The organism is Bacillota bacterium (assembly GCA_040755295.1).
Classification (GTDB): domain Bacteria; phylum Bacillota; class Desulfotomaculia; order Desulfotomaculales; family Ammonificaceae; genus SURF-55.
In genome coordinates this window covers 173014-213789 of sequence record JBFMBK010000004.1, presented here as the reverse complement: position 1 = coordinate 213789, position 40776 = coordinate 173014, and the positions used below count along the sequence as shown (strand labels likewise).

39 protein-coding genes and 1 CRISPR repeat array (1 of these 40 only partly in view) are annotated in these 40776 nt (G+C 53.3%); of the genes, 2 read left to right on the top strand and 37 right to left on the bottom strand.

Annotation, left to right across the window (positions count from 1 at the left end):
• Window positions 1-25: 25 nt before the first annotated feature.
• Window positions 26-2659: a CRISPR direct-repeat array (repeat unit 32 nt; unit sequence GTTTCAATCCACGCCCCCGCGTGGGGGGCGAC).
• 167 nt (window positions 2660-2826) lie between these two features.
• The 8 genes from cas2 to AB1500_05175 all read right to left on the bottom strand — a co-directional run bounded on the left by cas2 (window position 2827) and on the right by AB1500_05175 (window position 11650).
• Complete coding sequence (cas2, locus tag AB1500_05210) at window positions 2827-3117, bottom strand: CRISPR-associated endonuclease Cas2 (GenBank protein MEW6182564.1); 291 nt, start codon at window positions 3115-3117, stop codon at window positions 2827-2829.
• A gap of 12 nt (window positions 3118-3129) precedes the next feature.
• Window positions 3130-4161, bottom strand: coding sequence for a type I-C CRISPR-associated endonuclease Cas1c (gene cas1c, locus AB1500_05205; protein ID MEW6182563.1), 1032 nt, complete (start codon window positions 4159-4161; stop codon window positions 3130-3132).
• Between the two features lie 14 nt (window positions 4162-4175).
• On the bottom strand, window positions 4176-4835 hold the full coding sequence (gene cas4, locus AB1500_05200) for a CRISPR-associated protein Cas4 (GenBank protein ID MEW6182562.1): 660 nt from the start codon (window positions 4833-4835) through the stop codon (window positions 4176-4178).
• A gap of 2 nt (window positions 4836-4837) precedes the next feature.
• Window positions 4838-5704, bottom strand: coding sequence for a type I-C CRISPR-associated protein Cas7/Csd2 (gene cas7c / locus AB1500_05195; GenBank protein ID MEW6182561.1), 867 nt, complete (start codon window positions 5702-5704; stop codon window positions 4838-4840).
• A complete protein-coding gene (gene cas8c, locus AB1500_05190) occupies window positions 5704-7509 on the bottom strand; it encodes a type I-C CRISPR-associated protein Cas8c/Csd1 (protein ID MEW6182560.1) in 1806 nt (601 codons plus the stop codon). Before cas8c ends, cas7c begins: the two co-directional genes overlap by 1 nt.
• Window positions 7506-8171 (bottom strand): type I-C CRISPR-associated protein Cas5c, encoded by a 666-nt coding sequence (gene cas5c, locus AB1500_05185; protein ID MEW6182559.1) that lies wholly within the window; start codon window positions 8169-8171, stop codon window positions 7506-7508. Before cas5c ends, cas8c begins: the two co-directional genes overlap by 4 nt.
• Window positions 8172-8188: 17 nt before the next feature.
• Window positions 8189-10384 (bottom strand): CRISPR-associated helicase Cas3', encoded by a 2196-nt coding sequence (cas3, locus tag AB1500_05180; GenBank protein ID MEW6182558.1) that lies wholly within the window; start codon window positions 10382-10384, stop codon window positions 8189-8191.
• A gap of 255 nt (window positions 10385-10639) precedes the next feature.
• On the bottom strand, window positions 10640-11650 hold the full coding sequence (locus AB1500_05175; protein MEW6182557.1) for a WYL domain-containing protein: 1011 nt from the start codon (window positions 11648-11650) through the stop codon (window positions 10640-10642).
• Between the two features lie 1312 nt (window positions 11651-12962).
• Here AB1500_05175 and AB1500_05170 point away from each other — a divergent pair.
• The gene (locus AB1500_05170; protein MEW6182556.1) at window positions 12963-13616 is read left to right on the top strand and encodes a nucleotidyl transferase AbiEii/AbiGii toxin family protein; all 654 of its coding nucleotides are present in this window, start codon (window positions 12963-12965) and stop codon (window positions 13614-13616) included.
• Window positions 13617-13619: 3 nt separating this feature from the next.
• On the opposite strand, the gene cas6 is transcribed toward AB1500_05170, so the two are convergent.
• The 23 genes from cas6 to AB1500_05055 all read right to left on the bottom strand — a co-directional run bounded on the left by cas6 (window position 13620) and on the right by AB1500_05055 (window position 35191).
• Entirely contained in the window at window positions 13620-14606 is a 987-nt protein-coding gene (cas6, locus tag AB1500_05165; protein ID MEW6182555.1) for a CRISPR system precrRNA processing endoribonuclease RAMP protein Cas6, read from the bottom strand.
• A 189-nt stretch (window positions 14607-14795) separates the two neighbouring features.
• The gene (locus tag AB1500_05160; GenBank protein MEW6182554.1) at window positions 14796-15056 is read right to left on the bottom strand and encodes a YlmC/YmxH family sporulation protein; all 261 of its coding nucleotides are present in this window, start codon (window positions 15054-15056) and stop codon (window positions 14796-14798) included.
• Between the two features lie 307 nt (window positions 15057-15363).
• Window positions 15364-15699, bottom strand: coding sequence for a hypothetical protein (locus tag AB1500_05155; GenBank protein MEW6182553.1), 336 nt, complete (start codon window positions 15697-15699; stop codon window positions 15364-15366).
• 282 nt (window positions 15700-15981) lie between these two features.
• Complete coding sequence (dut, locus tag AB1500_05150; protein MEW6182552.1) at window positions 15982-16437, bottom strand: dUTP diphosphatase; 456 nt, start codon at window positions 16435-16437, stop codon at window positions 15982-15984.
• Window positions 16437-17699 (bottom strand): pitrilysin family protein, encoded by a 1263-nt coding sequence (locus AB1500_05145; protein MEW6182551.1) that lies wholly within the window; start codon window positions 17697-17699, stop codon window positions 16437-16439. The genes dut and AB1500_05145 overlap by 1 nt, the downstream gene beginning before the upstream one ends.
• Before the next feature lie 63 nt (window positions 17700-17762).
• A complete protein-coding gene (locus AB1500_05140) occupies window positions 17763-18506 on the bottom strand; it encodes an N-acetylmuramoyl-L-alanine amidase (GenBank protein MEW6182550.1) in 744 nt (247 codons plus the stop codon).
• A gap of 54 nt (window positions 18507-18560) precedes the next feature.
• A complete protein-coding gene (locus AB1500_05135) occupies window positions 18561-19280 on the bottom strand; it encodes a polysaccharide deacetylase family protein (GenBank protein MEW6182549.1) in 720 nt (239 codons plus the stop codon).
• Window positions 19281-19509: 229 nt separating this feature from the next.
• Window positions 19510-21717 carry a polyribonucleotide nucleotidyltransferase gene (locus AB1500_05130; protein MEW6182548.1) on the bottom strand — a complete coding sequence of 736 codons (2208 nt, stop codon included), beginning with the start codon at window positions 21715-21717 and terminating at the stop codon, window positions 19510-19512.
• A gap of 41 nt (window positions 21718-21758) precedes the next feature.
• Complete coding sequence (rpsO, locus tag AB1500_05125) at window positions 21759-22055, bottom strand: 30S ribosomal protein S15 (GenBank protein ID MEW6182547.1); 297 nt, start codon at window positions 22053-22055, stop codon at window positions 21759-21761.
• Between the two features lie 41 nt (window positions 22056-22096).
• The gene (locus tag AB1500_05120; GenBank protein MEW6182546.1) at window positions 22097-22318 is read right to left on the bottom strand and encodes a hypothetical protein; all 222 of its coding nucleotides are present in this window, start codon (window positions 22316-22318) and stop codon (window positions 22097-22099) included.
• Window positions 22319-22374: 56 nt separating this feature from the next.
• Window positions 22375-22596: a hypothetical protein gene (locus AB1500_05115; GenBank protein ID MEW6182545.1), complete on the bottom strand. Its 222-nt coding sequence runs from the start codon at window positions 22594-22596 to the stop codon at window positions 22375-22377.
• Window positions 22597-22755: 159 nt separating this feature from the next.
• Window positions 22756-23688 (bottom strand): bifunctional riboflavin kinase/FAD synthetase, encoded by a 933-nt coding sequence (locus AB1500_05110; GenBank protein MEW6182544.1) that lies wholly within the window; start codon window positions 23686-23688, stop codon window positions 22756-22758.
• 211 nt (window positions 23689-23899) lie between these two features.
• Window positions 23900-24829: a tRNA pseudouridine(55) synthase TruB gene (gene truB / locus AB1500_05105; GenBank protein ID MEW6182543.1), complete on the bottom strand. Its 930-nt coding sequence runs from the start codon at window positions 24827-24829 to the stop codon at window positions 23900-23902.
• Between the two features lie 3 nt (window positions 24830-24832).
• A complete protein-coding gene (locus tag AB1500_05100; GenBank protein ID MEW6182542.1) occupies window positions 24833-25837 on the bottom strand; it encodes a bifunctional oligoribonuclease/PAP phosphatase NrnA in 1005 nt (334 codons plus the stop codon).
• On the bottom strand, window positions 25824-26186 hold the full coding sequence (gene rbfA / locus AB1500_05095) for a 30S ribosome-binding factor RbfA (protein ID MEW6182541.1): 363 nt from the start codon (window positions 26184-26186) through the stop codon (window positions 25824-25826). The genes AB1500_05100 and rbfA overlap by 14 nt, the downstream gene beginning before the upstream one ends.
• Before the next feature lie 39 nt (window positions 26187-26225).
• Window positions 26226-29207, bottom strand: a complete 2982-nt coding sequence (gene infB / locus AB1500_05090; GenBank protein ID MEW6182540.1) for a translation initiation factor IF-2 — start codon at window positions 29205-29207, stop codon at window positions 26226-26228.
• A gap of 285 nt (window positions 29208-29492) precedes the next feature.
• Complete coding sequence (locus AB1500_05085; protein ID MEW6182539.1) at window positions 29493-29804, bottom strand: ribosomal L7Ae/L30e/S12e/Gadd45 family protein; 312 nt, start codon at window positions 29802-29804, stop codon at window positions 29493-29495.
• Complete coding sequence (locus AB1500_05080; protein ID MEW6182538.1) at window positions 29777-30070, bottom strand: YlxR family protein; 294 nt, start codon at window positions 30068-30070, stop codon at window positions 29777-29779. The genes AB1500_05085 and AB1500_05080 overlap by 28 nt, the downstream gene beginning before the upstream one ends.
• Window positions 30071-30254: 184 nt before the next feature.
• Complete coding sequence (gene nusA, locus AB1500_05075; protein MEW6182537.1) at window positions 30255-31385, bottom strand: transcription termination factor NusA; 1131 nt, start codon at window positions 31383-31385, stop codon at window positions 30255-30257.
• 21 nt (window positions 31386-31406) lie between these two features.
• Entirely contained in the window at window positions 31407-31874 is a 468-nt protein-coding gene (gene rimP / locus AB1500_05070; protein ID MEW6182536.1) for a ribosome maturation factor RimP, read from the bottom strand.
• Between the two features lie 393 nt (window positions 31875-32267).
• Entirely contained in the window at window positions 32268-32597 is a 330-nt protein-coding gene (gene trxA, locus AB1500_05065) for a thioredoxin (protein MEW6182535.1), read from the bottom strand.
• A gap of 393 nt (window positions 32598-32990) precedes the next feature.
• Window positions 32991-34661: a penicillin-binding transpeptidase domain-containing protein gene (locus AB1500_05060; protein ID MEW6182534.1), complete on the bottom strand. Its 1671-nt coding sequence runs from the start codon at window positions 34659-34661 to the stop codon at window positions 32991-32993.
• Between the two features lie 161 nt (window positions 34662-34822).
• Window positions 34823-35191, bottom strand: a complete 369-nt coding sequence (locus tag AB1500_05055; protein ID MEW6182533.1) for a hypothetical protein — start codon at window positions 35189-35191, stop codon at window positions 34823-34825.
• Between the two features lie 192 nt (window positions 35192-35383).
• On the opposite strand from AB1500_05055, the gene AB1500_05050 reads away from it, so the two are divergent.
• Complete coding sequence (locus AB1500_05050; protein ID MEW6182532.1) at window positions 35384-36304, top strand: MBL fold metallo-hydrolase; 921 nt, start codon at window positions 35384-35386, stop codon at window positions 36302-36304.
• Between the two features lie 28 nt (window positions 36305-36332).
• On the opposite strand, the gene mltG is transcribed toward AB1500_05050, so the two are convergent.
• The 6 genes from mltG to alaS form a co-directional block, all read right to left on the bottom strand.
• Window positions 36333-37688 (bottom strand): endolytic transglycosylase MltG, encoded by a 1356-nt coding sequence (gene mltG, locus AB1500_05045; protein ID MEW6182531.1) that lies wholly within the window; start codon window positions 37686-37688, stop codon window positions 36333-36335.
• A 47-nt stretch (window positions 37689-37735) separates the two neighbouring features.
• On the bottom strand, window positions 37736-39214 hold the full coding sequence (locus tag AB1500_05040) for a VanW family protein (GenBank protein ID MEW6182530.1): 1479 nt from the start codon (window positions 39212-39214) through the stop codon (window positions 37736-37738).
• 15 nt (window positions 39215-39229) lie between these two features.
• Window positions 39230-39499: a DUF1292 domain-containing protein gene (locus AB1500_05035; protein MEW6182529.1), complete on the bottom strand. Its 270-nt coding sequence runs from the start codon at window positions 39497-39499 to the stop codon at window positions 39230-39232.
• A gap of 67 nt (window positions 39500-39566) precedes the next feature.
• On the bottom strand, window positions 39567-39995 hold the full coding sequence (ruvX, locus tag AB1500_05030) for a Holliday junction resolvase RuvX (GenBank protein MEW6182528.1): 429 nt from the start codon (window positions 39993-39995) through the stop codon (window positions 39567-39569).
• A 220-nt stretch (window positions 39996-40215) separates the two neighbouring features.
• Complete coding sequence (locus tag AB1500_05025) at window positions 40216-40488, bottom strand: IreB family regulatory phosphoprotein (protein MEW6182527.1); 273 nt, start codon at window positions 40486-40488, stop codon at window positions 40216-40218.
• A gap of 109 nt (window positions 40489-40597) precedes the next feature.
• Window positions 40598-40776: the final stretch of an alanine--tRNA ligase gene (gene alaS / locus AB1500_05020; GenBank protein ID MEW6182526.1), read on the bottom strand. 2443 nt of this gene lie beyond the right edge of the window; only the last 179 of its 2622 coding nucleotides appear in the window; the start codon falls outside the window, past its right edge — the gene reads right to left on this strand; the stop codon is at window positions 40598-40600.

Below are 40776 nucleotides of genomic sequence, written 5' to 3'. Positions count from 1 at the left end.
AATACTTTAGGATGAGAGTTGAGGAGTTTCAATCCACGCCCCCGCGTGGGGGGCGACATTTTCACAGGTTCTTGAGAACAGAGGTGTTAAGTTTCAATCCACGCCCCCGCGTGGGGGGCGACGCGGAGTTCTTTTGGAGTAGGCCGGATGAGTTTATGTTTCAATCCACGCCCCCGCGTGGGGGGCGACCGCCGTGGGGGAATTGGAGAAAGGAGACGGCCAGTGGTTTCAATCCACGCCCCCGCGTGGGGGGCGACAGTTTCCGGTGGCCGTGATGTTGGCGACTTCATTGTTTCAATCCACGCCCCCGCGTGGGGGGCGACACCTTGGCCGTGGCGAAGTGAAGCGCCGCGACGAGTTTCAATCCACGCCCCCGCGTGGGGGGCGACTCTTGCATCCCAGCTTATTACGCAAGAGTGTTAAAGTTTCAATCCACGCCCCCGCGTGGGGGGCGACTAAACAACCCAACGTAAATAACTGTGGGTTGAGTGTTTCAATCCACGCCCCCGCGTGGGGGGCGACATTTTGATTTTGAATCTGAATATGGATATTCCGAAGTTTCAATCCACGCCCCCGCGTGGGGGGCGACGCATAACCGCTGTCGGACTGAAGCTTGCCTTCAAGTTTCAATCCACGCCCCCGCGTGGGGGGCGACATTAGCCGGGCGCACCGTAAGCGGGGCGGGGCAGTGTTTCAATCCACGCCCCCGCGTGGGGGGCGACGCAGTTAACGAAGGGCGTAAACCCTCAAAGGAATTGCTTGAAGTTTCAATCCACGCCCCCGCGTGGGGGGCGACGCGGAGTTCTTTTGGAGTAGGCCGGATGAGTTTATGTTTCAATCCACGCCCCCGCGTGGGGGGCGACAAGGCAAGAGCAACTTGCTAAATTCGTGGAAAAGTTTCAATCCACGCCCCCGCGTGGGGGGCGACCTTCTACCAACTTTATTATGGGACAGCAATCAACAGTTTCAATCCACGCCCCCGCGTGGGGGGCGACCTGGACACGTGTGTAACACTTGTACGTCTCTAGGAGTTTCAATCCACGCCCCCGCGTGGGGGGCGACAGGTAGATGTAATCAAGACAATAACTCCAACCGGGTTTCAATCCACGCCCCCGCGTGGGGGGCGACCTAGGAGGTAAGGTCAACAATGACATTAGCTTTAAGTTTCAATCCACGCCCCCGCGTGGGGGGCGACAAAGAAGGTTGACGCTGAGGTAATAAACTATGAGGGTTTCAATCCACGCCCCCGCGTGGGGGGCGACCAAGGAGAGGGATAAGGCAGCACGAATCAAAGAAGTTTCAATCCACGCCCCCGCGTGGGGGGCGACAATTTTTTTAGTACTTTAGGATGAGAGTTGAGGAGTTTCAATCCACGCCCCCGCGTGGGGGGCGACTTAAAGGCCGTTGGCGTTCGCCTTCCAGCAGAAAAGTTTCAATCCACGCCCCCGCGTGGGGGGCGACACCTCCAGTCCCGGCACATCGCGGAGGGCTTGCTGTTTCAATCCACGCCCCCGCGTGGGGGGCGACCGACGAAGCTACTGCCGAACAACCAAAGTCAAAAGTTTCAATCCACGCCCCCGCGTGGGGGGCGACGGGATATAGGGTGTGTTGGGCAACGTGCTGTAACTGTTTCAATCCACGCCCCCGCGTGGGGGGCGACAGCGGTTGACGTTTACTTTGAGGCGTGCACAAAAGTTTCAATCCACGCCCCCGCGTGGGGGGCGACTAATTTTTTTAGTACTTTAGGATGAGAGTTGAGGAGTTTCAATCCACGCCCCCGCGTGGGGGGCGACTCGACACTGACGATATGGCGGACATGTTCATAGCGTTTCAATCCACGCCCCCGCGTGGGGGGCGACTGTTTACCCGTGAGCGCATAAACTCGCCCTTTATGTTTCAATCCACGCCCCCGCGTGGGGGGCGACTTCGGGCGGTTTATCCCTGTGTGTCGCTGACCTCGTTTCAATCCACGCCCCCGCGTGGGGGGCGACCCACCAATTTACTCAAATATGTTTTGGGTAATACCAGTTTCAATCCACGCCCCCGCGTGGGGGGCGACAAAAGAGGCCGTGAAGGATTATCCCAGGTTTTTGGTTTCAATCCACGCCCCCGCGTGGGGGGCGACAAGGAGGTTTGCGCAATGACTTATCCGCTTATCATTGTTTCAATCCACGCCCCCGCGTGGGGGGCGACGAGTTGCAGGAGGCCGGGCAGGCGCGGATTCGGCTGTTTCAATCCACGCCCCCGCGTGGGGGGCGACACAGAAAATTGAAGCGCCAGGCGGCGGACAAAATGTTTCAATCCACGCCCCCGCGTGGGGGGCGACTGAACAAGAGCCTGAACAAGAGCCAAGAGACTTAGTTTCAATCCACGCCCCCGCGTGGGGGGCGACCCGAAGTCGTCACAGTTGACCATCAGCCGGTAGAAGTTTCAATCCACGCCCCCGCGTGGGGGGCGACAAATGCAACGTCAATTGATAGTTGACACGATCAAGGTTTCAATCCACGCCCCCGCGTGGGGGGCGACTTAACTGCGCCAGGAGCAACGGCAGCCGCATGCTCGTTTCAATCCACGCCCCCGCGTGGGGGGCGACACATCGCCGCCAGCGCCCCGAGCACCGGCTGTTTGTTTCAATCCACGCCCCCGCGTGGGGGGCGACTGCACCCATCATAAACCCTTGTTTATCAAGGTTGTAAAACCTCGTTTCCGCGAACCATATACCAGATCCAAGTTCATATTCCAGTGTCATGACCAATATTGGTCAAACCACTTACGAATAGAGATTTGCGACACTCCTAGCCTTTTAATGTTCGCTTGCGGTTCGCACTATACTATCATCGTTCCTTCCGGGTCAAAAACCCGATTCGAGCCGGCGTGTTCAATCCTTCGCCTCCAGTTGCGGCCAAGAAAATAGTACCGCAGACTGTCACTTTCCTTATCAATTATCGCTTCAAGTTTATTTCTCAATGCAACGAACTGCGCAGGTTCCAACAAACACTCGAATACGGAGTTCTGAACCCGCTGGCCGTAATTAACACATTGCTTAGCAACGTGGCGTAGCCTCTTCTTTCCGGCTTCAGTAGTAATGTTTACGTCATAAGTTATCAATACCATCATTTCATGTCACCCCTATTTCCAGACAAATGGAGGATATCCGTCTATGTCACCCCTTAAATGACGAGCCAGTAATAATGCTTGGGCGTATGGCAGTAGGCCGACAGGTATCTTTTCTTCCAGAAACGGATGGGTTATTTCTTCCCGCTTCCTTTTTTGCCAAGCATCAATGACCACTTTGCGAACAGTGTCTTTCATAATAACCCCACCCGATTCCTTTTGTATGAAACCGTCGCCGGTTACTTGCCGCCGGTTAATCAAACTTAAGGCCAACCTGTCCGCCATATACGGCCGGAATTCCTCCATCAGGTCCAGGGCCAACCCTGCTCTTCCCGGACGGTCACGGTGCAAAAAGCCAACATAAGGGTCTAAGCCCACCGTTTGTAGTGCTGCCCGGGTTTCGTGCAGCAGCAGGCTATAGAGAAACGACAATAAGGCGTTCACATTATCCAAGGGTGGTCGCCGGTTTCTCCCCCGCATATAAAATTCGGGTTTCTGGCATGTTATTAAGTTGTCAAAGACCGAAAAATACTTTCGTGCCGATTCCCCTTCGATTCCTCGCACCTTATCAAGTGACGGTTCATTGCTCAGCCGGATCACATTTTGCGCCATCAGTTTGCATACCAGATCAACTTCTTCGATCTGAACTTTGGCGCCGTAGTCACTCATAAAACGCCGGAGTACCGTCCTGCAGTTGGCGAGTTTCCCGATTACAAACATCGAAGCCAGTTTTGCGGAATCTTCTTCGGAATCAGCCAACCGGTACTGTTTTCTCCGCAGAAGCACGTTCCCTTTTGGAATTCCATGCAACGTGGCCTGATGCCTACCACTCCGAGTAAGAAAGGATACCGCGACTCCTTTTTCGATACACATACCTAACAAAGCCGGGCTTGCGCCCATGTATCCAAAAGTGACTATGCCTTCCAGGTAATGAATGGGAGTCCTGAAAACCTCTTTATCCTGAACTCTTACTACAAGATTCTCCCCGTCTTTTGCCAAATAGGACTCCGGGTTGGTAACGTAAAGGACATTGAGCAATCTTCTCATACTGTGCTCCCCGATTATTCGTTCCTCATCTCACCAATCACGCTACTCAAGTATTTGTCGACCTTTTTATTGGCTTTTGCAAGCTTAGGAACACATATGTCAGACAGGGAACAATTTTTACACCGCTTGTCCTTCACCGGCGGCGGGGTTTCCCCTTTCGCAAATAATTCATGCATCCTCTCCGCCAGCTTCTTAACCCTTGTCCTTAAGGAGTTATTAAATTCAACCCTCTGCCTGTGTTTCGTCTCGCCATAGTACAGATATCCGTAATCAAGAGTAATTTCAAGCATTTCTTCCAAGCAAACGGCCTGGGCGCACAATTGAACCTCGTCCTTGTCATCGAGTTTGGGCCTTCCCCGTTTATATTCGACAATGCTATATTTAACACCAGTACTCTCATCCGGCGCTTTCTGAAGTTCAATTACATCGGCTACACCGTACAGACCAAGGGTTTTAGACACAAGCGGGACTGACCGTATTGTCTTGACCACACCGCGTGTTTCCGCAAAAAACGGATTATCCGCCCTTTGATGTAGATTTCTCCCTTCAGCAGTCCGCAGGTTTTCAACCCACTGGTTTTCAACGTGAATCAGCGCCCACTGCCTTTCGCAATAGGCAAGGTGCTGTATCCCGGAGAGGGGTAGCAGGTCATCTTCGGCATAATGTTTTATCACGATTATTTCTCTATCAACTTTATTCCTACAGGCACTCCCCCCGCATTGACAGCTACTTCATAGTCACTATAGGCCCTGGGGGGACGAGTTGAATCCCTTCTAGAAACCGTAACCAAATCAAATAGCTTTTGCGCAGGTGCATGACCCAGATCAGTTTCATGTTCAAAAATGATCAGCTTTCTTGAAGTCATCTTACCCCTGGCCGCAGAGCGGTCATGGTCAAACATGTTTATCAATGCTTCCCAAAGCAACTCCAGATCTCCAGAAGTGAATCCGACCTTTTCCGCCAATTTGGCAGAAACAAATCCTTCAGCTCTATACAAGGCATACGGCACAATATACTTGCGTCCCATCTCTCTATCCTTCTTTTCGGCGTCTTTTTCGGACGTTACCGCCATTCTGGTAATAGTAACCTCCTGCTGCACTATAGGATCAATGCTACGGGAAAAGCTAAGTTGTACGGGACCGCGCACCTGCCCGCAGTTAATCTCTGTAGTCATTACTGCGCCGAAGGTACGAATATCGTAAAAATGCCTACACATAAAAGCTGTAAGCTCCTCTGATTTATCCCTGTCTTTGGGCAGTTTCTTGGGTTCCGGTTTGAGGTCAACAGAACTATACGCCTTTCTGTGCTGGGTGTTTAATACGGCCCCTTCACGCACGTAGATGTCGTAACCTTCTGATCCGTTTTTTGCTATATCAACATAATTTCTGATTTTCCTTTTCAAGCAAACATCCGTAACCAATCCAAGACCTGTTTCGGCGTCAATGCGCGGCATATTGCCGGCATCAGGGTCACCGTTCGGATTTCCGTTCTCTACGTCAAACAACAACACAAACTCGTACCTATTTTTGATAGCATCGGACATTATTCAGCACTCTCCTTTTCTTCAGATTTTGCATACAGCGCTTGGCGCTGTTGATAATAACCAAGGACAAACTGTCCCTGTTCCTCAAGGCTTAGATGAGCTGGAAAACGATCGATGTCGGAAATAACTCCCTCTATTCGCTTATCTGTATGCCATCCGTATTCCGCTTTTGCAATGTGGTGCTGCGCAAGCCTTAACAGGATGGGGAAGACCGACCCGGGCGAAGCGGAAGCTGCCCCGAAATACTTGTCCCTGATGGTCGAATTTATTCCGGGACTGGCACCCTCTTGCGCTTTTTCCAGCAAGGCGAACAAACGCCCCAATAGGTACCCCGTGTTACGGTTTTGCTCACTCAAGGCCATCGTTAAACCCTCCTCAGTTCCTATTTGATAGAAACGCCATTTTCTAACTAAACATGCTTTGATTACGGCTGCTCGTACGTAGTTAACCTCCTGATCCGCCCTTATCCGGGAAATGATTGAGTTATACAGTGCCATTGGATAAGGTGCACCCGTTAGAATAGAGCGCATTAGTACGCCGCCAAGCAATGGTGAAATTCTTTTTGTATCTCCGAGGGGAGCTGTTTCCCTTAGTAACATCCCTACCGAAACATAGTCCGGTTCCCCTTCAAACCTCTTTACTATTGCAAGATCACGATAGTGTTGGCCGATCTTTTCAATGAATTTTCCGTAGCGATCCACCTGCCAGAATCTAACAGCCAGGCGGCTGGAATTGGGAGCCAAGCCCAGAATAAAAAAGTTTGTATCCTCATCAACTCCTGTTAGGCCCTGGCTGACAGGCTTACCGGACTTGACCCTGCGGAGTATATCATGCAGGAGTTTTGCCGTCTGCGGATCCCTAGTCCAACGAAAAGAATCACCTTCTTTCTTTTTACCTTCACCGCTGTCTTCCATCACCGGAAAAAACAATGCCCCCAACAGGTCTTCTTCCAAGCCGTTGGTGGAACACTCCGCCCAAAAAACCGTAGTCGTGTCACCGATTCGAATACGGTGTTTTCCACTGCTTAGCAGGTAGTTCAGTGCGGTAGTATAGCCGAAGGCCACTTCCTTTCCCACCGGCGCGTTAAAGCTCTGCTCCTTCCCGTATGACGTAAATGCATCAAGGTTGAAAGAAACCAACGATGCTCCCATGGACTGCGCTCCTGTCACGCCTTTGATACTCGGATGCAGACGAGCTATTTCCGTTGTTTGCCCGGTGACCAGACATTGCATCTTTATCTTGGACACCTGGGCCGACCTGTGCTTGTCCCACGCATCCATCACTGCCTTCCGCTCATGGATGTAACCCTCAGACCCTTCAAGTTTAAAAACGAGGTTGCTGCCTTCGGCCAAACCTTCAAGGTGTCTGATAATCACGGGATACGTAGCTGCGGAATCAATGTCCCACTGGCGCAGAAATTCCAGAAGCGCCACCGCTCCTTCATCATCCGAACCTTCCAAGATTTCCTTATGTAGCTGGGTAAATGCCTTAAAACATTTTTGGTTTCTTTCCTTCTTTCTTTCCTTGTTCGCCTGACCCAATCCCAACACATAAGTACAATTGCCGCACATAAAGTTTGCTAATATATTTGATGATTTTTTCCCCTGCTCAGGTACATCAATTTCTCTGGATACTTGCTTGTTACCCCGCTCCACCCGTAGGTCAACGATGTCCAACAACCGGCCTTCCTTGGAAAGTACCAGGCAGTGTCCAACTTTTGCCTTGCTGAACCCTGGCCTGCTGACCCCGGAATCATCATCGTTCAACAGCGTCTCATAGTGTTTGTACAGCGCATTGATGATCACCTAACGGTCACCCCTTCCTCCATCCGGGGTATTTCAATCAAACCGTCTTTCATAGTAGCCCTGAAGAACAAGGGTTTCATTTCATCCGCATGGTCGATATCCAACAACATCCATCCCAGGTCTTTTTCGCCCTTATGCAAAGAATGAGGCATCGGTTCGTCTTCCTCAATGAGCCGAAACCTGGCCGGAAATTCTCTACACCCCAGATAAGGCTGCTGGAAACACTGTCCCTGCCTGGCCCTGCGTGAAGCAACCGCATAGTGTTTATCCGGTGTGTCTTCAGGTCCTGCTTCTCCGGTCATTTCAAAATGTGTTTCTATTACGTACGCCACATCGCGCAAAAGAAGGGTGGCCCTTTGCTGCCGGTCGTCAGAAGCATACTGGCATAGCACGACAGGCCCACCCTTCATTGCTTTCCTAACATTGCCGGCCGGGATTTTACTTTCCACCTCATTGCGGCGCACATTGTCAAATCTGATTTCGTTTAGCACAAGGATTTTGTCCACCACCCACTTTATGGCTGGCTTCCAGTGAATCGCCTCCAGTATGCCTCTGGCGGCGGAAGGAGTCATCACATCATAACTGACCCTTTCCACTTTCATTTCCGGCCTGGTAAAACAGGCGTATTCTCCCCAGACCAACAGCCGGATACCATAGCCCATACTCATTCCCCCCCCTCTCAAATGATTAAGGTATCGTTTAGAAACATGCTTTCCGTAAAAGGCTTAAGTCCTGTCTCCCGGCTGTAATGACTGTCAAACACCTCCTTTTTCAATACATAAAACCTTCCGGCAACTACTTCCAAGGCTCCGCATCCACATAGTTCGTTGAATTCCTTTTCATATACCCCCACCCCGTATCGCTGCAGACTCCTGGCGTATACCCCGGGAAATCGGCTGTGCTCCGCTTCCGCCAGCGCCTTCTTACATTCATCATTCCAAGGAATCACAACCGTACTGGTATTGTCGTCTATCATCTTGAATTTATCTGCAATGGCGCGAAAAGGAAACCTCAACTGTCTCTCCTGCTCCTTGATGTCCACCAGGATGCCCTCCTTATCCAATTCAGCGGCGTCAACATCATACAAAGAACCAAAGTATTCTTGCACTCCGTCAATCCCCAAGGGATCATTACTGTGCGCAAAGATCATGCCGCCCAGGGAAGCAGTACGGCTCAACCACCCCTTGGGCATCCCATGTTTATCCGGCCAAAACACATATACATGTCCTTCCCGACGCAAGCCTTCCCTGTTGCATCGCCCTGCCGCCTGGGCAATTGAATCGATACCCGCCATACTTCGGTACACCTGTGGAAAGTCCACATCCACGCCGGCTTCAATTAATTGCGTGGAAACCACCCGGCATATCTGCCCTTTCTTCAATCTTTCCTTTATTGTTTTCAATACCTCCGTCCTGTGTACCGGGCACATCCTGGTGCTTAAATGAAACCCCCCAGCGCCAATTCTTTCATACAGTAAGCGGGCATGTTTCTTGGAATTTACAATGCATAACACCTGGTCGTGCCCGGCTAACTTCCCCGCCAGTTCCTCATCGGACACTGCTCCAACGTTGCACACTCGTACCCTTTTAAAGGATACGTATAGCCTTCTCGGATCATCAGTTATTTCAATAGGGTTGATTTCTTTCGGAAGAAATCTTTTGATAGCCGGCTGTGTCGCTGTACACAACACCACTGTGGTCTTGTAATTGGCAACCAGTTCCACCACCGCATTCAGGCAAGGCTTCAAGAAACCCGTGGGTATCATCTGTGCTTCGTCGATGATGATTACACTATTGGCAACGTTGTGAAGTTTACGGCACTTCGAACTTTTGGCTGCAAACAAGGATTCAAAAAACTGTACATTGGTCGTGGCAATGATAGGCATGTCCCAGTTCTCCGCAGCCAATTTTAATTTCTGCCCGATCTCGGTCACATTCTCAAACTCCGTTTCCGCTTGGCTTTCCTGTGGATATGAAAAATTGCTGTGGTGCTCGAGAACGTTTTCCTCACCGAGCAGCTTTTTGAATACCGCCGCATTCTGCTCAATGATGCTGGTGTAAGGTATTACATATATCACACGGTCTTGTCCGTAATGCAAGGCATGCCTTAGTGCAAAGCTCAGGGAAGACAGTGTTTTGCCGCCACCCGTCGGGACAGTAAGAGTAAAGAGACCAGGCGCATACCGAGCCTTCTCCCGACAATTGGCAAGGACTTTTGCTCGTTTCCTGTTGACGGCGGTATCTGGAACTTTAGCACACAATTGATCAAGAAATTGATCCAGAGTCTCAGCAAATTTGTCCAGCGGAAACTGCCTGCAGCGAGCAGCCGCCTTTTCTGAACTCAACGCTTTCTCAGTGTCAAGAAAGTCCGCATCAACCAGGCACGAATACAGAAATCTGATGAGAAACTGAGCACTGAACCCCTCGCCCGTGAGGGGATTTATCGCGGGAAAAGCGATATCCTTGACTGATGGCAGGTCTATTTCCCGGATAAAAGCGCTATAATCATTTAACTGCTTCTTTAATCTGGCTTCTAATGAGGCTTCGTCAACTCCGCTGCCCCAGTCAGGGAGACCGCAGTGATGGCCGGCTATTGTATACGCCAATACTCTGCCTACCGGGCCATACTTTTTTTCTGCTTCCACCGCGCCCGGAGTGGAGTGGTCAACCTTAATATTCCGGCCGTCAAGACGATCTTGAAACTCAGGAGCATACTTGCCGACATCATGTAGAAGCCCTGCTACATAAGCAAGTTTTTTTGCACCGAAAACCCGTGCAAAAAATGCGGCCGTCTCGCCAGTGTCATGCAGATGGGTTTGCAACATGTGCCACTGCTTCCTATCCTTTTCGTTGTCGGAATGAGCATAATATGCCAAAATATTCCTCCCCCATTTCGGAACACCCGATATCAATCAAACCAATAATCTACTGGGAAGCAAACCTCACTTAAATAACTTCCGGAACGCTTTTCCGGTCGCTCTCCGCCCGGCTCTCTTGGTTATCTTTTTGGGGTCACCGCTGGACATTGCCTGAATATCGCCCAAAAGATTAACCAATTTGTATAAAACGCCTCGGGTTTTGTTAATGTCCATGATCTCAACTTCCCCATATTAGATGATATAACACGTCTTTTAATCCATCCCATACTTCTTGGCCATCATTTCCACCTCCGCCGCCACCTCCTCCCGCAGCCAGGCCGGAGCCAGGACTTCGGCGTGGTGGCCAAAGCTCATTATCCAGCGTTTAACTTCACCCAGGCCGCGTACGCGGAGCATAAGGGTCATTGTTCCGTCCGGGTGTTCGGTGATTTCCTGACTGGAGTGCCACTGGCGCTCACGGATGTAGCGGGCCTGGAATCGATCGAAGCGGATATGGACTTCTTCCAGTTCACCGCCGCGTTCGAGGGCAAGGCTGTCCTCCACATAAGTCTGGATGTCAAAGTTCGGATCGGGCGTAAAGCGTTCCTTGGTCACCTGGAGGTTGGTGATACGGTCGAGGGCGAACATGCGTACCTCGGCCCGGAAATGGCAATAGCCGACAACATACCAGGCTCCCCGGTGGTGCCGCAGGTGGTAGGGGTCGACCCGGCGAGAGGTATCGGCGTCGCGGCTGGCGGTGTAGTATTCCAGCTCGACGGTACGGTGCTCACGCAGGGCCCGGTTCAGTAGTTCCTGCATTCGGAGCAGGTGTTGCTCGTCTCCCCGTGGACGTTCCACCGCAAAGGACATGGTCTGGTCGATTAGGGAGAAGTCCAGGGAGACGGTTTCGGGAAGCGCCAGGCAGATCTTGTCAAAAGCGCCCTTGATCAATTTTTCGTAAGGAGTGCCACGGTATTGGGAAAGGATCTTGCTCCCAATAAACAGGGCGATGACTTCGCCCTCGGATAGGCTGAATGGTGGCAATCTAAAGTCCGCCGTGTAGCAGTAGCCGCCCCGCGTCCGATCATACCTCAAGGGAGCGTTCATTTGGTCGCGTAAGTATTCCAGTTCGCGTTCAACGGTGCGCCGGCTGACCTCCAGTTCATCCACCAGCCTGGAAACACTGGGGAACGTCCGGCTGCGCACCAGGGCGTCTATGAGGTAAATACGCCCCATTGCCGAGCGGCAGCGATTGATGAAGCCCTTTTTCGGGTTGGTTCTCATTCTATCACCGACCAGGTCCTTACTACCAATGATCCCCTGGTACTGTTTTCGACGCCATCACCAATTTTCCCTTTCGAATCCTGAATATTACACGCCACCAACGACCGCGGCGCTGCCGGATGGACACTTTGGTCATTATCCGGTTGTGAATCTACACTTTATATTAAATGTTGACTCCGCCAAATACTGGCGGGTTGCATCTGTCATATCTGCCATTTCCGAATGTATCAGGGAACAGCAAACAGTGCGAAAATATCCGAGACAATTCCAATTCCTCACTAGCACCCTTGTATTTCTTCATTTAAATGGGCTATATATAAAACCGTTCAATTCTGTACCTTACTTCACTTTTGACTGTCATGGAGCGGTTCCATTGACAATAACCGGTAATGAGAATTCCCACCCCGCTGGCGTTCGTCCCACAATGAGAGCTCTGACGGAGGGCCGTCTACGCGACACGGTGAAGACTCGGCTAAGCGAACAGGCGCACACATCGTGCCGAATTCACGGAAAGTATTTGACAGACATAGAAATAGGCTGTTTATTGCCCAATCCGGCCTCATTGAAAAGGTAATGTCAGGCTCTATACGTACGCCGTGCTTCGCTCCGAGGCAAGCCGATGTCGCCGTCGGTCCGGAGCACTGCTCTCATGGGGGACGACGACGGCGAATGGCTTTTGCCCTAATGTATATAGTCCAACTTCCCGCCTCCCAAACAGCAGGAGCACCTTCCTTTAGAAGATGCCCCTTCCGTTTTAGTAAACCGTTTTGTTTTTCCCGCTGCTATCGTTTTTTCTTGCCGCTCAATACAGTGCGTTCCTTTTTTCTATAACCGCGCCTGACGGCTAATCGCCGGACTCGAGGTAAACGGTTGAAGATGACGGCTCCCAGGTCACGTGGTAGACCAACTGATCGGGCGGCGCCATATCTGAAGGAAGGTAAGGCATTTCGTTCTGAAACAAAAACGATGATAAAGCCGCTTTTCGGTTGGTGCCATTTTCCGGGCTGTGATAAAATAATAAAAGTAAAGGAAAGTTTATAAACAAAACGAGGTAATTGCACGTGTCTTCCTTGCCCAAATTCACCAAACCGTTTTTTTGGGACGTAGACTTCGAATCTTTAGATACAGAAGCGGATTACTACTTTATTATTGAAAGACTCCTCGACCATAGCGATGACCGAAGCTTTTTCTGGCTGTTGAACAACTATCCCGACCGGTATCTGAGGGAGGTAGTAAAACACAGCCGTTCTCTTTCGCGTAAGACGGGTTATTTCTGGATGACTTATTTTGGCCTGAAAAAAGGTGAATTAAAGTGTTTACATCCGTGCTCGCACCGGGCGGGCTCGAAGTCCTGGGACGCATAGCCGGTATTCCAAGCCTTCAAAGCTTTTATCTCGCCGGAGGCACCGCCGTTGCGCTCCATCTCGGCCATCGTATTTCCGAAGACTTCGACTTTTTTACGCACCATGATTTTGACGCTTCTATACTTCGCGAAGAGCTTAATGCTGCAGGAAACTTTGTCCTAACAGATATGAAGAGAAGCACGCTCCACGGCGTTCTTGACAACGTAAAGGTAAGTTTTCTTTATTACGCGCCCCGTCTCGTTTTTCCAACGCACATTTTGTCAAATTGTCATATCGCGGATATACAAGATTTAGCCCCCATTAAGCTGGATACAGTCGGCAGCCGGGGAAGCAAAAAGGATTTTATCGACCTTTATTTCATCGCCAATGAAGCAGTACCGCTGAAAGAGATTTTTAACCTTTATAAAAGAAAGTACTCCCATTTGCAGATCAATTTCAAACATCTGATAATGAGTCTTACCTATTTTGAAGACGCTGATAAATCCAGGAACGAAATCATTATGCTTAAGAGAACCGTAACCTGGCCGGAGATACAAAAATACTTCATAAAACAGTCGAAATTAATCCTGGATGAGCTGAAAAAAGAAGAATCGTTATTATAATACTCAAAACCTCTCGACCGCTATCTTTCCCTGGCCGAAAACGGTCCCCTTGCCGACGTGCAGCAGTTCACCGAGGCGCAGCAGCGGCCAGAAGGCCGAAAGCGGCCCCTTATAAGACGCGTCGCCGATAATGCCGCCGAGGGGTACTTTCTGAGCCTGGCGGGAGGAGTAGCGCTCCCAATCGAACCAGCGTGTATGGTCCTCCGTGATGTAAACCGCCTCGGCGGCGGCGATTACGGCCGGAAAGTCCGCTTCATAAGCAAAACCATGATGGAAGTAGCACATTGAGGATATACGGCGGAGCAGGTTGCGGATAAGCGTGTGGAACTCGGGTACGCGAACGGGATGGGCTTCGAATTTGATGTGCGCCGGGGTAACAAACCTGATACGGGCGGCGCCGATATCGCCGCCGGCTGTCTCCCCGGCGGCGTACAGCCATACGTCCCGCGCCGTCACGCTTAAATCGCGCGGGCGCACTATCCTGTCGGTTCCCTCATAGATCACCGCTTTTTCCCCGGTAAGCGGATTAACCGCTGTGATCCGGTCCAGGTCGAAAGGGCGGCGTCCCTTCCCGATACCGCGCCGGGCGAATTCGTCAAGGGTGACGACGAAATACGGCAGCAGGTTTGCTGCACGGCCGAAAAGAGACAGCCGGAAAACCAGGAGTTCGCCGGGAACGTACTCGGTTTTGTCTTCAAGAGGGGGCTCCAGAATGAAGGGTCGGGGGATACTTTGATAGTTACGCAGGGCTTCCGATCCTTCGGGCGGCTCGCTTTCGAACACCAGGGCGTACGGGCATTCCGCCTTAACCGGACAGGTCCGGCACTTCCTCGACCCGGTGCTGCACACCAGACGCTGAAACGTCCCGGCGAAACCGCCGCGAAAGGTCGAGCCTTTATAAGGCGGCAGGGAAAGGCCCTGCGGCCCTGCGCTCAGTTGAATGTCGTAACGAATAAGGACGAGTCTTTGCGGGCATGGAATATCGAGCAAATCGTCACCTTATTTTAATATCATTAACACTTGACCTTTTTCGTCAGCTTGGTCTTATTTTCCTGCCATATTTCCAAAATTTCCAGGAGCAGCGGCCTCGGCAAAACAAAAAACCCGCCTGAGGAACCTGTTGCGGGTTTTGAACACTCTGCTTTTAGTAAAAACGGTTTTATCGAAAACCGGCTTTTTCTAGAGCCGGACGGACGGACTGGTGTGGTCGAGTTCTATTACGATTACCTCAGTCCCGACCTTTTTAATCGAATCCCACGGTATCACCAGGTGCTGCCGGTCCATCCACATGGTTAAGACATTCATCCGGCGTGGTAGAATAATGCTTTGAACCAGGCCGGATTCCCCGTCAATGACCATATCCGACTCTCCGACCACGCCGAGGCGCGCCCCGTCATAAAGATTGACTATTTCCTTCCCTACCAGCTCACCCAACCGCATGTCCTGCCCCCAGCCTGCAGATTAAAACACTATTATTATCTGTCCCGAAACGGCTGTGTTTTGACAGCCGGCACGCAGCCAACCGACTTGTCTTACCCGATAACACTAAAAGACCCTAACCCGGACAAGCCGGAACCATTAACCACGGATGGACACAGATAGACACGGATTATGATTTATTTGTATCATTCCTATCTGTGATAATCTGTGTTAATCCGTGGTTCAATTCCCTTTTTATTTCGTTTATTTTCTTGTCATTTTGCGTGGATCCGCGCCTATTTACCCTGTAGTACATCGCCGTATTGTTTTAAAGCTCAAGCCGGCCCCGGCGAAAGTAATCCAAAACACGGGTTAGAAAGGGCTGAAGGAGCGCCAGGCCTATGGCTAATACGGCAACAGGCTCCATCTCCAACTTCCAGACGGTAATGCGGTTCGGTATGTCCGCACCGAGAAAATCGATCAGAAGGGATAATGAAAGGTAAATTCCGCCCGCCACACCAACTACATAGGCAAGGGCGTTGGACAGGGGGGAAGGACGTATATCGCTTCTTGTCGCCCTGAGCAACTGTTGGCGCGCCCTTTCCCTGACTGAAAGACCGACAAAGAGAAGCAATCCGAAAAAGAACAGAAGCGTAACGAGCATGTTGTCCACCTCCGGTCTATGCTTATGAACCGGAAGTCCGGATTATTCCATATGAAGAGTTGCGAGTTACGAGTTGCGGGTTACGAGTTGCGAGTCAAGTCCTCGGTCCTCGGTCCTCGGTCCTCAGTCCTCAGTCCTCAGTCCGGGGAAAAAAGTCGCGGGTCACGGGTCACGAGTCGGGGACCCGAACAGAAGAGAAATACAAGTTTCCGAGTCCTACATTATTCTACATTCTATATTCTACCTTCTATATTCTGACTACTGACTACTACTGTCCCTGATTCAACCGGTGTGTCCGAAGCCGCCCTCACCCCGGTAAGTGGCATCCAGGGCGCGTGCCTGCGACCAGCTTATCTTCAACGTTCGCTGGACAACAAGCTGCGCAATACGGTCGCCGCGCCTGACCACGAAGGGTTCCTTCCCGAGATTTATCATGATTACCCTGATCTCACCGCGGTAGTCGGCATCTATCGTGCCCGGGGTATTGAGGAGCGTGACGCCGTGCTTGAGCGCCAGTCCGCTGCGGGGTCTTACCTGCGCTTCATACCCCTTCGGCAGCGCGATCATAATGCCGGTGGAAATTATGCAGCGTTCGCCGGGCGGGAGCGTCACATCCTTGTCAACAGCGGCGTGCAGGTCGGCCCCCGACGCATCTTGAGTGGCATACGCCGGCAGTGGAAGGTCTTCCGCGCCGGGAAGCTTCTGAATAAAGACCTCCACTATCCCGGTTTCAAACATCAGCACAACCTCGACAGGGCGTTATTCCATACATCGGCGTCCTCCCAGGGGCCGATGGAAGCGAATGTGAAGTTATCCGGCTTGAAAACCTTGCTCGCGAGGCCGTGAACATCATCCAGGGAAACCGCTTCGATCCGGGCTTCAATATCCTCGGGCGAAACCACCTTGCCCAGGTAAAGCTGGGATTTCCCCATACGGGTCATCCGGGTGGTTACGCTTTCCAGGCTGAGCAGAAAACTCCCCTTCAGCTGATTTTTGGCCCGGAGCAGTTCCTCGCCGGTAATCTCGTGATTGCGGAACGACACAACCTCCTTCGCGATCATCCCCAGCGCCTCGGCCACGTTCGGCGCGGCAAGGCCGGCGTAAATGCAGAACAAACCCGTGTCATAATACGAAGCGTGGTAAGAGTAAACCGAGTAAACCAGTCCCCGTTCTTCCCTTATCCGCTGGAACAACCGCGAACTCATACCCCCCCCGAGGATGGTGCTGAGAACCTGAAAGACGTAAACCAGGTCATCGCCGAGGGCAACCCCCGGGGTGCCGATACAGATGTGTACCTGTTTCGTGTCGCGGTTGCACTGACAGATTTCCGCTTTCGGCTCCGGCCGTGTGAGTTGCCGCATCCCGCTGTTTCCGCCCGCCTTACTGAAAGCCGGCTTGAGAACGGCTACCGCCTTTTCATGACCGATATTGCCGGCAACCGAAACCACCATTCGTCCGTGGAGATAATGACGCCCGTAATAACCAAGCAGCTTCTCACGCGAAAGACCGCGTACCACTTCTTCGGTCCCGATTACCGGGCGTCCCAGGGGGTGTCCCTGCCACAACGTCCCGCTGAAAACGTCATGAACCAACTCGTCGGGCGTGTCTTCGTACATCTTGATCTCTTCCACGATAACGTTCTTTTCCCGTTCCAGGTCTTCAGGATTAAAACAGGAGTTGAAAAGCATGTCGGTTAAAACGTCGACGGCAAGGTCAAAGTGTTCATCCAGCACCTTGGCGTAAAAACAGGTAACCTCTTTACCGGTGAAGGCGTTAAGCTGACCGCCGACATCATCCAGTTCTTCAGTGATTTTTTTCGCCGAACGGGTGGTTGTCCCTTTGAAAAGGGCGTGCTCGATAAAATGGGTAATGCCGTTTTGTTCGGGCTCCTCATACCGTGAACCGGCATCAATCCAAATACCAATCGCTATTGAACGAACGTGGGGTATCTCTTCGGTTAAAATCGTCACGCCGTTTGGCAATTCTTCTATTTTTATCATTGCTACCACCTTTTCCGTCGCTGTACAAGAGACTTTTCTACAGAAACAGTGCTAATCCTCTATTTATAACTTTTGTTGAATATCATTTCCCTTGAAGACTCCGGGATAAGGCTGCTCAAAATAACTCACTACACCGCGGAAAACAACCCAGGCCACTTTTTCCTGATACCTCTTATCGCACAACAGCCTTTTCTCCTGAGGATTGGAGATGAAACCTGCTTCGACCAGAACGGCCGGCATCTCCGTTTCCCGGAGTATGTAGAACGTGCCGGGAAGCGGCGACCGCTGCTTGCCCAAGTAACGCCACGCTTCTTGTTCAATACGCTCCGCCAATTGCTTGCTTCCCGGTTTCGGCGAGTAAAAAACATAAACCCCGGTTTTATTAGGGTCGCGCGAACTGTTGATGTGAATACTCAAATAAAGGTCCGCCTTCGCCCGGTTCGCCAGACTCACCCGGGCCTTCAGATCCCGGCGTTTTCGCGCCGCAAGTGAAGTGATGTCCGGAGGGGCAAGGTCCCGGTCGCTCGTCCTGGTCATAATCACCTCTGCGCCGGCGCTTGTCAAATAACGCCGGACTTCCTCGGCGATGCTTAAAACAAGCTCCTTTTCAAGGATCTCGCCGCGGTAGTGAGCCCCCGGGTCGACCCCGCCATGCCCGGGGTCCACGACTATAGTACGCCCGGCGACGGCAGTGGGGAACAGGCCGGCGGTTTCAAAAAACCTCACGCGCCAGGCGATGATTCCCGCCATAACCGTTAGTATGACTAAAACAGCAAACAGAACGGTGCTTTTTTTCAGCGCCGGCATCAGCATGCCTGATCCGGGTTAAACGCAGAAATATAATCGGCCGGCATGCCGGGTTCAGGATCCCGCCAGAAGTTCGGATACGGTTGAAAACTCGAAGCCGCGTCCGGTGAGTTCGCTGATAATGGCCGGCAGCGCCTCGACGGTGGGTGCTGTGGGGTGCAGCAGGACAATAGCGCCGTTGTGCGCCTTGCTTATTATCTTGCCGCTGATCGCTGCCGCCGGGGGATTCCGCCAGTCCACCGGATCGATGCTCCAGAGAATCACCCGGTAGTCAGCCTGATAGGCGGCATCGAGAACCGCAGGACCGGACTCGCCGTAAGGCGGCGCGAAAAGGTGCGGCTTCCTTCCGGTAGCTCGCCGGATAGCCGTTTCCGATCGCGTGATTTCGGTGAGATTATCGGCCAGGGACAGCTGGTCCGGGTGGGGGTGGGTGTATCCGTGGCTGCCGATCTCAAAATCCCTCGCTATGTCCCTGGAAAGGTCGGGAAACTTTTCAACCCACTGTCCCCCCAGGAAAAAGGTGGCCTTGACCTTATTCTCCCGGAGGCGCTGCAGCATCTTCGGCAGGTATTCCTCTCCCCAGTAAACGTTTACGGTAAGCGCAATGCGGCGTTTTTCGCCGGGGCCCTGGTAAAACGGCGCCGGCGCCGTTGTCGATACCGCTCTTTCCTGAAGGGTTATCAAATAACCAATGGTCGAAGGAATGCCTATCCCCAGCAAAACAATTAACAAATAACGGGCGATCTTTTTAAAACGGATGATAATACAGGGCACAAGGACAACCTCCTTACAAAAAGGCGAAATCCCCGTTAAGGGGATCTATTCTTCTTGTTAATGCTTATGCACTTAGAAGGAGGTTTATAGCGGCTCTTTTCAAAAGAAACTGTTGCAGAACCGCCTGTAATATCTGGGAGGTGATAGGCAAGAGGTCGGACTTTACACGGGATTTACAAACCAACTCCCACCCCTCTCTCACTTCCAACCTCTCACTTCGCCGTCGCGTTTATTTGTTAGAGCCGATCCTCATCCGGTGGTGGGGCCGTCTGTCAGGTCTCTTGTTGTCATGATGTTCCGACGGGTGCATCGCCTCTTTCTTGGACAGCTTGATCCTGCCCTGGTTATCGTAACCGATTACCTTAACGGAAATCTGTTCGCCTTCTTTTACGACGTCAGTCACCTTCTCCACCCGCTGCGGCGCAAGCTGCGAGATGTGGACCAGACCCTCCTTGCCCGGCAGTCCGAGAACACCCGGGACTATCTCCACAAAACAGCCGAAATCGGTAACCCGCGTGACCCGCCCCAGATAAATCTGGCCCGTGGTAACCTCCGCCGTAAGCGTTTTGATGATATCCATGGCTTGAAGCCCGGTGTCCTGGGTCGGCGCCGTTACAAAAACCCGTCCGTCGTCTTCAACATCAATTTCCGCTCCGGTGATCTCGATGATTTTCCGGATTATTTTCCCTCCGGGGCCGATCACGTCCCGGATCTTCTCCGGATCAATGACCGTGTGCAGGACCCGCGGAGCATAAGGTGACAGCTCCGGACGCGGTTCCGGAATGGTCCCCGTTATCTGATCTAAAATGAAGAGCCGTGCCTCACGCGCCTGCGCCAGCGCGGTCTCCAAAATCCCGGATGTAACGCCCGGTATCTTTATATCCATCTGAAGGGCTGTGATGCCCTGAGCCGTACCGGCTACCTTGAAGTCCATATCGCCCAGATGGTCCTCAAAGCCCTGGATATCGGTGAGAATGTCCACGTTGTCACCATCTTTTATCAAACCCATGGCGATCCCGGCCACCGGTTCTTTAACCGGCACTCCGGCATCCATCAGCGCCAGGGTGCTGCCGCAAACACTGCCCATTGAACTGGAGCCGTTGGATTCCAGCACCTCGGATACTATCCTGATGGTGTAGGGAAAAACGTCTTCAGGCGGAATCACGGCTTCCAGCGCCCGTTCGACCAGCGCGCCGTGCCCTATCTCGCGCCTTCCGGGCGAACGCATCGGACGGACCTCTCCCGTGCTGAACGGCGGAAAGTTATAGTGGTGCATAAAGCGCTTCGTTTCCTCGAGCCCGAGCCCGTCCAGAATCTGCTCATCACCGACGGGACCCAGCGTCACTACCGACATCACCTGGGTCTGCCCCCGCGAAAAGAGCCCGGAACCGTGGGTTCTCGGAAGGATCCCGACCTCCGTTGAAAGCGTTCTGATTTCTTTCAGGCCCCGCCCGTCGATCCGTATCTTTTCATTCCGGATAAACTCACGGACGACATCCTTCTCGACCCTTTCCACAACATGCCGGATTCCCGCCTCGGCTTCCGTATACTTCTCAAGGAACCCGGCGACCAATTCTTCCTTGGCATCATCGAGGAGCTGCTCCCTGGTCTTTTTATCCAACCGTTCACCGGCACACCGTCCCACGACCGCCCCGAGGGCCGATTGAATGGACCCGGTGATTTCGTCCACCACTTCCGGAGCCGCCTCCGGGAAGGAAAACTCGATCTTGGCGGCCGCAAGACCGTGATTCACGGCTTCCTCGCGAAAAGCGCTGATGAAATCAACAATCTCCCGTATGGTCCGATGTCCCAGCTCTATCGCTCTAACGACGGTGTCTTCGGACGCCTCTTTCGCGCCGCACTCCACCATCATAATGGCCTCACGCGTACCGGCGACTATCACGTTAAGCCGGTTCTGGTCTTCCTGGTCCACTGTGGGGTTGATGACGAACTCGCCGTCGACCATTCCCACGATCACGCCGCCGATCGGCCCGTCAAACGGTATTTCGGAAAGCGCGAGCGCCGCCGAAGCGCCGATCATCGCCGTGATTCCCGGGGAACAATCCTGGTCCACGGAAAGGACCGTCGTCACCACATGTACATCACGGCGCATCTTTCCCGGAAACAGCGGGCGGATGGAACGGTCGATGATTCTTGCCGAAAGGACGGCTTTTTCGCCGGGCCTTCCCTCACGCCGCAGGAAACCACCCGGTATCTTACCGACAGCGTAGTGTCGTTCCTCGTAATCGACAAGCAGCGGGAAAAAGTCTATCCCTTCCCGCGCGTTGGCGGCCAGGGTCGCCGTGGCAAGGACCATCGTATCGCCGTATCTCGCGATAACGGCGCCGGACGCCTGCTTGGCAACGCGGCCGGTTTCAAGACTAAACCTTCGCCCGCCGATCACCATCTCTTTGGTTATAATATTGCTTTGTGGCATTAAGGATTACAGCCTCCTAAAAAAAATGGGGGGTCACCCCGCTATTTTCTCAGACCTAGTCTTTCGATCAACCGCTGGTACCGTTCGAAATCATAGTCCCGCAAGTAGTTTAATAGTGCCCGCCTCTGCCCGACCAGTTTTAAAAGACCCCGCCGTGAGTGAAAATCCTTTTTATGTGCTTTCAGATGCTCACTCAACAGGTTGATTCTTTCGGTCAGGATGGCAATCTGCACTTCGGGAGAGCCGGTATCATTCTCATGCACTCTGTAAGATTCTATGATCGATTGTTTTTTCTCCACCGTCAGCGCCACCGCCTTCACCTCCTCCCTAATTGCCATGAGCATAGTACAACGTTTACTCGTCCTACCACGCTCACGGTTCATTTACCGATAACCGTAATTACGAGACGCCCTTCGGGGATGTCCTTTGCTACGATATCGAACATCCTGCCGAGCCGGGCCACAAACCCACGAAAACGCGTAGCTGTAACAATTGTTCCAGGAATCGATTCCGCGGCAGCAGTGATGTCACTTGTCGTAATTTCCTGCTGGCGCGGCTCACGAAGCCGCTTGACAGCGTGCTCCGTAATAATAACCCGCATATATACTCCTCTTACTATTCAAACACTCCGCGCATGGGTTAAATGATTACCACTCCTCAGGACGAACTCGTTAGCGCCGCCTCTTCATATTCGGTCAGAAACGTGTACAACGCATCCGCAAACGCCGTAACGTCCGCCTGAGGTACGTTTACTTCCCCGTAGAAGGACTCCAGTTCGTTCTTCAGCTTTTGGAACTCCTTGCTCAAGCAGATCAACGCAATCTGGTCAAGCCAGATCCTCAGGTCAACCGCGTTGGGGGTTATACTCGCATAGGACACGGCAGTTCCCCTTACCTTTGAAGCGTTCAAGTGCAATTTTAGCACAAACAGGGCACCCTGTAAATCATGTAACTATTCAGCCGTCACCTAACACTTCACCCCTTAAAAGCATTATGCCAAATTACCCTGTGTCTTTATAATAAAAAAACCAGTTTGGTCTCATTCAGCAAGCGCCCTGGCGGCGGCAACGTCAAGCCTGATCTGTTCCACAAGCTCCGCGGCCGACCCAAAACGCCGTTCCTCCCGGAGCCGCCTGGTGAACAAGACCTCGAGGTCTTTCTCGTAAAGATCACCGTGAAAATCAAAAACAAAGACCTCTATCCGCCTTTTCCGCACAGCGCCGCCTGTGAAGGTCGGGCACACGCCGATGTTGGCGACACCAAGGAACCTTTCCCCGTCAATCAGCAGCTTCACCGCATAGACACCGTTAGCCGGTACAAGTATCCTCTCTTCGACCTCCAGGTTGGCGGTCGGGAAGCCCATTTTGGAACCACGGCTCTCTCCGGTAACCACCTTCCCTTTATACACCGGGTAATACCCTAAATAGCGGCGCGCTTCTTCCACTTTTCCTTCGTTCAACAAATTCCTAATAAGCGTTGAGGATACCGGCTTTCCTTCCAGCATCACCGGAGGAATAACCTCAAGTTTGTAATCGTTTTCCTCGGCGAAGGTGCGCAAGGTCTCCGGCGTCCCCGCTCCCCGGTGCCCAAAGGTGTAGTTGTAGCCCACGAAAACAGCCCTGGCTCCCAGCTCGGCACGAAGGACATCCCGGATAAACGCTTCCGGTGTAAGTTGCGCAAACTCCTTCGTAAAACGAACGGCTAATAAAACATCGACGCCCAGGCCGCTGATCAAACGCTGTTTATATTCCGGCGCCAGCAAGAGCGGGGGTGCGGCTGCCGGGTTTAAAACCATGGCGGGATGGGGTTCAAATGTAAAGACCACGGCTGTTCCCGCATTACGGCGGGCGTGTGAAACCAGCCGGTTGATCAGCCGCTGGTGGCCAAGATGTACTCCGTCGAAATTTCCAAGTCCGACGCAAATGTTCTTATATACTCGCGCAAGACCATGATATTCGGTTAGGATATCCAACGTCGAACCTCCCCGAAGATAAGTGTTCTTTCGTGGAGCGCGACGATAAGCAACGCATTGCTGCGTCAGGCTCGCCGGCCAGGTCCTCACGTATTTCCGTATACGCTCCGGCCTGTCCGTCTACACCTTCCTTGTACTGTTCGCTCCTCGCCGCGTTCTAAGTAACCAGCTTACGGGTCGCCCCATGTTCATTTCAAACTTATAACAAGTATTACTCTGCCGACACCGAATACACCCAAACAGGCTTATACGCTGTCCGCCCATCATCCAAACATTCCACCCGGGCGACAGCCACAAGCTCTTCTTCATAAACCAGGCGGACCGCCGTACCGGCCGCGAACCGTTCCGTTTCGCCCTCCATCCCGGCGGGATACAGGCGGCTGCCGCTCTGTACCGCTTTAACGGCCGAAGACTTAATTGTTACCGCAGGGATTCGCCCGAGGGCTTCATTAACCGGAATTATCACACCGCTCAATCCCGCGGCTGCATTTGCCGACTCGAGTTCTTCGAGGGTCTGCGCCGTCCCTATAGTAATCCCCCCGACACGGGTCCGCAGCAGGAAACTCAGGTACGCCCTGCAACCCAGCGCTCGTCCGACAGCGGTGATAATCGTCCGCACGTAGGTTCCCTTAGAGCAGGATACATGGAAAAGAGCCCTGGGACGTTTGCTCCCCCAATCACCCTTTATCAGATCCAGGGTATAAACCTCAACCCTGCGCGGGGGAACCTCCACCGTTTCCCCGGCTCTCGCCAGTTCGTACAGTCTCTTCCCCCGGTGGTGAACCGCCGAGACCATCGGTGGCGCCTGTTCGATGGCGCCCCGAAAACAGGGTAAAACCCGCAGTACATCTTCCGCGCTTAAACCGGAGGCATCTCCCACCGCCACCACCTTCCCGGCGGCGTCCTGGGTATCGGTTTCAACGCCGAATACAGCCTCGGCCCGGTATTCCTTGTCATGGTCGGCCATAAACTGCGCCGCCCGGGTCGCCCTGCCGAGCAAGATTACCAGAACCCCGGCGGCCGTCGGGTCGAGCGTACCGGTATGTCCCACCCTCTTAACGCCGGTAAGTCTCCGCACCCGGTTGACGACATCATGCGAGGTCATCCCCGGCGGCTTGAGGACGTTAAGGACGCCTTCCAAATTCTAATTCCCCGTCCCGGCTTGCTCAAGAAACATCATACCGGCGTCCAGGACCGCTTTCTTTATCTTGTCTATATTGCCCTTAACCAGTGCCCCGGCAGCCCGCGGGTGACCGCCGCCGCCGAATTCACCGGCAAGCTTACTCACATCAACATAGTTCTTCGAGCGAAAACTGACCTTAACATATCCCCCTTCAACCTCGCGGAACAAGAGCGCTATTTCGACTCCCCTGACCTGGCGGGCGTAATTAACAACGCCGTCGATATGCTCGTCCTCAACCTCCAGGTGATTCGCCGTAGCCAGATTGAGCGTAAACCACCCGATCCGGCCGCAGGGACTCAATTCCAGGGTGTTCAAAACAGTGCTCAAGACTTTAAAGCTTTTTAAAGGCTTTTCCTCAAAAATCTGCAGGCTGATCGCCCTTACATCGATTCCGGCTTCGATCAAGTCCGCCACTTTCCGGTGGGTTTGAGGAGTGGTTGTCTCATAACGGAACCCCCCGGTATCCGTAGCGACGGTCACATACAGACACGTCGCGATCGTTTTGTCGATTTCGTGTCCCAGCATTTTTATCAAGTCGAACACAATCTCGCCCACCGCCGAAGCGTCCGGATCGATATAATTCACATCCGCATACGGAAGCGCGGAAATATGGTGGTCCAGAAGGACCGTCCGATAACCCGAGTGCTGCAATTCTTCGATAACGGGAAGAAAATCGCCCAGTCTTGCAGGAACCGAAGTGTCGACTATGACCACCAGTCCGGGACCGTCCCCGGTCATTTCCGGGAGCGAAGGGCTGACCTTAATGCGTTCCACGCCGGGTAAAAAGCGATAAATCGACGGAAGCGGCCCCGGGGAAACAAAGACTACTTCTTTGTCTTCCCGTTCCATCACCAGACCCAGGGCCAGCATCGAACCTATGCAGTCCCCGTCCGGCATCACGTGTCCGGTGAAGACAAGACGCTTGGCCGCCTTAAGCACACCGGCTATGTCGCTAAGGCTGTTCATCCTGCGTTCCTTCTTTTTTTAATTCATTAAGTATACGTGTAACACTGGCTCCGAAACCCATCGACGGGTCAAGCTTAAAACTAATTTCCGGGGCGTAGCGGAGCCGGAGACGGCGCCCCAGGAGGCTGCGGATAAAACCCATCGCCCTTTCCAGAACGGACAGCGTAGCCTCCCCGTCTTCGGGAGACCCGTAAACGCTGACAAGGACCTTGGCGTACCGGAAGTCGTTGGACACCTCCACCCGGGTCACGGTGGCGAACCCAAGCCGCGGGTCCTTTAACTCGGTCCTTATGATTTCCGCCATCTCTTCTTTTATTGCCTCGGCCAACCGCGCCACGCGATGAGTCATAATATTACCTCCAATCCAAGCCCCGAAATGCGTTTGGGTTTACTCCAGGTGCCGCTTAACGGCCTCCACAGTGTAGAACTCCAGTTCGTCCCCTTCTTCGAGGTCATTGAAGTTTTCGACCATCAGCCCGCACTCGAACCCCTGAGCCACATCCCGCACATCGTCCTTGAAGCGTTTAAGCGAGTCTATCTTACCGGTGTGAACCACCACACCGCCGCGTACAACCCTGACGCCTGCATCCCGGCTCACTTTACCCTCGGTGACATAACAACCGGCGATCGTTCCTACCTTTGAGGCATGAAAAACCTTGCGCACCTCGGCGCGCCCGAGGATGACCTCCCGGTAATCCGGCTCGAGGAGCCCGGAGAGCGCCGCTTTTACGTCATTTATCGCTTCGTAGATCACCTGGTATAGCCGGGTGTCTATCTTTTCACGTTCCTGCGCCTTGCGGGCGTTAACATCCGGCCTTACGTTGAAACCGATTATTATCGCTCCGGCAGCCGACGCGAGCATGATGTCGGTTTCGGTAATCGCCCCGACGCCGGTGTGAATAAGGTTGACCCGGACCTCTTCCGTACCTAGACGTTCCAAAGCTTTACTCAGCGCCTCCGCCGAGCCCTGAACGTCCGCCTTCACTATTAACGGCAGTTCCTTGATCTGACCTTCCTTAATACGGGCGTACACATCTTCAAGGGCCATTTTCGCGCGCGCTTTGGCTTCGTCTTCCCGCTTCTTAGCGATTCTTTTCTGGACTATCTGCCGGGCAAGGTGTTCGTCAATCACCACAAAGGGTTCCCCTGCCTCGGGCACCTCGGAAAACCCGAGTACCTCGACAGGTGTGGAGGGTCCGATATGGTTCACTCTTTTGCTCTTATCGTCGATCATGGCCCGGACACGGGCAAAATGGCCTCCGGTAACAAGGGTGTCGCCGACCTTAAGCGTGCCGTTTTGAACCAGGACCGTGGCAACCGGGCCGCGTCCCTTATCAAGTTTCGATTCAACGATGGTCCCTCTGGCCGGACAATCAGGGTTGGCTTTGAGTTCCAGAACATCCGACACCAGCAATATCATTTCCAAAAGGTCTTCAATTCCCTGGTTCTTAAGCGCCGAAACAGGAACACAAACCGTATCGCCCGCCCATTCCTCGGGAACAAGGCCCTGATCGGCCAGTTCCTTCTTAACCCGGTCGGGTTTTGCGTTCTCTTTGTCCATCTTGTTAAGCGCGACGACAATCGGTACCCCCGCTGCGCGTGCGTGATTGATCGCTTCAACGGTTTGCGGCATCACTCCGTCGTCCGCCGCAACCACCAGAACAACAACGTCGGTAACGTTTGCCCCGCGGGCGCGCATCGCGGTAAACGCTTCGTGGCCGGGGGTGTCGATAAACGTTATCTTCCTGCTATTCTTCTCCACCTGGTAAGCGCCGATATGCTGGGTTATTCCTCCGGCTTCGGTCGCTGTTACGTGCGTTTTCCGAATGGAGTCCAGGAGCGAGGTTTTACCGTGATCGACATGACCCATCACTGTGACTATCGGTGAACGGGGTTTGCATTTCTCCGGATCGTTTTCCGGTTCCTCCACCAGCAGCGACTCTATGTCGAATTCCGGCTTTACCTCAACCTGGTATCCGAACTCCTGGGCAAGGATGACCGCCGTATCGGAATCGATCTCCTGGTTAATTGTCACGAACATTCCCAGCGCCATTAATTTCTTAATAAGGTCGGCGGCTTTACGCTGCATCTTTTCCGCCAGATCCTTGACGGTAATAGTCTCTCCAATCTGGACCGGCTTTCTCTCCGCCGGTCTAACCAGGACCGGTTGCGACTCCGCCTTACCGCGCCGTTTCAAGAGCTTGCCCCGCAGCTTTTCCCCTTCCTCTTCCCGCAGCGGCACAAGACGGTCGGCCGTTTTATCCTTGACCTTCTTATCGGTTTTCGGCCGCTGTTCCTGCTTTTGCGACGACTTGTTTTTATCGGTTTGCGGCGGTGGCGGAATCGGCGCAAGTTTGGGCGGACGTGTGTCGGAGGCCGGATACGGGGCCTTCCGCTCGCCGTAGCCGGTATGCCGCCCGTCGGGGCGAGGCGCTGAATGCCCGAACGAAGGTTGTCTAGGTCCCGCATGATTCGGTCTTCCTCCGGGAGCAGGCCTTCCTCCCGTACCGGGAGCAGGTCTTGCTCCTGTTCCTGGCGACGGCCTGCGTCCGGGACCCTGAGCCGGTCTTTGCCCGCTGATTGCTCCATGTCCCTGCGTCGGAACCCGGCTATCCGGTCTCCGCCCTTCCCAAGGCCGTGGCGCAGATGGTTTACCCTGGCCGCCTCTGGATTCAAACCTGGGGTCAGGCGCTTTAGCCTTTGGCGGAGAAGGCGCTTGGGGCTGATTACCCGGTTCGGTTGACTCCTTAGGAATAGGCTTCACGGCGGTCTCTTTTAAGTCCCGTGTCTCTTCGGGGAAAGGAGCAGCCTCATGATCGGCTGAAGCGATCAGGTCAGGTCTTTCTTCAGGGGTGACCTTCGCCTCCTGTTGAGGCGCCGGGGCGGTAATCCCGGAGAAAATACCCCGGCTTGCCTTCTTTTCAAACGCAAGCGGCCGCTCCGCAAAACGGCGGTCCGGCGGCCGTTGGGGAACCTTATCCACCAGCCCCGGCCCGAATTTGGACAACGACTGCGTCCTCTCCGGTTTCACCGTCTTCGGTTCGGCCTTATCTTCCGCCCCGGGCTGATTCTCCTTAGTTTCCGGCTTTAACGCCGCAGCCGGACTGTTCACCTCGGCCGAAACTTCCGCTTTCCGAGCACCGCCGTCCGCCGGCGCTGTTTCCGTGGCCGCGGCTTTTGTCCCGGCGCTTTTTTTTGTAGTTTTGGGTATTTCCGCAGAAAGAGCTTCCCTTACCTTGATTACCTCCTCGTCATCTAACGTCGAAAAATTACATTTAACCTTTATTCCAAGGTCAACAAGCTTCTTAATAAGATCCTTGCTTTCTATTTTTAATTCTTTGGCAATTTCGTGCACCCTCTTCTTCACCATTCAAACACCTCCATACTTACCGGGAACAGGACCCATTAAGACCATCGCCCGTCCGACGGGCGGCATTACTTTTATCGTTTTATGGTTCCTCCCAAAAACATACGATAAGAGAGAAGCTCATCCCTTCCTTACGAATGAGACTCCTCAAATCTACTGCCGGGAGGCCGTTGCAGACTGCCGGTGATCCGTTTTACAGCCCTCTCCTGGGAGACTGCCGCAAAACGGGTCTGTCCATTTCAGAAGTCTGATGTACGATGCCGGAGGCATTTGTTTTGCAACACTCTTCTATGCCTTACCGCTCGCAATTACGTCCAAAATCCTTGCCGCAAGATGGTCATCGAGTATCGCAACCACAGCTCGCGGCGGGCGGCCGAGGGCCGCACCCAATTCGGCTTTCATCCCAAAGCAGATGACCTTGATTTCCGTCCCGCGGCTGAACCGTTGAAAGTCCTTAAAGGTGTGGGCGGCGGCGTCGGTGGCTACGATTACCAGACGGGCTTCCCTTTTTCGCACCTTCGCTCTTACAACGAAATCGCCGGAGACAACCTGGCCGGCTCGCTGGCCGAGCCCTAAATACTGTCTGACGTCTTTGGACACTGGCGTATCAACTCCTCCCGGATTGCCTTTACAGTTTCTTCCGGTAAAGCCCGTTCGAGAGCACGCCCTATCCTTTTTCCCTTTATTGCTTCTTTTAAACAGCGCTCTGACGGGCATATATATACTCCGCGACCAGGCATTTTCCCGGTCGGATCAACAGCGATTCGTTCTTCCGGTGTACGTACTATACGTATCAGTTCACGTTTCGGCTTCATCTCACGGCAGCCGACACAAAGACGCTGCGGAATCTTCCGTGGTCGCGGCAAAACGCATATACCTCCCTTAACCCTACCTTGGGAGACCTTGTTAAAACTCAGCCCGGTTCCAAAACCTCATTATACGCTTCCGTACCTCCGGCTTGCCTCTACAGTCCATGTTCTCACGGTCTTCAATGAAGCCGGGCCTTATATTAAATAAGCCGGATAGAAATCCCGGCGTTTCAAGTTCCGTCTATACCGGTCCCTTTGCGAATTCGGATTCGGCAGCATCACTTGCGTATATTTCTTCATCATTCTCGTACATGGAGGCATATTCCTGAGCGTAAATCTCTTCCATCTGCGATTCGCTCTTGATGTCGATTTTCCACCCGGTAATCTTGGCTGCAAGCCGGGCGTTTTGCCCCTCCCTGCCGATTGCGAGTGACAACTGATTATCGGGAACGATCACCCGCGCGATCTTTTCTTCCTCCCAGATCTCAGCGGCGACAGCCTTCGCCGGGCTTAACGCCTCAGCCACAAACCTTGAAGGATCAGGGTCCCAGCGAATTATGTCAATTTTTTCATTCCGCAACTCGTTGACAACCGCCTGTACCCTGATACCTTTCGGCCCCACGCAGGCACCTACAGGGTCGACATTCGTATCGTTTGAACATACCGCCACTTTGGAGCGCACACCTGCCTCACGCGCCACCGCCTTCAACTCGAGGATTCCCTCCTGAAGTTCCGGCACCTCAAGTTCAAAAAGCCGACGCAAGAAACCCGGGTGGGTACGCGAAACAATGATCTGCGGCCCTTTGGTTGTTTTTCGGACCTCCAGTATGTATGCCCGGATCCGGTCGCCCTGCCTGTATCTCTCGCCGGGCATCTGCTCCACCGGCGGGAGTATGGCCTCGGTTTTACCGAGTTCGATATAGACGTGACGCTGTTCAACCCTCTGAATTGTGCCGGTTAAAATGTCTCCTTCGCGGTTGGCGAAGGCTTCATAAATCATATTCCGCTCGGCTTCGCGAATCCTCTGCACCACCACCTGCTTAGCGGTCTGCGCGGCAATACGGCCAAAATCCCGCGGGGTGACTTCTTGTTCGACGATATCTCCAGGCATATAACGAACATCTATTTCCTTCGCTTCGTCAGGTGAAACCTCCGCCCGTGGATCAGTAACATCCTCCACAACCAGGCGTTGCGCAAAAACCTGGCATTCCCCGGTTGTGCGATCTATATTCACCCTGGCGTTTTGTGACGAACCAAAATTTCGCTTGTAGGCTGAAAGGAGCGCGGCTTCAATGGCTGAAAGAAGCAATTCGATCGAAATGCCTTTCTCTTTCTCCAAATCGCGAAGCGCTCGCAGAAACTCTGTATTCAATACTTTACACCTCCCCTCGAATCACATTTTAAATATAAGATTTGCTCTGGAAATGTCCGCGAAAGGGATCTCGATGGTTGTTCCCTCAATCATAAGCCGTACCGCGTCTTCACCAGAGGAAATAATTTTCCCGGTAAACTTGCGCCGCCCCTGCAGGGGTTTGTGGGTTACCACCAAAACCTCCCGATCGGTAAAACGACGGAAGTCCGACGGCTTTTTCAAAACCCGCTCTACTCCGGGAGTCGATACCTCCAGAAAATATGCCTGGGGGATGACGTTCCGTTCGTCCAACAAACGCCCGAGAGGTACGGACACAGTCTCGCAGTCACCGAGTCCCACCTCTCCCCCGGGATTATCTATAAAAACACGGAGGAACCACCGGCCCTCCTCCTTACGGAACTGTACATCAACGAGCTCCAACCCGAGCTCCTCAACCAACGGCGCTGCAATCTCTTCTACCATTCCAACAATGCCGTTTCCCACTGACATAACTCCCTATCGTTCTTTCGTAAGGCGCAACGATAAGCAACGCATTGCTGCGTCAGACCGCATTACTTCTCGTTGCGCTCCGTCTTTGTTACGCTACTGCTTCAAAGTAACAAGCTTACGGGTCTTTGTTTACATTTTAGATGTACCTTACGTTAACGCACTGCTACACCTGCTGAACAAATTCTTTATTAAGACGAAAGAGTGGGAACCCCCACTCTTTGCCAAAACCTCGCACGCTCAAAACACACATCGGAAGTAGTATATCACATAACCATTCGCGCATGCAACTCGACCCGGCCTGGAATCTTCCCGCTTCGCCGCGGGGGCCGTTTGCGCCCTTTCTACTCCCGCCGCAGGTTATGTTAAACGCGTTTCATCGTCCGGCAACCAAGCTCATTGGCTGTCCCCGAGAAGGTATTTCAATTTCTTGATAACGGAATCCTTGGGTGAGTATCCCACCTCTTGCGCTACTACTTTGCCCTTCTGGAAGAAAAGCAGCGTCGGGATGCCTTTAATACCGTAACGCTGCGTAATGTCCTTGTTATCATCAACGTTAAGCTTGGCGACCTTAATCTGCCCGTTGAATTCGTCCGCCACCTGTTCGACGACCGGGGCCATGCTCCGGCACGGGCCGCACCAGGCCGCCCAGAAATCCACCATCACCGGTAAGTCGCTGCTCAAAACCTCTTGTTCAAAATTTCCCTCGTTTACTTCCAACACCATCGTACTTCAACCCCTTGCGGTTTAATAAAAAGCCATCAAGACCAACCTCTGCGTCTTAACGCATTTACCGACTTAACCCATAGTATAGTATAAGCCCGATGCTACTGCAACAATTCAAGGCATCTATTCAGGTACCCTTAGTCCAGCGCGGCGATTGAAGACAAATACCCTGTCTGCGTCTCGCCGTGTTCAGTCAGAAAACCCGGTTCCTGAACAGCAATCAATCCGGGCATTCATAAGTTTATTCAAACATCATGCAAACAATGATAAGCAACAACCGTTCTTTCCACAAATAGGCATACCCATTTTATTTTAAACGCTTCTATTTAAAAGGTGAAGCGTTATTTTAAAAGAATTCCTCCGGCGCGCCTAGTCATACCCTTTGCTCTTAAGTCAGGACAGAAGCTTTTCGGCGATTTCCTTAAATACCGGTGCGGCGTCCGATCCGCCGCTCCCGTCTCCTTCCACCATCACGACAATCACATAACGCGGGCGGGCAAGCGGCGCATAACCCGCAAACCAGGCGCACGCACCGTTGCCGGAAACCTCTGCCGTCCCGGTCTTCCCGGCACTCCCCCAGTCATCGAGATACCCCCGCCGGCCGGTCCCCGCCGTGGTGGCGAGCACCATGGCTTGCCGCAGCCTGAGAGCGGTGTCTGCCGACAAAACCCTTTTACCGGCATCGCGCGGCAGTTCTTCGCCGCCCTGCGGCCAGCGGAGAGCTTTTGCCAGGCGGGGTCTGACAAATATCCCGTCGTTGATTACCGTGTTCAGGACCGACGCGACCTGGACCGGAGTCATAAGGATAGGCCCCTGGCCTACACTGAGGTTAACCAGGTTATGCGGTTTCAGGAAACGGCTGAGATCCTGCCTCGGATCGCGGCTCAGGGGATAACCCAGCGCGCTTCTGTCCTCGAGAGCAAATAAACGGCAGTACTCGATCAAACGCTCTTTCCCCAGCGCCAGGCCGATACGGGCAAAGGAGGGGTTACAGGAGTAAGCAAAGGCCTGATCGAACGTAATCTCACCGTGGCCGGCGGGATTCCAGCAGTTGACAAACCGGTCCGAACCCGTACAGGGAAACCTTGTTTGGGTTTTAATCAACCCCGTTTCGAGCGCCGCAGCGCCGACCACCAGTTTAAATACCGACCCAGGCGGAAAAGGTGTAAACGCACGATTTAGAAAGCTCTCTTCCCCCGCGGGTTTTCCCGCGGCGCCGCCATTCCCGGTACTATACGCCGGACGGCTTGCCGCCGCGAGTATGTCCCCGCCTCCCGCTTCCAGAACCACCACCGCTCCCCGCGGTACCCGCCTGTCCATCACTTCCTCAACGGTCCTTTGTACCTCCGCGTCGATGGTAAGGAGCAGGTCGGCGCGCTCGTTGTCCGTTTGCTCCCGGATCTCTATCCCCAGGCCTTTAAGAACCTCCCCGCGCGCGTCGTGGTATATCCCCGCCGCGGCGAGCGGTACCGTTCCTTTCAAGATATGTTCATAAAAATATTCGCAGCCGGTTTTTCCGACGGAATCTTCCAGTGCGTAAGGTTTCCGCCCCTCATTAAGCCTGCGCCACCGGGAGACCGAATCGATTTTCCCGAGACTGCCTACCACATGCTCGGCAAGAGAATCCGGTCCGTAACGGCATTCCACCGGCACCACCTCAATCCCCGGCCATCCCGCGGAGTCCACGGCTTCTGCCTGTTCCTCGTTTAAAGGATAAAGAAGAAGGCACGGTGCGCCTTGCATCTTCTCCTTAATTTCCGCCGAAGGCACATGAAGGATGCCTGAAAGCCGTTCCGCTGCAACCTCCTTGTTATCAATCAAGACGGGGAATAACGCAACCTCTTTGGCCCGGTATTGACCCGTTAAAGAGACGCCGTTTCTGTCGAGGATGCCTCCCCGCCGGTATTCCTCAAGCGCTGTTACCTCCGCCTGTTGCTTGAAGGCTGAAAACCCGAAAGCCGGGCCGTGTACCACCTGAATCAACGCCAGCCTGAGCAACAGCGCGATAAATATGATAATTGTTGCGGACAGAACCCCTATTAAACGCCGCCTTGATCGATGCATTTCCTCTCCCGATCACGTGTTATAATGTCATTATAAGGAAAAGCTTTACCTGTACGGCCCGGGATTATTCCCGTAATAACAGAAAGCCCTGTATCTGTACAGCACAGGGCTTTCTTTATGTAAACCCCCCATGCAGGGGAGCTTAAAATGTCTTTCGATCCTTAGGCCCGCCTTTTGCAGGAGCCCCGTCTTTTCAATTCCCTTCCTAACTCGAGGGGGACGACCAGCCCTTTACCCGACTGATCCGCCTCGGTTCCGGCCTGTACCGCCGCAAACATTCTCGCACCGACGTCAAGGAGTTTAAGCGCCGCGTGACAAACCTCCGTGACGCTGCAGTTGTTCTTCTCGAGCGTCGCCAGGACTTCGGCAAGAACCCGCTCTTCAAAAGACTGGTTGTACTCCTTCCACGCCGCCACCTTCTCTTCTCCGGAAAGCGTGTCCGTTACACTGACAAAGTTGTGGATGCTTCCCTGGACTATCAGGAACAACTGGTCCACAAACTGGCGCATAAACGGCTCGGATTCGAACATAATCGGCCACCTCCCTTTCAAAGTTTTCCCGGAGGCTGAAACCGTCCTAAAAAATGCTTCTATAAGGATTATCGGCGGACAATCCACAAATATAATATTCCCCGGCCACATTTATCGATTATTCATCGAATATTCACCAGGTTAACGGCTTTGATATAATTGGGTGGATCTATTTTCTACGGAGGGTTCACAGTGATTGAAAGAATAACAAAGGATTTCTTCTTCGTCGAACGGGGCTGGCTTAACGGCAATCACTTCGTCTTCAACGGTAGAATGAAAGCCCTGATCGATACCGGGTATAAGAAAGACCTTGACCTGACCCGGCATCTGATAGAAGAGTGCGGACTTAAACCCGAGAACGTCGAATTGATTATCTCCACCCACAGCCACTGCGACCATATAGGCGGGAACCGCGTCATCCGGGAGTTGTCCGGATGCGAGATAGGAATGCACCCTTTAGACCGGTATTTTATTGAAACGAAGAATGACTGGTGTACCTGGTGGCGCTACTACGACCAGGAGGCCGACTTCTTCCCGGTGGACCGGAGTTTTAAGGACGGAGACGTTATCAGACTGGACGAGGTCGAGCTTGTAGTCCTTCACACGCCCGGACACGCCGCCGGACAGATATCCCTGTATTCACCGGAACAAAGGTTCCTGATCGCCGCCGACGTGGTATGGGATGGCGATTTCGGCGTTCTGACCACCCGTATCGAAGGTGGAATCAGTCCTTTTCTGCAGCAGGAATCATTGGAAAAGGTCGCCGCCCTGAAGATTTCAACGATATACCCGGGCCACGGCCCCCGGATCGACGATCCCCAGGGTGCGATCCGCCGCTGCCGGAAACGGCTTGAGTCTTTCCTCAGCAACCCGCAACGCCTGGGACGTGACCAAATAAAAAAAATAATCCTTTACACCCTGTTGGCGAAATCGGGGTTTCCCGAAAAAGAGTTTTTCGCTTATCTGGAGAAGACGCACTGGTTCCCGGAGGTAGCAGATCTTTACTTCGAAGGGCGGTATAAAGCCGTTTACGATGACGTGATGGACGAACTGATTAAGAAGAAACTGATCATCCGCGACGGGGATGTGCTCGCGGTTACACTGAAAGCCTGAGAGACCGCTGCAAAACTACGACGCTATCCTAGTTTTTAAGGTAGCGTTCTTTGTTTGCGTTATGCTCCCCTAAAGTGCGGGCGAAGGCATGGCTGCCGTCCGGTTTGGCCACGTAGTATAGGTAATCGGTTTTTTCCGGTTCGACCGCCGCCAGCAGTGAAGCCCGCCCGGGCGCGGCTATCGGACCGGGAGGGAGACCGGTGATGCGGTAAGTGTTGTAAGGTGAGTCAACCTCAAGGTCGCTGTAAAGTATACGCTCGCGGTGCTCACCGAGGGCGTATTCCACCGTCGCATCCACCTGCAGGGGTATCCCGCGGCGCAGGCGGTTGTAAAGTACGCCGGCGATAAGCGCCCGCTCCTCACCCAGCTTGGCCTCCCGCTCAACCAGGGAGGCGAGGGTTACGGCTTCGTTTAAGGTCAGCCCCTGTTTCCCGGCTTCGGCGGGCAGATCTATCTCCCCGGCCACTTCGGCAAACCGGCGAAGCATAAGCTCAATGACGGCATGCGCCGGTGTATCCGGAAGGACTTGATAGGTATCGGGGAAAAGGTAACCCTCCAAACACGCGGGACCTGCCGGGCTTTCGTTCAGAAACCGGTAATTGAAACGTCCGGCGGCCGCCTCCCCGAGAAAATCATTCTTTTCAACAATGCCCTGTTCGTCCAACCGGCGTGCGATTTCCGCCAGGGTAAAACCTTCCGGAATGGTAAACCGTTTAGCTAACTGACCGCCTTTTGTCAGTAAAACAAGCACCCCGGAAACCGTAAGGTCCGACGACAGACGGTAGGTCCCGCTCTTAATCTTCTTGTCGAGGTGGTAACAGCGGGCGTAACAGCGGAAAACGACCGGGTTCCGGATAATCCCCTGCCGGTACAGTTTTTCCGCGACCCAGCTTGTGGGTGCGCCCTTGGGGATGTCGAACTCGACCACCTTTCCTCCGCCCGGAGCTTTCAGTCCCCATGACACGAACGTCTGTGCCAATCCTATTAAGATTACCAGTGTCCCCAGACAAATAAAAAGCCTCAGGCGGAATTCCGGTCTGTCCCGGAGCGCCCTCAGCTTTTCCCATACGGTGAACCCTGAAATCGTTTCCCGCAAATCCCGGTCGGCATCCGCCCCGGCAGCCGGAAAAGAAGGGCTTGCGCCGAATCCCTTGAGGCAGAGACGCCGTCCCTTAAACCGGCGGGGTGAGGACCGGGCGATCGGGCGCCGGGTACGATTCGCGCCGTCCGGCGCTTCCTTCTCCGCCGCTCCGGCGCGAAAGCGGTCCCGGAGGATGGGCGCCGGCTCGCGGGAAGGCATTGCTCCCCGAGGCGGCATTCCCCCCTGTGGTTTCGTTCTCAAGCCGCTTTTAATCTTTTTAAACATCATCCTCCAACCAGACATAAAAACTCTCCCGCTGAACCTCCGGAATTAAAGAAATGACAATAGTATCAATAAACTTCTCCATATACCGTGTGGACTCCGGTTTCAGGAGGAGACGGCGGTTCCATACCCCCACCGGTTTCCTCCCCGGTGGAACCGGTCTGGGGATCGGTTTCTACCGGTTTTTGGGGCGCCACCACCACAGGAACGACCTTGGTGCCCACCGCCACAATCTGGTCGAGTGGGTGATAAAAGCTCGACCGCAACTGCTCTTTTATCGGATTATTCCCGTCCCATATGATGCGTTCCGCCTTTGCCCGGTAGCCGCTGATACCTTTCTGTTTAACGACCTCTTTCCCCGCTTCCAGGTTCGGATCTTCCTTCCGGATAACCTCCGGTTTAAGGGTTTCAGTGACCCAGCTTCGCAACTCTACCTTGCGCTTATACTTTTCGCTACCGAGGATTTTAATCGTCAACCGGCTCCCTGTAACCGCCGTACGAACATACAAGAATTTTTCGGTGTCGTTCCGGAACTTCAGGTCCGATCCCCCGTATGCAACCGTCGCATCGCGTCCCGCCGGAACGTATGTGACCGGCAGCGAGTGGTTGCGCCGTTCGACCACTTCGAGTCCCGATAAAAGAACCGCGTTGTAAAGTGTGGTGGAAACCTGGCAGACTCCACCACCGAAGGAATCCACAAACTCGTTGTTAATTATCGCGGGCGCTTCTTTATAACCGGTCTCGCTGCTCCGCGGGCCTACGATTTTGTTGAACGAAACGACCTCACCCGGCCGGACCAGTAAACCGTTCAGAGCACCTGCGGCTACGGTTATATTATAGACGCGATTGACTTTTGCCGGATCGAAAGATGTAGTGAACTCGCCCAACGTGGTCTCGATGCCCATCGCCATGATTTCGGCGGTGGTGTGTTCGGGGGGGATTGATTTAAGCGGTACGCGGACGACCGGTGCTTTCCCCTGGGTTAATATCGCAATCAGTTGCGGACAAACGGAGGCCGAATCTACGAAAAGTCCTTCCCGTCCCGGAATAACGACTACGGTATCGTCCGGGAGCACCTTAATACCGGCGTCTTGGGGCAACACCGTCAATTCCTCTGTGAGTTCGGCAACGAGGGACGCCGTCCGCTTCCGGTCAATCTTCACCTTCAGCGTGATGTCGGCGCCGTCCCTGGAAATCCGGTAGCGTTCGAGATACCGTTTTAAGAGCCATCCTCGGTGTCCGGACGCAACCGCTTGTTCGAGCACTGCGGTATCAATGCGGGCGCCGGTGTCCCTTAAAGGTAAACGCCAACTCCGACCGGCGCATTGAAGGCTGACGGGCTTTGAGATTAATTCGTCTTCGCAGGCCCTTAACTTAATCAGGCCTTCCGCAGCGGTGAGACCCTCATAAGGCATCCCGCCGATACTGACTCCCGGAACGATCACCCCCGACGGGAAATGTGCCCTCTCCACCAGCAAAAGGGTGACGGCTGCGACTAAAAGCCCGGAAATAAAGAAGGCCGCAACCCACAAAAGTATGCGGCGCAAAGGAATGCCCTCCCTTTAGTTGTCATCACCTTCGTGGAATCGTGTTTCGTCCCAGATGTCGGCAACCTTTTCCCATTCCTCGTCTTCCGGATCAACCAGGATTTCGTTGCCTTCCTCGTCCTGGCTGAATTTAAGGATTATCGCCTCCACTGCTTCCTCTTCTTCTTCGACAGGCAGTAAAATTGCGTACTCGGTGCCATCCACCTCTAAAATATCCAGCACTTCAAAATCGTGCTCCTCGCCGTCTTCATCCACCAGCGTAATGACCTCGATTTCTTCGGTCATCATACCACCCTTTTCCCGTTATTTTCCCAAAAGATAAAGGAATTATATAACTTATCCAGCATTTGCGTCAAGTTTGGGCATTTCCCGGCTTTGCCAGGTTGTCCAGATAGCTTTGGAGAATCATGACCGCCGCCAGTTTATCCACGACGGCGTGTCGCTTTTTACGCCGAACATCGGCCTGGACAAGAATCCGTTCGGCGGCGCTGGTGGTAAACCTCTCGTCCCAGAGGTTAACCTTAAGTCCCTTTTCCTCAAGCAAAGCCACAAAGTCGGCCACCTTACGCGCCTGCGGCCCCAGACTCCCGTCCAACCTCCGCGGCAGTCCGGCGACAACCCCGGCAACCTCATACTCGCCGGCAAGCGAGAGCAGCTTCTCTATGTCGTCGCTCAATTTCCCCCTGACTAAAACCCCCAAACCTTGAGCGGTAATACCAAGAGGGTCACTAATCGCCAGGCCTATCTTTCGATCGCCGATATCAAGCCCTAAGAGCCGCATTTTGTCTCCCGTTCAATTCGGAACAAAATAAGGCCAGAGTAGTTCGAATCTCTGGCTCCTTTCGCTTTATGCCCTTTATCGCTTAAGATTAATACCACCTTTATGGAATTGTGACTGTTGTCAGCATTTTCCGGGCGCATGACCCGTCCGTAACCGTATCCGGCTTCACCTGGCGTTCCGTCTTCGGGTCTTCCGGGTTGAAGGATCGACTGTATAAACCTTAGTATGCCACCTCATCTTTGAGGTATATCCTTACCAGCTCCTCCAAGAGTTCGTCGCGCTCCAGGCGGCGAATGAGGTTTCGAGCATTCCGGTGACTGGTTATGTAAGCCGGATCACCCGACAATAAATAACCGACAAGCTGGTTTATTGGGTTATACCCCTTTTCTTCGAGGGCGCCCACCACCGCCAGTAAAATGTCCCGAATGGTCTGCGGCTCTTCTTTTTTGACTTGAAACATCATCGTCTTTTCGTTCGAGTTATCCTGTTCCACGATTTGCCTCCCGGAAGGCCTTTTAGTAAAATCATCCCCTTAGTTATATTTTACTTTGGTTGCTCATTTTCCTTTCGGCGCTATAATTTTTATTTTTTAGCTTAGAATTCTACAGCAATTTTGCCTTGATGTAAGCTATCCCGGCGATCAAAGCATCGTCGAGCCGCGCCGGGTTCTTACCCCCGGCCTGAGCGAGTTCCGGCCGCCCGCCGCCGCCGCCGTTCACTACCCGGGCCACTTCTTTAACGACAGCCCCGGCATGCAAACCTCGCGGGATTAAATCCGGTG

Bases quoted from the DNA above. Each gene is read 5' to 3' on its own strand.
- cas2 (MEW6182564.1), bottom strand. From the start codon at position 3,117: ATGATGGTATTGATAACTTATGACGTAAACATTACTACTGAAGCCGGA.
- cas1c (MEW6182563.1), bottom strand. From the start codon at position 4,161: ATGAGAAGATTGCTCAATGTCCTTTACGTTACCAACCCGGAGTCCTAT.
- cas7c (MEW6182561.1), bottom strand. From the start codon at position 5,704: ATGTCCGATGCTATCAAAAATAGGTACGAGTTTGTGTTGTTGTTTGAC.
- cas5c (MEW6182559.1), bottom strand. From the start codon at position 8,171: ATGGGCTATGGTATCCGGCTGTTGGTCTGGGGAGAATACGCCTGTTTT.
- AB1500_05175 (MEW6182557.1), bottom strand. From the start codon at position 11,650: ATGAGAACCAACCCGAAAAAGGGCTTCATCAATCGCTGCCGCTCGGCA.
- AB1500_05160 (MEW6182554.1), bottom strand. From the start codon at position 15,056: ATGCGGTTGGGTGAGCTGGTAGGGAAGGAAATAGTCAATCTTTATGAC.
- AB1500_05155 (MEW6182553.1), bottom strand. From the start codon at position 15,699: ATGCTCGTTACGCTTCTGTTCTTTTTCGGATTGCTTCTCTTTGTCGGT.
- dut (MEW6182552.1), bottom strand. From the start codon at position 16,437: ATGTTTGAAACCGGGATAGTGGAGGTCTTTATTCAGAAGCTTCCCGGC.
- AB1500_05145 (MEW6182551.1), bottom strand. From the start codon at position 17,699: ATGATAAAAATAGAAGAATTGCCAAACGGCGTGACGATTTTAACCGAA.
- AB1500_05140 (MEW6182550.1), bottom strand. From the start codon at position 18,506: ATGCCGGCGCTGAAAAAAAGCACCGTTCTGTTTGCTGTTTTAGTCATA.
- AB1500_05130 (MEW6182548.1), bottom strand. From the start codon at position 21,717: ATGCCACAAAGCAATATTATAACCAAAGAGATGGTGATCGGCGGGCGA.
- rpsO (MEW6182547.1), bottom strand. From the start codon at position 22,055: ATGGCAATTAGGGAGGAGGTGAAGGCGGTGGCGCTGACGGTGGAGAAA.
- AB1500_05120 (MEW6182546.1), bottom strand. From the start codon at position 22,318: ATGCGGGTTATTATTACGGAGCACGCTGTCAAGCGGCTTCGTGAGCCG.
- AB1500_05100 (MEW6182542.1), bottom strand. From the start codon at position 25,837: ATGAACAGCCTTAGCGACATAGCCGGTGTGCTTAAGGCGGCCAAGCGT.
- rbfA (MEW6182541.1), bottom strand. From the start codon at position 26,186: ATGACTCATCGCGTGGCGCGGTTGGCCGAGGCAATAAAAGAAGAGATG.
- infB (MEW6182540.1), bottom strand. From the start codon at position 29,207: ATGGTGAAGAAGAGGGTGCACGAAATTGCCAAAGAATTAAAAATAGAA.
- rimP (MEW6182536.1), bottom strand. From the start codon at position 31,874: ATGTCAGTGGGAAACGGCATTGTTGGAATGGTAGAAGAGATTGCAGCG.
- trxA (MEW6182535.1), bottom strand. From the start codon at position 32,597: ATGGTGTTGGAAGTAAACGAGGGAAATTTTGAACAAGAGGTTTTGAGC.
- AB1500_05060 (MEW6182534.1), bottom strand. From the start codon at position 34,661: ATGCATCGATCAAGGCGGCGTTTAATAGGGGTTCTGTCCGCAACAATT.
- AB1500_05055 (MEW6182533.1), bottom strand. From the start codon at position 35,191: ATGTTCGAATCCGAGCCGTTTATGCGCCAGTTTGTGGACCAGTTGTTC.
- mltG (MEW6182531.1), bottom strand. From the start codon at position 37,688: ATGTCTGGTTGGAGGATGATGTTTAAAAAGATTAAAAGCGGCTTGAGA.
- AB1500_05035 (MEW6182529.1), bottom strand. From the start codon at position 39,499: ATGACCGAAGAAATCGAGGTCATTACGCTGGTGGATGAAGACGGCGAG.
- ruvX (MEW6182528.1), bottom strand. From the start codon at position 39,995: ATGCGGCTCTTAGGGCTTGATATCGGCGATCGAAAGATAGGCCTGGCG.